At 36.9% G+C, this 57,671-nt stretch carries 55 protein-coding genes and 1 pseudogene (2 of these 56 cut by a window edge); 31 read left to right on the top strand and 25 right to left on the bottom strand.

Going from position 1 to position 57,671, the window contains the following annotated elements:
- The 3 genes in view from EHQ43_RS02420 to EHQ43_RS02430 are tightly spaced (each overlapping or abutting the next) and all read left to right on the top strand, a layout consistent with a single transcriptional unit that may run on beyond the window.
- Nucleotides 1–655, top strand: partial view of an NAD-dependent epimerase/dehydratase family protein gene (locus tag EHQ43_RS02420; protein ID WP_135770054.1) — the 3' portion only. It extends 311 nt beyond the left edge of the window; only the last 655 of its 966 coding nucleotides appear in the window; its start codon lies off the left edge, out of view; it ends in the stop codon at nt 653–655.
- Nucleotides 645–2,456, top strand: coding sequence for a Vgb family protein (locus tag EHQ43_RS02425; RefSeq protein ID WP_425269619.1), 1,812 nt, complete (start codon nt 645–647; stop codon nt 2,454–2,456). Before EHQ43_RS02420 ends, EHQ43_RS02425 begins: the two co-directional genes overlap by 11 nt.
- The gene (locus EHQ43_RS02430) at nt 2,453–3,652 is read left to right on the top strand and encodes an MFS transporter (RefSeq protein WP_135770055.1); all 1,200 of its coding nucleotides are present in this window, start codon (nt 2,453–2,455) and stop codon (nt 3,650–3,652) included. Before EHQ43_RS02425 ends, EHQ43_RS02430 begins: the two co-directional genes overlap by 4 nt.
- A gap of 1 nt (nt 3,653) precedes the next feature.
- Here the strand turns inward: EHQ43_RS02430 and EHQ43_RS02435 are convergent, their stop codons facing one another.
- Genes EHQ43_RS02435 through EHQ43_RS02480 form a run of 10 tightly spaced genes read right to left on the bottom strand, consistent with a single transcriptional unit; the run spans nt 3,654 to nt 15,127 of the window.
- Nucleotides 3,654–4,883, bottom strand: a complete 1,230-nt coding sequence (locus EHQ43_RS02435; protein WP_135770056.1) for a DUF2804 domain-containing protein — start codon at nt 4,881–4,883, stop codon at nt 3,654–3,656.
- Between the two features lie 28 nt (nt 4,884–4,911).
- A complete protein-coding gene (locus tag EHQ43_RS02440) occupies nt 4,912–6,474 on the bottom strand; it encodes a methyl-accepting chemotaxis protein (protein WP_135770057.1) in 1,563 nt (520 codons plus the stop codon).
- Nucleotides 6,475–6,476: 2 nt separating this feature from the next.
- Nucleotides 6,477–7,262 (bottom strand): enoyl-CoA hydratase/isomerase family protein, encoded by a 786-nt coding sequence (locus EHQ43_RS02445; RefSeq protein ID WP_135770058.1) that lies wholly within the window; start codon nt 7,260–7,262, stop codon nt 6,477–6,479.
- A gap of 11 nt (nt 7,263–7,273) precedes the next feature.
- A complete protein-coding gene (locus EHQ43_RS02450; protein WP_135770059.1) occupies nt 7,274–9,199 on the bottom strand; it encodes an AMP-dependent synthetase/ligase in 1,926 nt (641 codons plus the stop codon).
- Nucleotides 9,200–9,207: 8 nt separating this feature from the next.
- The gene (locus EHQ43_RS02455; RefSeq protein WP_135740289.1) at nt 9,208–10,038 is read right to left on the bottom strand and encodes an SDR family NAD(P)-dependent oxidoreductase; all 831 of its coding nucleotides are present in this window, start codon (nt 10,036–10,038) and stop codon (nt 9,208–9,210) included.
- Between the two features lie 10 nt (nt 10,039–10,048).
- Nucleotides 10,049–11,017 carry an NAD-dependent epimerase/dehydratase family protein gene (locus tag EHQ43_RS02460; RefSeq protein ID WP_135770060.1) on the bottom strand — a complete coding sequence of 323 codons (969 nt, stop codon included), beginning with the start codon at nt 11,015–11,017 and terminating at the stop codon, nt 10,049–10,051.
- 1 nt (nt 11,018) lies between these two features.
- Nucleotides 11,019–12,146, bottom strand: a complete 1,128-nt coding sequence (locus EHQ43_RS02465) for an acyl-CoA dehydrogenase family protein (protein ID WP_135770061.1) — start codon at nt 12,144–12,146, stop codon at nt 11,019–11,021.
- Nucleotides 12,147–13,025 (bottom strand): bile acid:sodium symporter, encoded by an 879-nt coding sequence (locus EHQ43_RS02470; RefSeq protein ID WP_135770062.1) that lies wholly within the window; start codon nt 13,023–13,025, stop codon nt 12,147–12,149.
- Nucleotides 13,015–14,568: a GMC family oxidoreductase N-terminal domain-containing protein gene (locus EHQ43_RS02475; RefSeq protein ID WP_135740285.1), complete on the bottom strand. Its 1,554-nt coding sequence runs from the start codon at nt 14,566–14,568 to the stop codon at nt 13,015–13,017. Before EHQ43_RS02475 ends, EHQ43_RS02470 begins: the two co-directional genes overlap by 11 nt.
- Entirely contained in the window at nt 14,561–15,127 is a 567-nt protein-coding gene (locus EHQ43_RS02480; protein ID WP_244242607.1) for a hypothetical protein, read from the bottom strand. Before EHQ43_RS02480 ends, EHQ43_RS02475 begins: the two co-directional genes overlap by 8 nt.
- Before the next feature lie 169 nt (nt 15,128–15,296).
- Here EHQ43_RS02480 and EHQ43_RS02485 point away from each other — a divergent pair, with 169 nt between their 5' ends.
- Complete coding sequence (locus EHQ43_RS02485) at nt 15,297–15,875, top strand: TetR/AcrR family transcriptional regulator (RefSeq protein ID WP_135770064.1); 579 nt, start codon at nt 15,297–15,299, stop codon at nt 15,873–15,875.
- 14 nt (nt 15,876–15,889) lie between these two features.
- On the opposite strand, the gene EHQ43_RS02490 is transcribed toward EHQ43_RS02485, so the two are convergent.
- Nucleotides 15,890–17,098 (bottom strand): EAL domain-containing protein, encoded by a 1,209-nt coding sequence (locus EHQ43_RS02490; protein ID WP_135770065.1) that lies wholly within the window; start codon nt 17,096–17,098, stop codon nt 15,890–15,892.
- Between the two features lie 175 nt (nt 17,099–17,273).
- Between EHQ43_RS02490 and EHQ43_RS19665 the strand changes: the two genes are divergently transcribed.
- Genes EHQ43_RS19665 through EHQ43_RS02510 form a run of 5 tightly spaced genes read left to right on the top strand, consistent with a single transcriptional unit; the run spans nt 17,274 to nt 20,553 of the window.
- Complete coding sequence (locus tag EHQ43_RS19665) at nt 17,274–17,579, top strand: hypothetical protein (RefSeq protein WP_244242608.1); 306 nt, start codon at nt 17,274–17,276, stop codon at nt 17,577–17,579.
- The gene (locus EHQ43_RS02495) at nt 17,510–18,553 is read left to right on the top strand and encodes a hypothetical protein (RefSeq protein WP_244242609.1); all 1,044 of its coding nucleotides are present in this window, start codon (nt 17,510–17,512) and stop codon (nt 18,551–18,553) included. Before EHQ43_RS19665 ends, EHQ43_RS02495 begins: the two co-directional genes overlap by 70 nt.
- Nucleotides 18,547–19,206 carry an ankyrin repeat domain-containing protein gene (locus tag EHQ43_RS02500; RefSeq protein WP_135770066.1) on the top strand — a complete coding sequence of 220 codons (660 nt, stop codon included), beginning with the start codon at nt 18,547–18,549 and terminating at the stop codon, nt 19,204–19,206. Before EHQ43_RS02495 ends, EHQ43_RS02500 begins: the two co-directional genes overlap by 7 nt.
- On the top strand, nt 19,203–19,922 hold the full coding sequence (locus tag EHQ43_RS02505) for an RluA family pseudouridine synthase (protein ID WP_135740281.1): 720 nt from the start codon (nt 19,203–19,205) through the stop codon (nt 19,920–19,922). The genes EHQ43_RS02500 and EHQ43_RS02505 overlap by 4 nt, the downstream gene beginning before the upstream one ends.
- Nucleotides 19,912–20,553: an HAD family hydrolase gene (locus EHQ43_RS02510; RefSeq protein WP_135770067.1), complete on the top strand. Its 642-nt coding sequence runs from the start codon at nt 19,912–19,914 to the stop codon at nt 20,551–20,553. Before EHQ43_RS02505 ends, EHQ43_RS02510 begins: the two co-directional genes overlap by 11 nt.
- A 2-nt stretch (nt 20,554–20,555) precedes the next feature.
- Here EHQ43_RS02510 and EHQ43_RS02515 read toward each other — a convergent pair whose 3' ends face one another.
- Nucleotides 20,556–21,485 (bottom strand): response regulator, encoded by a 930-nt coding sequence (locus tag EHQ43_RS02515; protein WP_135740279.1) that lies wholly within the window; start codon nt 21,483–21,485, stop codon nt 20,556–20,558.
- Nucleotides 21,482–23,098, bottom strand: coding sequence for a sensor histidine kinase (locus EHQ43_RS02520; RefSeq protein ID WP_135770068.1), 1,617 nt, complete (start codon nt 23,096–23,098; stop codon nt 21,482–21,484). Before EHQ43_RS02520 ends, EHQ43_RS02515 begins: the two co-directional genes overlap by 4 nt.
- 100 nt (nt 23,099–23,198) lie before the next feature.
- Here EHQ43_RS02520 and EHQ43_RS02525 point away from each other — a divergent pair, with 100 nt between their 5' ends.
- Nucleotides 23,199–24,272: a quinone-dependent dihydroorotate dehydrogenase gene (locus EHQ43_RS02525; RefSeq protein ID WP_135770069.1), complete on the top strand. Its 1,074-nt coding sequence runs from the start codon at nt 23,199–23,201 to the stop codon at nt 24,270–24,272.
- Nucleotides 24,269–25,468, top strand: coding sequence for a 23S rRNA (uracil(1939)-C(5))-methyltransferase RlmD (gene rlmD / locus EHQ43_RS02530; RefSeq protein ID WP_135740276.1), 1,200 nt, complete (start codon nt 24,269–24,271; stop codon nt 25,466–25,468). Before EHQ43_RS02525 ends, rlmD begins: the two co-directional genes overlap by 4 nt.
- Here the strand turns inward: rlmD and EHQ43_RS02535 are convergent.
- From EHQ43_RS02535 to EHQ43_RS02545, 3 genes are read right to left on the bottom strand one after another with little or no spacing between them, the layout of a single operon-like run.
- Complete coding sequence (locus EHQ43_RS02535) at nt 25,461–27,017, bottom strand: FAD-dependent oxidoreductase (RefSeq protein ID WP_135770070.1); 1,557 nt, start codon at nt 27,015–27,017, stop codon at nt 25,461–25,463. The two genes, rlmD and EHQ43_RS02535, sit on opposite strands and share 8 nt — an antisense overlap.
- A gap of 1 nt (nt 27,018) precedes the next feature.
- The gene (locus EHQ43_RS02540) at nt 27,019–27,546 is read right to left on the bottom strand and encodes a hypothetical protein (RefSeq protein ID WP_135740274.1); all 528 of its coding nucleotides are present in this window, start codon (nt 27,544–27,546) and stop codon (nt 27,019–27,021) included.
- On the bottom strand, nt 27,530–28,678 hold the full coding sequence (locus EHQ43_RS02545; protein WP_135770071.1) for a nitrilase-related carbon-nitrogen hydrolase: 1,149 nt from the start codon (nt 28,676–28,678) through the stop codon (nt 27,530–27,532). Before EHQ43_RS02545 ends, EHQ43_RS02540 begins: the two co-directional genes overlap by 17 nt.
- Before the next feature lie 81 nt (nt 28,679–28,759).
- On the opposite strand from EHQ43_RS02545, the gene EHQ43_RS02550 reads away from it, so the two are divergent.
- From EHQ43_RS02550 to EHQ43_RS02575, 6 genes are read left to right on the top strand one after another with little or no spacing between them, the layout of a single operon-like run.
- Nucleotides 28,760–29,968 carry an argininosuccinate synthase gene (locus tag EHQ43_RS02550; RefSeq protein ID WP_135770072.1) on the top strand — a complete coding sequence of 403 codons (1,209 nt, stop codon included), beginning with the start codon at nt 28,760–28,762 and terminating at the stop codon, nt 29,966–29,968.
- A gap of 1 nt (nt 29,969) precedes the next feature.
- Nucleotides 29,970–30,452, top strand: a complete 483-nt coding sequence (gene coaD / locus EHQ43_RS02555; RefSeq protein WP_135740271.1) for a pantetheine-phosphate adenylyltransferase — start codon at nt 29,970–29,972, stop codon at nt 30,450–30,452.
- 18 nt (nt 30,453–30,470) lie between these two features.
- Nucleotides 30,471–32,579, top strand: coding sequence for a cation:proton antiporter domain-containing protein (locus EHQ43_RS02560; protein ID WP_135740270.1), 2,109 nt, complete (start codon nt 30,471–30,473; stop codon nt 32,577–32,579).
- 42 nt (nt 32,580–32,621) lie between these two features.
- Complete coding sequence (locus tag EHQ43_RS02565) at nt 32,622–33,035, top strand: nucleoside-diphosphate kinase (RefSeq protein ID WP_012387121.1); 414 nt, start codon at nt 32,622–32,624, stop codon at nt 33,033–33,035.
- A gap of 53 nt (nt 33,036–33,088) precedes the next feature.
- Nucleotides 33,089–34,012 carry a polyprenyl synthetase family protein gene (locus EHQ43_RS02570; RefSeq protein ID WP_135740269.1) on the top strand — a complete coding sequence of 308 codons (924 nt, stop codon included), beginning with the start codon at nt 33,089–33,091 and terminating at the stop codon, nt 34,010–34,012.
- Nucleotides 33,993–34,766 carry a TlyA family RNA methyltransferase gene (locus tag EHQ43_RS02575; protein WP_135770073.1) on the top strand — a complete coding sequence of 258 codons (774 nt, stop codon included), beginning with the start codon at nt 33,993–33,995 and terminating at the stop codon, nt 34,764–34,766. The genes EHQ43_RS02570 and EHQ43_RS02575 overlap by 20 nt, the downstream gene beginning before the upstream one ends.
- Here the strand turns inward: EHQ43_RS02575 and EHQ43_RS02580 are convergent.
- Nucleotides 34,763–35,128 (bottom strand): response regulator, encoded by a 366-nt coding sequence (locus tag EHQ43_RS02580; protein WP_100716181.1) that lies wholly within the window; start codon nt 35,126–35,128, stop codon nt 34,763–34,765. The genes EHQ43_RS02575 and EHQ43_RS02580 overlap by 4 nt on opposite strands.
- A 112-nt stretch (nt 35,129–35,240) precedes the next feature.
- Here EHQ43_RS02580 and EHQ43_RS02585 point away from each other — a divergent pair.
- A pseudogene (locus tag EHQ43_RS02585) lies at nt 35,241–35,411 on the top strand (ferredoxin); the annotation flags it as partial.
- Nucleotides 35,412–35,424: 13 nt separating this feature from the next.
- On the opposite strand, the gene EHQ43_RS02590 reads toward EHQ43_RS02585, so the two are convergent.
- Nucleotides 35,425–36,225 carry an alpha/beta fold hydrolase gene (locus tag EHQ43_RS02590; protein WP_244242610.1) on the bottom strand — a complete coding sequence of 267 codons (801 nt, stop codon included), beginning with the start codon at nt 36,223–36,225 and terminating at the stop codon, nt 35,425–35,427.
- A 70-nt stretch (nt 36,226–36,295) separates the two neighbouring features.
- On the opposite strand from EHQ43_RS02590, the gene EHQ43_RS02595 reads away from it, so the two are divergent.
- Genes EHQ43_RS02595 through EHQ43_RS02610 form a run of 4 tightly spaced genes read left to right on the top strand, consistent with a single transcriptional unit; the run spans nt 36,296 to nt 41,295 of the window.
- Nucleotides 36,296–38,083 (top strand): ATP-binding protein, encoded by a 1,788-nt coding sequence (locus tag EHQ43_RS02595; RefSeq protein WP_135770074.1) that lies wholly within the window; start codon nt 36,296–36,298, stop codon nt 38,081–38,083.
- Entirely contained in the window at nt 38,076–39,587 is a 1,512-nt protein-coding gene (locus EHQ43_RS02600; RefSeq protein WP_135770075.1) for a hybrid sensor histidine kinase/response regulator, read from the top strand. The genes EHQ43_RS02595 and EHQ43_RS02600 overlap by 8 nt, the downstream gene beginning before the upstream one ends.
- Nucleotides 39,588–39,595: 8 nt before the next feature.
- Nucleotides 39,596–40,576 carry a phosphotransferase gene (locus EHQ43_RS02605; RefSeq protein WP_135770076.1) on the top strand — a complete coding sequence of 327 codons (981 nt, stop codon included), beginning with the start codon at nt 39,596–39,598 and terminating at the stop codon, nt 40,574–40,576.
- Nucleotides 40,573–41,295, top strand: a complete 723-nt coding sequence (locus EHQ43_RS02610) for a nucleotidyltransferase family protein (RefSeq protein WP_135770077.1) — start codon at nt 40,573–40,575, stop codon at nt 41,293–41,295. Before EHQ43_RS02605 ends, EHQ43_RS02610 begins: the two co-directional genes overlap by 4 nt.
- Here the strand turns inward: EHQ43_RS02610 and EHQ43_RS02615 are convergent.
- Entirely contained in the window at nt 41,272–42,624 is a 1,353-nt protein-coding gene (locus tag EHQ43_RS02615; protein WP_135740261.1) for a glucose-6-phosphate isomerase, read from the bottom strand. The two genes, EHQ43_RS02610 and EHQ43_RS02615, sit on opposite strands and share 24 nt — an antisense overlap.
- 44 nt (nt 42,625–42,668) lie before the next feature.
- On the opposite strand from EHQ43_RS02615, the gene galK reads away from it, so the two are divergent.
- Together galK and EHQ43_RS02625 are read left to right on the top strand one after the other, a co-directional pair.
- Nucleotides 42,669–43,838: a galactokinase gene (galK, locus tag EHQ43_RS02620; RefSeq protein ID WP_135770078.1), complete on the top strand. Its 1,170-nt coding sequence runs from the start codon at nt 42,669–42,671 to the stop codon at nt 43,836–43,838.
- Complete coding sequence (locus EHQ43_RS02625; RefSeq protein ID WP_135740259.1) at nt 43,835–44,227, top strand: STAS domain-containing protein; 393 nt, start codon at nt 43,835–43,837, stop codon at nt 44,225–44,227. The genes galK and EHQ43_RS02625 overlap by 4 nt, the downstream gene beginning before the upstream one ends.
- Here the strand turns inward: EHQ43_RS02625 and mtnP are convergent.
- Nucleotides 44,224–45,087 carry an S-methyl-5'-thioadenosine phosphorylase gene (mtnP, locus tag EHQ43_RS02630; protein WP_135753886.1) on the bottom strand — a complete coding sequence of 288 codons (864 nt, stop codon included), beginning with the start codon at nt 45,085–45,087 and terminating at the stop codon, nt 44,224–44,226. The genes EHQ43_RS02625 and mtnP overlap by 4 nt on opposite strands.
- 92 nt (nt 45,088–45,179) lie before the next feature.
- On the opposite strand from mtnP, the gene EHQ43_RS02635 reads away from it, so the two are divergent.
- Genes EHQ43_RS02635 through EHQ43_RS02645 form a run of 3 tightly spaced genes read left to right on the top strand, consistent with a single transcriptional unit; the run spans nt 45,180 to nt 48,698 of the window.
- Complete coding sequence (locus EHQ43_RS02635) at nt 45,180–46,610, top strand: DUF4139 domain-containing protein (RefSeq protein WP_135770079.1); 1,431 nt, start codon at nt 45,180–45,182, stop codon at nt 46,608–46,610.
- A 2-nt stretch (nt 46,611–46,612) separates the two neighbouring features.
- Nucleotides 46,613–48,199 (top strand): phytoene desaturase family protein, encoded by a 1,587-nt coding sequence (locus tag EHQ43_RS02640; RefSeq protein ID WP_135770080.1) that lies wholly within the window; start codon nt 46,613–46,615, stop codon nt 48,197–48,199.
- A gap of 37 nt (nt 48,200–48,236) precedes the next feature.
- Entirely contained in the window at nt 48,237–48,698 is a 462-nt protein-coding gene (locus EHQ43_RS02645; RefSeq protein WP_135740255.1) for a MarR family winged helix-turn-helix transcriptional regulator, read from the top strand.
- A 1-nt stretch (nt 48,699) separates the two neighbouring features.
- Here EHQ43_RS02645 and EHQ43_RS02650 read toward each other — a convergent pair whose 3' ends face one another.
- Complete coding sequence (locus EHQ43_RS02650; RefSeq protein WP_135770081.1) at nt 48,700–49,968, bottom strand: formylglycine-generating enzyme family protein; 1,269 nt, start codon at nt 49,966–49,968, stop codon at nt 48,700–48,702.
- A 94-nt stretch (nt 49,969–50,062) separates the two neighbouring features.
- On the opposite strand from EHQ43_RS02650, the gene EHQ43_RS02655 reads away from it, so the two are divergent.
- The gene (locus tag EHQ43_RS02655) at nt 50,063–50,674 is read left to right on the top strand and encodes a hypothetical protein (protein ID WP_135740478.1); all 612 of its coding nucleotides are present in this window, start codon (nt 50,063–50,065) and stop codon (nt 50,672–50,674) included.
- A 3-nt stretch (nt 50,675–50,677) separates the two neighbouring features.
- Here the strand turns inward: EHQ43_RS02655 and EHQ43_RS02660 are convergent, their stop codons facing one another.
- A complete protein-coding gene (locus tag EHQ43_RS02660; RefSeq protein WP_135740253.1) occupies nt 50,678–51,334 on the bottom strand; it encodes a hypothetical protein in 657 nt (218 codons plus the stop codon).
- 144 nt (nt 51,335–51,478) lie between these two features.
- On the opposite strand from EHQ43_RS02660, the gene EHQ43_RS02665 reads away from it, so the two are divergent.
- Complete coding sequence (locus tag EHQ43_RS02665; protein WP_135770082.1) at nt 51,479–52,762, top strand: homoserine dehydrogenase; 1,284 nt, start codon at nt 51,479–51,481, stop codon at nt 52,760–52,762.
- Nucleotides 52,763–52,767: 5 nt separating this feature from the next.
- Nucleotides 52,768–53,139 (top strand): STAS domain-containing protein, encoded by a 372-nt coding sequence (locus EHQ43_RS02670; RefSeq protein ID WP_135740251.1) that lies wholly within the window; start codon nt 52,768–52,770, stop codon nt 53,137–53,139.
- Here the strand turns inward: EHQ43_RS02670 and hflX are convergent.
- Nucleotides 53,126–54,682: a GTPase HflX gene (gene hflX, locus EHQ43_RS02675; RefSeq protein WP_135740250.1), complete on the bottom strand. Its 1,557-nt coding sequence runs from the start codon at nt 54,680–54,682 to the stop codon at nt 53,126–53,128. The two genes, EHQ43_RS02670 and hflX, sit on opposite strands and share 14 nt — an antisense overlap.
- A gap of 143 nt (nt 54,683–54,825) precedes the next feature.
- On the opposite strand from hflX, the gene EHQ43_RS02680 reads away from it, so the two are divergent.
- Entirely contained in the window at nt 54,826–56,697 is a 1,872-nt protein-coding gene (locus EHQ43_RS02680) for a HEAT repeat domain-containing protein (RefSeq protein ID WP_135770083.1), read from the top strand.
- Here the strand turns inward: EHQ43_RS02680 and EHQ43_RS02685 are convergent.
- Together EHQ43_RS02685 and EHQ43_RS02690 are read right to left on the bottom strand one after the other, a co-directional pair.
- On the bottom strand, nt 56,684–57,085 hold the full coding sequence (locus EHQ43_RS02685) for a response regulator (RefSeq protein WP_135740248.1): 402 nt from the start codon (nt 57,083–57,085) through the stop codon (nt 56,684–56,686). The two genes, EHQ43_RS02680 and EHQ43_RS02685, sit on opposite strands and share 14 nt — an antisense overlap.
- A protein-coding gene (locus EHQ43_RS02690; RefSeq protein ID WP_135740247.1) for an ABC transporter ATP-binding protein crosses the window boundary here: on the bottom strand, nt 57,082–57,671 show its 3' portion. It continues 1,306 nt past the right edge of the window; the window shows 590 of its 1,896 coding nt (coding positions 1,307–1,896); its start codon lies beyond the right edge, outside the window — the gene reads right to left on this strand; it ends in the stop codon at nt 57,082–57,084. Before EHQ43_RS02690 ends, EHQ43_RS02685 begins: the two co-directional genes overlap by 4 nt.

The raw sequence follows: 57,671 nt of genomic DNA on the forward strand, positions 1-57,671 counted from the left end.
AGTATATGCAAAAACAGAACAAGTGATCATAACAAGTTCTGGGGCCGCATATGGGTATCATAAAGAAAACAAAGAATGGATTGAAGAAACTGATCCTATTCGTGGTCATTCGGCTTTTGTATATTCAAAACACAAAGGTGAAGTAGAAGATATATTGAAAGAATACCGAACAATATTCCCTCAACTTAAACAATTAGTCTTACGACCAGGTACCATATTAGGAAAAACTGTGAATAACCTAATTACTGATATGTTCCGAAAACCATTTGTAATGGGAATACTTGGTTACAATAGTCCTTTTGTTTTCATATGGGATGAGGATGTCATTGGCATCATCTCAAAAGGGATTGCGGAGAAAAAAGAAGGAATCTTTAACGTAGCAGGAGACGGGGCTCTTAGTCTGAAAGATATCAGCCGTATGATCCGAAAACCTTACCTACCAATCCCTGCACTATTTTTACAATTTATGCTTTTCATCCTAAGGCTGATTCGACTCACACAATATGGTCCTGATCAAATTGATTTTTTACGTTATCGGCCTGTACTTTCCAACAAACAACTGAAATCTGTGTTTGGATACAATCCTAAATATACTTCCAAAGAAACGTTCATTGCTTACTTAAATGCCAAAGGAGTTCCATATGATGAAATTTAAGAGATCTAAAATTAAAATTGTTTTTCAATTTGTTATGATTATTAGTCTTTTATCCGCCTATACATCGTTATCTGCTATTCAATTGGATATCAAAGACAGTAATGGAAATAACCTAGACCTGGTGATGGTGACTATTAAAGCAGAAAAACCACAAGTTCCTCCAAGGGATGACCATGGGTATCCACCTGAAGGATTAACATTTTTTATCACCCCAGAAGTGACAATGTTCACAAACCCCAATGGAAAAGTGAATATACCCTTTCCTTATGCTCCCCAAGTAACCATTCGACTTCGCAAAATTGGTTATAAGGATATCAACGTTAGGCCATATTCGAACGTGAGTTCTGTTTCCTTTCGAATGGAAAAAGTAACAGACCTTAATTATTTGGTTGGTCAGTATCCTTCAAATAGTTGGGTCGCAGCACTTGAGTTTGGCGAAGATAAGGATCTTAGAAAAACGTATTTGGAACAGTGTGGATTTTGTCATCAACAAGGTAGTTTTTTTATGAGACGCGCATTTTCTGAAGGAGATTGGGAAGAAATCATCAATCGAATGATGGGTTATGGTGCAAGACCTCATGGAAAAGCCAAGAAAAAACTTCCAGGCATTTTATCCAATGCTTATGTTGATTTATTAAAACACCCAGAACGAGTGAAACCTGGTAGAACCTGGGGGAAAGAATTGTATGGAGCTATAATTCGGGAATGGCCAATGGGTGATAGTTTTTCCCAAATGCATGATTTATTGTACCATAAAAAAACTGGATTGGTATATGTAGGGGATAATATCCAAGATAGACTTTGGGAAATAAACCCTAACACTGGTAAAACGGTTGTTTATAAGGTTCCCAAACAACCTGAAGATGAATTGGGAGGGTTACTACCAGGAAGATTACGTTCCTTCCAAAAACATGAAACCTATGTTGGATTACATTCACTTGCCGAATCACCAATTGATGGGAATATATTTATTACCCCATCTTTACAAAAACGAATTACTGAATTTGATCCGGTAACAAAAAAATTCAAAGACCATTTGTTTAACGATGGTTTGTATCCCCACACAATTCGAATTGATGAAGAAGATCGTGTTTGGTTTACATTAGCACTTTCGAATCAAGTGGGTATGTTTAATCGCAAAGATAAAAGTTTTCAGTACTATGATTTACCTGCCAGAACCAAAAAGGAAAGTTTTAGTTTATGGATCAGTGGATTCATTATCAAACTCATGAACTGGGGATTTCCAATGCATTTATTGCCTGTGGATGAACGTGTGAGTGGAATGCCTCTTCCTTATGGAATCGATGTTGCACCAAATGGAACTGTTTGGTTTACAAGACTACATGCAGATACAATCGGTAAAATCGATCCAAGGGATAATTCGTTCCAATTGATTTCAACTCCTTTCCAAGGACCGCGCAGGTTACGTGTGGATCGTGATAACAATGTTTGGATTTCTGTATTTCCAGAAGGATCGATCGCCAAATACACTCCCGAAGATGGAAAGTTCAAACTTTATCCACTTCCCACTGCCGTTGATGGAGTGGAGACACCTTACTCACTCAATGTAGACCGCAAATCCAATCTTGTTTGGGTGACGGGAACTTCGTCTGACAATCTAATGGCGATGGATATTAAAACTGAAACATGGAAAGTGTATCCAATGAGTCGCAAAGTTACCTTCACTCGCGATATCGAATTTTCCGCAGATGGAAAAGCATATGCTTCTAATGGAGCATTTCCTAGTTGGCATATCGAAGATGGTCAACCAACTTTAATGGAGGTTACACAATCAAAATGAACCAATCCAAACCTTATCAAAAAGGACAAATGTTTCGATTTTTGTCCGCTTCCTTTTTGGGATTTTTAGCGGGTCATCTCACGAACTATAGTGTGATATTATACGCGCAAGACGTGTGGAACCAAGATGCATTAGCGGGCATTGGATTTGGATTATGTTTTGGAGTTCCACTGTTTCTTGGTTGGTTTGCAGGTGCTTGGTGTGATTCACACTCACCACAAATTTTAGCGCAACTCGCCCATGTCTCTTTTTTAATTGCACTTGGATTTCTTAACATATCTTCACAGATGATAGGTGCAGTAGCTGTCTCTTTCTTTTTGTTAGGTGCCTTTTTTGCGGGAGTGGGTTGGTCAATCCTTGCGCCGGCGAGAATGTCCTTACTTGGAAGATTAGCTGGTGAAAAACAGAAGAAAATGGCCGTTATTTTTAACGTATTAGTGATGTTAGGTTTCGGATCAGCACCTCCTATTTTAGCATTTTGCAGAAGTATTGGTTCATGGAAAACAGTTCACCTGACAGGTATTATCTTATTTTTAATTGCAATGACCTTATTAATAGGAATCAAAACAGAAGGTCAGGGAAAATCATCTTCTGCTTGGGATCGAATCCTTAGAGGACTCTCCTATGCGAAACATCATGAATTATTGAAACAAACTCTATTGTTTTCTATCGTGATTTATTGTTCGATGGGACCTGTGCAAGTGATGATGCCAAGATATGCAAAAGGAGTTCTCAATTTAGGTGAGTTAGAGCGTGGTTTCTTTTTAGGAGCACTTGCATTGGCTCTCCTCATGGGTGGTGGTACCTCTTTAAAATTAGCAAAACATTTTGGTTATGGGATATTGATACTTACATCTGGTTTGATGTGTGGCCTTGGTCTTCTTGGAATTGGTCTCAGTACTCACTTATGGATTTCCATTGTCTTATTATTGTTGAGTGGTTTTGGAGCAGGAGCCAGTATCAGTTTACTTGTAGCGATATTACAATCAGAGGTAAGTCAAGAGTATAGAGGAAGGGTAATGAGTTTGTATACCATTACAAGCCAAGTGGTGCCTGCGTTTGCTGGATTATTATCTGGCCTCATTCTTGTAAAAGTATCTATTGCAACAGCCGTTCTATCAGCGGGGGTTATCTTAACTCTGATTGTGATCGTAACCACAATCAGATTGCAAACATTAAGAAATTATAATATGTAATTTACCATTGTTGGTACATTTGTTCCGCAAATCCCAACAAGTTTTTTACTTCCAATTTTGTACCATTATCTAGAATGACATACCCATTATAAGAACCGAATGCTTTATTTAAATATGCTTCGGTTTTTAATAGTTCCAAAATTTCAGAGATTGAAAAATTTTGGATCAATTGTTTTAAAAATCCTATCATTCCCATTAAATCGATATCTGAATGTAAAAGATACACTGGAGTGAAGTTTAGTTCCAAACGACCATCGTTACTAATAAACTTCCAAGGTTTTTTGTAATCTTTCACATCATACTTCCAAATCACTTTATCAAGTTTATGAACTTTACCTTTGTATACGATTCCATTTTCAGTGGCATTCGTTTGATCTCCAAATCCATACCCTAAATTTAAACTAAGGAGTTCGTCACCAATCAAACCTGCTCCAGCTGCCCAAAGCCATTTATTTTTCTCTGGCCAAGTTCCTCTTCCCCAATCCAATACAGCAAAACTATTTTCTTTGAAATCATAAATGGATTGTTTGTATATAATTGTACCTTTACAAAGCAAACTTGGCATCTTGTACTCATAAAAGAAATCTGATTCGGAAAATGGTGTGATGATTGCGAGTGCTTCATTTGCTTTTTCGAAAAATTCGAAATTACCAACTATCATTTCATTTGAGGAATCACCTTGTATTGAATAAGAAATGATTCGTTTGCCTTTTTGTTTTTGGATGCGAATGAATTGATTTCCTTTTGTGAATTCGATTGGATCTGTTGTATTCGTTGGAAACGAGATCGAACCAGGTCTAACAAGTTCAGTTTTGGAAAAAATTGTATTCCCAGATTTGAATTCGAGCAATTCAATACTTCCCATTGCTAAGTTTCCAATGTCTGTGATTGTAATGGCTCCACCAAAGTCTTCGTTATAAAACGTATAATGTTCCCAACGTTTGTATCGTTTGGAATTGGCTTTGATGAGTGATTCATCAATTTGAAAATGCGGAAATCGTGACCAACCAGAAACATTTAATGTTCCATCAGGCTTTAATAAAGAAATTGGAGAAAAAAATTCTTTTTGAATGGTTTTGTTTAAATTTGGTTCTGGAATTAGTTGTATTTTTTTTCCGTGCTCGTCAATCACTTGGTCTGGGGACAATTTGTCCTTAGTACAATTGAAGAAGGTGAACAAGGAAAGCAATAACCCTATTGTGATATCAATTTGAAATCGTTTTTGAAACATAAAATTCTCCAGAAATACTATTTTTTGTTTAAGATTCGCTTAACGTCAATAATTCTTGTGACTGTGCCCTAATCTCTTGCACATGTTGTTCAAGTTCTCGAGAGGCATTGGAAATTTGATTCACTTCGTTCTCTAATGCCATGATTCCCTTGTTCACTTCCGTTTGACCCGATATTTGCTCTTTTGTACTAAAAGAAATTTGTGAAGAAAGATCGTTAATCATAGTTAATTGATTTATAGTATCAAAGATAATCCCTTTTTGTTTTTCAAACAGATGGTGCATATGACTTACCTTTTCTGTTGTCATTTCTAATTTAGAAATTTGATTGGAAGTCAAATTCCCGGTTTGGATAGATACTTCCGCTGCATTGTAGATAAATTTTCTAGAATGATTCACAACTTCTGAAATAATTTTTGCATTTTTTGCAGTAAAGTCCGCTAGTTTACTGACTTCACTTGCGACAACGGCAAATCCTCTTCCAACATCACCAGCACGAGCAGCCTCAATTGAGGCATTTAACGCGAGTAAGTTTGTTTTTTCGCCTATTTCTGCAACAATTTGATTGATTTCGTCAACTTTATCAAATGAAGATTTGATAGAAGCTAGGTATTCACTAGTCTTTTTAGAAACAGCTGCTATTTCAGTTGTATCTTTTTTATTTTCGTTTGCGATTGAAATTAACTCTTGGTTGATTACACTAATGGTTGTTACCATTTGATTTAAATCATTCGATCCAGAGAATAAATCATTAATTTTTGCATTTTGATCATTGATGATGACTGCATTCGATTCAAAAGAGGAAAACAATTCTGTATTAATTGCGGTGACTTGTTCTAATGATGCCGCTTGTGATTCTAATCTTTCCGATGTATGTGATATATAATTAGCAAAACTATTGATTGAAGTCTCTAAATTTTTTGCAGCATCTTGGATGATTTTTTTTTGCCTTAATGTCTTTGTAAGTAACTGTTCTGATTCTTTTGCCTTTTCCATTCCTTTCTCACTGATACGAATGAGTAAAGCAATCAATCGAGATAACAATACTCCGCTTACCATGATGAAGACACCTTTTACGATTTCAGCGGAAGTTCCGACATAACCAGTTTGGATATAAAGATTTGGATCTTCTGATGGAATTAACCCACCGAAATGAATGGATACAAAATAAGAAATCATAACACCGATTCCAGCAAGAAATCCATTAAACAAAACAAACTTCGGATTCCCTAAAAATCCTGAATAAATTAAATAAAAATACACTACGAGTAATACAGCTGTATTATTGATAGCAGACTTTGCTTCCATCGGACCCATACTACAATCAATCGCCGTGTTAATTAAATGAATTCCAATATCGAATAAAATCAGTAGTTTGTGAAACCATTCAGGTGGTTTTCCATAATGTAACCAAAGTTGACAAATACCTGCATAGATACCCATGACAATCGTTCCCGAAAGGTGGATATAAAACATCGCCTTTGGCATGCTGTCTTTTGTACCAAATAACGCTGCAAAAAAGATAAAGAATAATACAATCCTTATCCGATTGACTGTTATTTTTCCGTTCTGCCAAAGTTCTTCAATATTCATTGTTAATTACCGGAAAATATTGGTTTTCTTTGGTTGGCGAAACTATCCATTGCTTCCATCAAGTCTGATGTTCCTAGTAAACTCGATTGAAGTTCGATTTCTAAATCTAAACTTTCTTCCAAAGTCATTTTATCACCACGGCGGATGATTTGTTTTGTGATTGAAATTGTTTTTGGAGGAAGTTGTAAAAACTTCTTTGCTAATTGTTTCGTTGTTTCATCTAAATTTTCTGGTGTGGCAATTTTAGTGATTAAATTAAATTGAAATGCTTTTTCCGGATTAAATTTATCACCTAACATCACTAGTTCATTTGTTGCCGCAATACCTGCATTACGAGTGATACGACTCGTTCCCATAAGAACGGTTAACCCTAATTTTACCAATGGAATAGAAAAAACTGTTTTTTCGCTTGCGATTCGGAAATCACAACATTGTGTTAACATAAATCCACCACCCATACAAAATCCTTGGATTTTGGCGATAGTTGGTTTTTTTATATTTTCAAATGCAGAAAAGCAACTTTGCATCTCTCGCATATTGTTTTTAAATTCTTCTTTGGTGATCTCATTCACCTTCTTTAGGATATCAAAATTGACTCCTGATGAAAAATGTTTTCCATTCCCTTGTAAGATAATCACCCAGACATCGTTATTTGAATCTAAACTTTCGCTGATATCTTTTAATTCAAATAATGAAGGCATATCCATCACATTCAAATTATTAGTCTTTAGTGTTAATGTGGCAATACGATCTTCAATTTCCAAATTCCAAGCTTGATAGTTTCCCATAATAATTCCTTTTATTTCCGATACATCGATTCAATTTCATTATAATACTTTTCTTGAACTCGATTACGTTTAACTTTCTGAGTTTGAGTCAATTCATCATGAACAACAAATGGATTTTGAAGGATATAAATATTGGAAATTCGCTCAAAAGACTTAAATCCATTTTTGTCAGAAACAAAATGTTTCACTTCATCACGGATTAATTTTTGAATTATTTCCTCTTCATTATAAATTACATTCTTAAGATCAATGTTAATAGAATTATCATTTAAGTAGTTTTCCAATTTTTCTAAATTGAGTAGGATAAGAGCTGATAATGTTTTTTTGTCTTGGCCAACAACGACAACTTGGTCAATGTATTCACTTTGTTTGATACAAATTTCAATAGGTTCTGGTTCTACATTTTCACCACCAGAAAGAACAATTGTATCTTTTGCTCTACCCGCAAATTTTAAATTTCCTTGCGCTGTCCAAACAAGTAAATCTCCAGAATTCAACCAACGATCCTCTGTTAATACAGCATTCGTTTTATCTTCTTCCAAATAATAACCTTTCATATTGTGACGTCCATGGTGGTGGGCAACACCTTTGGTTCCCGGATTTATTACCTCTTTTCCAAATTCATCGATTAGTTTAATTGTAACACCTTGGATTGGTTTTCCCACATTCCCTACTGAGAAGTTATTATAATGGCGGATGGTTGAAACACCTGAGTTTTCTGTCATACCGTAAACTTCAAGGATTGGCATTCCAATCGCATACATAAATCGATCCACTTCCGCTTGTAATGCACCAGCTCCCGCAAATGCATAACGCAGCCTTCCACCTAACACTGATAGTATCTTAGATAAAACTAATTTTGATACTGGCAATAAGGGAATGTAGATAAATAATTTGAAAAAATTGAAAGCTTGAGTAAATAATTGGCTTAATGACTTAGGAGCATTTAATCTTGGGATCCGATCGAATGCCAAATCATATGTGATCGAAAAATGAACTGAATTCCAAATGAGTAACTTTAAAAAATATTTTTTAATGAAACTACTTTTGTGAATAGTATCTTTGATTTTATCATAAAAACTTTCCCATACCCTTGGTACGGTGAATAAAATTGTAGGTTTAACTTTACTTAAATCTTTTCCAAGCTCTGGTACACTTGTGAATGCAATTTTAATTCCGGAATAAAAACAAATAGTCTCGAAAATGCGTTCACCACTATGCCATGGAGGTAAAAAACCGAGGGTTACATCACCTTCTCCCACATTCACACCTGTTTTCCGAAATTCAGCAACTAGAGCTTGGATTTCAAATAAGATACTTCCATGGGTTAACATCACTCCCTTCGGTTTGCCAGTTGTTCCCGAGGTATAGATAATGGTTGCTAAATCTTCTTCCTGGATATCGTTTCCAATTTCTTGATATGTTTTATTTTGAATTTCCTGCGAATATATTTTTAGATCAGTGAAATTTATGATAGGACAATCAATACCATTTATTTCATGTATTGATTCACCAAATAGAATGATGGTTTGTAAATTTAACTTTTTTAATTCAGGTAAATATTTTTTTAATGCCTTTTCATTTTCAATAAACACAATTTTGCATTTTGCATGCGTAAGAATATATCCTATATCATCAAGTGTTGCATCCGTACCTCGTGGTACATCCACACATCCTATGGATGTAATTGCCATACTCACTTGCAACCACTGGTGCCCAACATCTGCTATAAGACCAATTCTATCACCTGCATTTGTATTTAAATGAATGAGTGCTTTTGAAATAATTTCAGAATTTTCAACAAACTGATGGTAAGAAATATTTTGAAATTCTTTTTTATGATCTTTAAAACTTTGCACAGGAAGATCGCCATAAAGACGTTTTCCTTCTTGGAGTAAGTGAAACAAAGTAAGTTTCTTTAAACTAGGTACTTTCATTTTACTTCCTATACATTGATATTCATATGATCGAGTAAAATTTTATCTTTTAATTTTTGAGGTAAAAACTTATTCAAACCTAAAAAGAATGTACTCATGAAATCAACTTGATTGAATAACTTTGGATTTTTCGAAGTTATGACTTTGACAATTTTTTCAGCTGCTTGTTTTGGATTCGTTGCCTTTTTAATCAATTCGTTATCTCGATTGATAAACCGAACACAACGATCATAATAAGGAGAATTTTTTTCAGGCAACTGTTGAGCTTTTGCAGCAAAATTGGTTGATACTTGTGCCGGTTGGATCATAGCAACTTGAATTCCAAATGGTTTCACCTCATATCGAAAAGAAGATACCATACCTTCAATTGCAAATTTTGTTGCTGAATAAATCGATTCAAAAGGGAAAGGAACTTGGCCCACAAGTGAAGACATTACAACAATTTTTCCACTCCTGACTTCACGCATTGATGGTATGAATGCTTGTAATAATCTTGCACAACCAATGACATTGATATCAAAACATTGTAATGCCTTTACTAAGTTTACTTCTTCAAATGGTCCAAAAAATCCAATCCCAACATTTGAAACAACTGTATCAACTGAACCAAATTTATTTATAACAGTATCTTTGAATTTCAAAATTCTATCCGAATCTGTGACACTCATCACTTCCAAAAAGTGTTTTGCATTTAATTTGTTTAACTCATCAGCCAAACTATCTAAATATTTTTTTTCGATATCAAATCCACAAATTGTATATCCTTGTGATGCTAACATCAAAGCTACTTCTCTTCCCATACCTTGGGCAATCCCACTAATTACTATAACCTTACTCATTTTATCCTCTTTAATTTAATTTCATAGATAACATCGAAGAAACAAAATTTGGATATTTTAACTTATATCCTGTTGATTTTAGTTTTCCATTATCCATATAATAATCATGATATAAATACTTGATCGCTTCATATTCAAGATCTGGAATTCTACCTTGCAGCTTTGCAATAGGAGATTCTACTTTTGCAATTATTTTTAGTAAAAATAAGGGGATATGGATCTTGTTGATTTTCGAATCGAAAGTCTTGGCAGCTAAATCTAAAGCTTCTTCCAAACTAGGATGGTCATCATCTGCAATATTATAAGTTTGGCCAAAAGAGTTTTCCCTTTCTGACAAATAAATAGCAGCTGATGCAACATCTTCTACACGAACATTAGAGAGTTTCTTTTTCCCATCACCTGGTATACCTGCAATTTGACCATGTCTTGAGAATAATTTTCCAGCTCCATCATTACACCCTGGTCCATACACAGTACATGGTCTAACAATGATTGCCTTTAATCCTTTTTTGATTTTCTCAGAAACAATCATCTCTCCTGCATATTTACTTTTACCATATGCATCCTTTGGATTACAAATATCTGTTTCTTTAAAAGGTGATCCTTGGTAGGTTCCATATACACTTGATGAGCTAAAATGGACATAGGCTTTTACACTGTTTTGATAGGCAATATTCGTTAGTTTATCAACTGCATCAACATTAATTGGTTTTAATGTATTAAAATCAGTACTTAGATTACAAATTCCAGCAACATGAAAAATTCTATCAACACCGCTTAACAAAGAACTAAGCTCTTTCTCATCCCTGATGTCTGATTTTACATATTCTATATTCGGTTGATTAAATAACTTAATTTTATCGTCCCGAATATCAGTAACACGAATTTTTAAATTCGGATCTTTTGATATTTCTTTCAAAAGCTCAAATCCAATGAATCCATTGGCTCCAGTGATTAATGTGATACCAGTATATTTCATATTAATAGTGGTAAGATGGTCTAAGTATTTCTCTTGCTACGTTATTCAACATTACTTCGGAACTTCCACCACCTGCTAACAGTGATTTTACTTCTCTAACATACCTATCATATGGTCGATTTCGATAACATGCATGAGATCCCGTAAGTGTGAACGCTTTGTTTACCGCTTCATCCGCTACCGTACCTGCCAAATACTTTGCTATCGAAGTTTCTAAATTATGATTTGCTTTTTGATCATGTAGCCAAGCAGCTTGGTTACGAGCTAACTTTGCTGCTTCTAATTCTGAAGTTAGTTTTGCAATAATCCATTGGATTCCTTGGAAATCGGAAACTCGATTCTCACCTACTTTCCTAGACTTAGTGAACGAAACTGCATGTTCCAAACAACCTCGTGCTATGCCTATCAATTGAGATGCAACTCCTAATCGACTTAATTTAAAAATTGCCATAAAGGTTTCGATCCCTCTGCCTTCCCTTCCCAATACACTGTCCAAAGGTATACGACAATTATCAAAATGAACGTCGTACATTGGTGCTGATCTCAAACCAATGGGATCTTGTTTCTCATACCTGATTCCTTTTGAATCTCGATCTACTAAAAACTCAGTTAATCCTTTATCAGTTTTGGCCAATACCATCATCAATTGAGCTTCTTTTCCCAAATTTATGTGTACTTTTAAACCATTTAGCACCCATTCGTTGCCATCTTTTACAGCAGTGGTTTGGATATTCTGAAACGAAGATCCTGCATCAGGTTCAGAAATAGCTTGGGCAGCCATAATTTTACCTTTTGCAAGCTCTGGTAACCATTTCCGTTTTTGTTCTTCGGTTCCGACTGCAAGTAAACCTTGTTGCGCTTGGATTAAATTTTGTGGTCCATATATTAATTCCTTAGCAGTTTCTTCCATGATAATGGTGTATTCAATTGCACCCTTACCTAAGCCACCGTATTCTTCGGGAACAATAACACCTGTCCAACCTTTGTCTCCTAACGCATGTAAAACATCCCAAGAAAATTCACTATCACGTTCTTCGATATCTCGTTGTGGATCACTGCCTGCAATTTTTGAATATGCAGCAACAGCTTCTCGCAACTTATTTTGTTCTTCTGAAAAATAGAAATTCATTCAAATTGTTCCTTTTAATTCTGTTTTTGATTTTAAATAAAAATAGTATGTAGCTGCTGAAGAAGTGATGGGAACAAACAATGCATAAAGTAGTGGCATCCACAAAATCTCATTAACGTTAGATTCTGAAAAACTAAGTAAAATAACTGCAATTGTCATTGGGCCATTTTGGATTCCGGTTTCTAAAGAAACTGTTCGTGCTTGTTTTTCAGATAGATCTAACAATTTACTAAAAATATAACCGAAACTATATCCTAGCACAGTGATCAATATCGCCGCAAGATACATTCTCCAAGTTGTAATTTTCAAAATATTTATATTTTTAGGAACCATCACACTTAACAAAAATAAGATCATCAAAATTCCTAAGATACTTCCAACTTTTTCAATTTTTAACGCCAATTTTGTGTTAGCTGATCTTATTTTAATACCAATCAATACTGGAATGATGAGAATCATAATTGAGCCTACGATACTCTTGTAAGGCAATTGAATATCATGCGTAACAAAACCAGAACAATACAACCAAAAGAGTAAAGGCATCATGACTGTAGCTAAGATCGTAGATGCGATTGTCATACTAATACTTAGTGCAACATCACCCTTTGCATAGTAGGTAAGGAGATTTGAAGTAGTACCTCCTGGTGTACAACCCACAAGTATCAGTCCTATCGAAAAAAAAGGTGATAGTTCTAGACTTTTTGAAAGTCCAAATGCAATAAGAGGCATAAAAACAAATTGAGACAAAATTCCAACAATCAGTGGTTTTTTTGAATGTATTGCCTTTTTGAAATTCTCAAGAGTCAATGTACTTCCCATTGCAACCATTAGAAAAAATATCATCGCAGCAAATAAGATCTCTTCTGTTCTAGTTAACATTCTGACGATATTCCTGAACCAAATCTGAAGCTAATTTTGAAGCAATTGCATAGATTGTATAACTTGGATTTACACCTAAACTTGTGGGAAAAATGGATCCATCTATCACAGAAAGGTTCTTCATATGATGAAACTTACCTTTTGGATTAACTACAGATGTTTTTTCGGAATTTCCCATTGCATTTCCACCTAACGGATGTGTGGAATTTACAACAGTGTTAGGAGATTGAATCACCATTTTTTCAATTCCTTTTTTGGCTTCTAACCAACTCTTGAAAGGACTTACAACATTATTAGCAGGTACTACTGTTTTTGCGCCTGCAGCAAATTGGCATTCAGCCATGGATAGATATGATCTTCTGATTCCATCTACCATAAAATCATTTAATGGATAATCTAAAATTGGATATCCTGTCTCATTCAAATGGACTGTTCCACCTAAACTATCTTCATTAAATCCATCACGAATTTGTGAAACTAATACATGTAAGTTGGGGTAACTTTTTACATATTGGTCAAATTCTTCACCAACCAATTTTCTTAGATTCATCAAAACAATTGGTTGAGCGCCTACTGCTTCGATGTTATAACCTGCTTTTCCTGTTACACCTTCTTTCCAAAGAAATTCATCAGATGCAACAGATTGAGGTGCACCAAAAAATCCATATACTGGGGTTGGCATTTCTGCTACAGAATAGTTATGCAATTGAACGAAAGTTCGTTTTCCAATTAAATTGTATGGGTCAGGTAATTTAGAACGTAATAACAATGCTGGTGAGTTGATAGCACCTGCACTTGTGATAAAATGTTTCGCAAACAATCGAATGTTTGGCTGAGTTCCATTCCCTTCGATACTTGGTTTACAAGTTAAATGGTCTATTTTGTTTTCTTTCCATTCATAACGAATTGCTTTTGTGTTATAAAGCAATGTAGTTTTTTCTTTTAAAGCAGATGGAATGGTAGTAACAAGTTGGCTTTGTTTTGCATCGATTGGGCAACCCAATCCACAATAACCCAACATATTACAGTTTTTTACGTTTCTCGGTATGGAACTATATCTCCAACCAAGTTTTTTAGCACCAACACTAAGTAGATTATTGTTTTGATTATGTGCTTCCCATGGTTGGATTGAAAATCGTTTTGAAGCCAATTCAAACCAAGGTTCTAACTCATCATTTGAGTATCCTTTGATTCCGAGATTTTTTTCCCAATAGTTAAGTGTTTCATTTGGTGTTCTAATACAAGTAGTCCAGTTAACAACAGTAGAACCGCCAACTGTCCTTCCTTGGACAACTGTAAATCCTTTGTCTTTTGTTGGTCTAGTAGCACCTTCATAGTATAACCGATTAAAGGTGGAAAGTTCTTTAAGATCAAATTCTTTACTTGTTTCGTAGTTTCCTTCTTCCACAATGATCACGGAATATCCAGCTTTCGATAGAATTTCTGCACTTGTACCACCGCCAGCACCAGATCCAACAATCACAAAGTCTGCTTCTAAATCTAAATCCTTCTTTAAAAACGTAACATTAATCAATTTATCCATGTCTTAGTCCTAGTGCGTGCCCCGGTCCTGGGTATCCAATATGTTTCCATGAGTAAGTTGTTTCGAAAAATCCAATCGTAACCATTGATTGTAATAAAAAGTAAATGGACCGAATCAAACTAATTGATGAAATCTTCCACTGATTGAGTGTTTTGATTACGGTATCACGATTTGTCAGTTCCCAATTTGAACTCGATCCAAACAAATACCATCTAACAGCACTTAAGTTTAAAAACTGGATTGCTTCTAATATTTCTTTTTGGGTATGGGAAGGTAATGAATATAGATAGGAATCAATTCCCTGCACTACTTCACCTAAAACTTTTTCCTTTTCCTTTTTGTCTTTTGGTAAGAAGTGAAATAGTAACGAATCACTCAGGTAATAGAATAAATCTTCAGCCTTGTGGTCTAAAAATCGACACCCGAGGCCACGGTCCAAGGTCGAAACAGCTTCACCAGACTTACAACCACTCGTGCTTAGGTACAAAAAGACAGCACCAACTAATGATGTTTTGACAACAGTTCGCCTCGAAATTAGCTTTTTATTCAAAATTGCCATTCTTAATCCGTATTTCCAGTCACAAATTAATGAATGAATATTCATTCCTTTTTTTACTTTACAAGTACTTTTTTAAAAAAAGAATGAAAGGAAATGGATTCGGGTTATCTATGACCCCTATCCAAAAAAGAACATCTCTAACCAAAAGGGAAGAGGATAGGAATTCCAATTGGTCGAAAAGGCTTTAAAATTGAATAAAAGCGAAGAAATCTTAACGGCAGCATTAGAGTTATTTACGGCAAAGGGTTTTGATGGAACCGCTGTTCCGCTCATTGCAGAACGCGCCAATGTCGCTGCGGGAACCATTTATCGTTACTTTGAAAGTAAAGAAGACCTTGTGAATTCCCTCTTTCAAAAATGGCAAGAGAACCTTTACAACAAAATCAAAGACAATTTCCCAGAGAATGTTGATCCGAAAGAACAATTCCATCGAATTTGGTTTTCGATGGCCGAATTCCAGAGAGAGAATCCAATTGCATTTGATTTTTTGGAAATGCAGTATAACTTACCTTATTTAGATAAAAAAAGTATCACAAAACGGGCGTTATTATTAAAATTTTTAACTCGTTTTGCTCATGATAACCGAGATATTCTTATCAAATTTCCACCTGATGCGCTCATTGCTATCGTTTGGGGAGCATTTGTAGGACTCGTCAAAGGTTCGCGAAATGGAAAAATTAAATTGGATGATCAATTTTTAAAAGAATCTGAAATTTTATTATGGAATGCAATCAAACTTCCAACCTAGTTTATCATTGTATTTTATGTTTTAATTTCATCCAAAACTAAATCTACAAAAAATGAGTAACCCATTTCATTCACACGAGAGTATACAATCACTTTCTTCTTTAGTGTTTTATCCCAATATGGGTCACTGACTTGCCAAGACTCTGAATCACGAAACACTTGTTTTACGTGCTTATAAAAAAATGGCATATAGGACCAGTTTTTCTGTAAAAAAGACATATTTTCGATGAATCCAGAATCACTTGTTCTTTCATAATAGGGAGAAACTTGAGTTCCTTGCCAATCTGTCACATACACCCGTTGTATCATTGGATCTAATTTAAAAAAACTTTGTGGATCTATGATGACACGATTGTCCAATTTAATTGTTTTTAATTGTAATGACATTAACTTCGTCTTTATCAATTTTTCAAATTCAATTTCCTTTGCGACTTCCTTTCGTTTATTCTCATGATAAATTTGTAAACGAGGTACAACTACATCGCATATGCTTTGTTTATCTTCATTAAATTCAGTTGGTCTTCCTAAATAAAATCCTTGTAATAAACTTGCACCAGAATTTACGGCTTGGTATAACTCTTGTTCCGATTCAATTCCCTCAAATAACAATTGTGATCCAATGCTCAACGAAATTTGTTTTAGATATTCAAGGATTGATTGGTATTCTCTTTTTTCGATGGATTTTTTTAGTATATTCAAATCAATTTTGATGATATCTGGTTTAATTGCACCTAACCTTTCTAAGTTGGAAGACTCTGATCCAACATCATCTAATGCAATCCCAAATCCCTGTTCTTTGAGAAGTTCAACGCCTGCTGCCAGTACATCTGTTCCAAAACTTCCCGATTTTTCCGTAATCTCGATGACAATTCGATCCAAGGAAACCCCATGATGTTTCACTATTTCTGTAATGGGAAGAACGTTCCCCTTACATTCTTCGTATTCTAAAATCACCTGGTCCGGAGACATATTGACAAAGAGTTGGTCATTCGTGTTTTTAATTTTTTCTAATGTGATACTGAGTAATTCTCTGTCAATGATGGACATACGGAGTGGAGTCACATTGGGATCTAAAAATTCTGGAACCATTACCAAATGTCCACTTCCATCTCGGATGCGGCCTAAGGATTCGTAAGCCACTACATTCTGCTCTTCAACAGAAAAGATCGGTTGGAGTAAGGGGACATATTGTTTTTGTTTGGTTGGTTCCAATGCACTTACCATAAAATCCTCTTCTCCCTTATCTGCTTTAACAGAAATAAATTCAATAAATTAAACATTAATTCTCAGAAAAAAGGACATTCTCGTAGGAAATTCGCATTTCCGCGGAAGTCTTGACCCCGATTTCCCATCCTTTAGACTCGCGCGCATGAGATACACCTATCTGTTTGCTCTCCTAATGTTTCCTATAATTTCGGTAAGCCCACAAACGAAGGCAAAATTCCCGCAGTTCCAAAACGATGGGCCATCCGTCACAAACACCAATCTCTCTTGGCAAATCCAAACTCGTATCACGCCCGCAATCGACGGACAAAATATATTTAGCATACAGTACCACAGTGATGGCAAATCCGCTCTTATCGGAACCACTGATTTTTGGATCTATCGGATCAGTTTGGTTGATGGAAGTTTGATTTGGAAAACGGAAGCAAAAATGCATTACCAAAAATTTTTGATATTTCACCTAATGGACAATTCTTTTTAAGTTTTGGACAAACCGATCCAAATTCTCAATCTTCAGAACGATATTTAGTCATTCGCTCATCATCTAACGGAAGTATAACGAAATTTTTACCATCGGAGAATTCGTTATTTTATTCTGTTACCGCGGACATCGACTACAGATACCCTGGAGATGAAAGTAAAACAAACAGGCAAGAAGCAGGTCTTTCACCCAACTGGATTCTCACCATTGACAATGCAAGATTCATAGAAAATGGAAAAAAGATTTTAGTATCCTATAAACATAATATGGAAGGACCCAATTTTTATGATAGGAGGCTCATCATTTATGATACGGTAACGGGAAAAAAACTGAATGACTTTCAATTAACTGCAGATCCGAACTCAGCTGATTGGACGCAACCTGCAGGGTTTGAAATTGCCCACCTCCAATTCCCATTCCATTACGTGAGCAAACGGAATTCGATTCTCTATGGAAATGCACATGGTAGGATCCATGAAATCACACCATCCGTCATGGATCAAAACATGAGTTTTGAAATCGTAGAAGAAAAACCGGCAGGTCCAATTGTATACATCCCTCGAAGTGATTCGGAAGATTTGGAAACAAAAGATCGACAAACGATTCGATCGATTGCCGTCACACCTGATGGTAACCATTTATTTTGTTCTGCAGGTGTGGAAACTGGATTCATCCAATTTTACGGATTCAATTTAACGACAAAAAAAGAAATGTTTCGATCCTCGTTTTTTGATGCAGGAGAAGTATTTGCACCTTCCAATCAAATTTTGATCATCGGAGGACTTTACTCATCTGGGAAAGTGTATATCGTCGATACCAAACTAGGAGAACTTTTGTTTGTTTCTAACAATGATGAACATTATATTCATCCCCATTTACTGGCAGTCCATCCAAAACAAAAAGAAGTCTTAGGCCTTTCTACCGGCAATCAAATTGTCATCCTACGCCCACAAGGAGGGTCCTCTCCATGGTAATCCGATCAAATTGTAATCAAACTTTCGTAAGTTTATTTATCTTATTATTACTATCGCTGAACTCAATCGATGCAAACGATCTCAATCTTTCCCAGATGCGTGATCCCAAAACCATCAAAGAAAAAGTAAACAAAGCATTTGATGTCAATACAAAACGAAATGAAGATGGGTATACACTCCTCCATTATGCTGCTGAACTGGGAAATGTTGATCTCGCTAAGTTTTTAATCTCCAAGGGAGCAAATCTAAATGTTCCCTTGAAAGATGGAAATACCCCACTTGCCACTGCCATCAATTTTAGTAAAAACGAAATCATCCGGTTATTATTGGAACAAGGTGTAAATCCAAATTATGCGTTAGGTGAAAGAAACTACAATCGCACCCATTTCCATTTTTTTATGATCAAAATTCGGAAATTCGATCCGTCTTTGTTTGCCTTATTTTTAACCATTGAAAAGGATATCGATGGCCTGGACAAATACGGTACCACAAAACTTCACAGTGCCATCCTAAATGAAAAATACGCACTCATCCAACTACTACTAGACGCAGGAGCCAATCCACAAAAAAAAGATAAATGGGGTAAAACAGCGATTGAATTTGCAGAACGGCAAAACAATCCAAATGTTTTAAAACTCCTATTGAAAGAATGAACCCAAAAACAAACACTCGGTTTTTACCAAAAGGCTTACACATCATTTATGAAGACCGAGATTTGCTTGTAGTTGATAAACCAGCAGGGCTTTTGACCATCGCCACAGAGTCAGAAAAATCAAAAACTGCCTATGCTTCCCTAATGGATTATGTGAAAAAGGGAAGTGAAAGGTCCAAACATCGCATTTTTATTGTTCACCGATTGGATCGAGATACTTCCGGGATCCTTGTATTTGCTAAAACAGAAACCGCAAAACAAACGTTACAAGATAATTGGGATAAAACGAAAAAAACTTATGTTGCTGTTACCCACGGTCATTGGAAAGAAAAACAAGGCACCATCAAATCCTATCTCACGGAATCAAAAGCACACCGCGTGTATTCTGTGGATGATCCGAAAGAGGGAAAGTATTCTGAAACAAAATACAAAGTGTTAAAAGAATCAAATTTATATTCTCTATTAGAAATCGATCTCATCACTGGCCGAAAAAATCAAATCCGGGTACATTTTGCAGATAAAGGCTACCCCATCGTTGGTGACACGAAGTATGGCAACCAAACAAGATCCTATCCTCGTATGGCACTCCATTCACTTTCGATCACGTTAACTCACCCTTTTCAGAAAAAAACATTCTCATTTACAACCAATATTCCCAATTTTATGACAGGCCTTGTCGGAGGTTATGAATTGGAAAGGATTCAAAATGCAACATAAAGGATTTATTTTTGATATGGATGGAGTGGTTGTCGACAATCACAAATTCCATTTCCAAGCCTGGATGGAGTTTTCAAAAAGATACAAATTCCCTCTTGATGCAAAAATTTATAGAGATACTTATAATGGAAAAACGAATGCCGATTTGTTCAAAATGATCTTTGGGAATATTAGTGCAGAAGAAATTCAAAAGTACGGTGCAGAAAAAGAAAGTTTGTACCAAAACTTATACCTTAAAGAAATGAAACCTCACTTGGGAATCCTTGATTATTTTTCGTATTTAAAAGCCAACCAAGTGAAAATCGCTCTCGGTAGCTCAGCTCCTACGATGAATGTCAATTTCACTTTAGACAATCTAAACATCCGATCTTATTTTGATGTGATCATCGATGGTTCCATGGTCAAACATGGCAAACCACATCCAGAAGTGTATTCACTTTGTGCAAAAGGTTTGGGTTTAGATCCTAAGGATTGTGTGGTGTTTGAGGACTCCATTGCCGGGTTATTATCTGGAAAAGCGGCAGGTTGTTCCATAATTGGAATTGCCACCTCACACACAATCAACGAATTAAAACCTCATGTGAACCAAATCATTTCTGATTTTACTGATCCACTTGTATTTACTTTATAAAATCATTCTTGAAAATCAGTGAGTAAATTACTTGTTTTATTGGTAAGGTCTATCCGGATGATCGCTGTCCTTCCCTCGTCAATATAGGTTAGGTCATCAAAGGATAATTTTTTTGCCATAAAGATTCCACGGCCATGTGTTTTGAAGGCATTTTTCGTCATCGCTTCAATTGACAAATACCGTTTCCAATCAAAACCCTTTCCTTGGTCATTGATACGAATTTCGATCCGTTCCTGATTCCTTTCAAAACTAACTTTTACAAATTTGTCTTTGTATTCAGGTGTATCAAGCCTACGAAAGATTTCTTCCATCAACTTATCATTGTCATGTAGTTCCGATTTTTCTTGGTAAGAAATTCCTAAATTTCCGTGTTCAATGGCATTGTTTAAAATTTCCATAATACCGGTTAACACACGTTCTGGATCAGGGCAAGCATTGGCAAGTAAGGGTGCTAATTCATGTGATTCGCGAATCGAACGAATCCGAAATTCGCCAGTGATCATATGACGAAGTGCACCCATTCCTTTGTGCAAATCTTCTTTGGCCCTTTGTAATTTGATAAAATGTTCAACGGCCGTTTGGACAATGCGAACTAGTAATGCTCTCGAATATGGTTTGGTTAAATAATAAAAGGCACCAGCATCAAGGCCTTCCGTCATATCTGTGATGGAACTCATGGCAGTTTGAAAAATAACAGGAATGTCTCTGTATTTTTCGGATCGTTTTATTTTTTTTAAAAGTTCGATTCCATCCATCTTTGGCATCAATCGATCCAAAATAATGGCATGAAATAAAAAGGTACCAGAATTTAAAATTTGGAAAGCTTCCTCTCCATCTTTTGCTTTGACAACAGTAAATCCCTTGTCTGATAAAGATTCGTCGATGATCATCAAATTGATCATTTCATCATCTACAGCAAGTAAATTGATCATCGAATTCCCTCACGGGAACATGGTATTATCATTGTAAATACTGCTCCCTTATCTTCATGATTTTCTGCGTACAAAAGGCCATTATGATCGTTGACGATTTCTCTTGAAATTGACAAACCGAGTCCTGTTCCTTTTGTTCCTGCTTTCACTTGTTTCGATTGGATGAACTTTTCAAAAATTTTATCAAGATCCTCTGGTGGGATTCCAGGACCAAAATCTCTAATTTGTATGCCAATCCCTCTGACATAGGACTGAGATTTTCTAGGAATAAATTCTCTTTTTATCAAACTGATCTCTATATTAGTGTCATTTGGGATGAATTTTAATGCATTAGAGATGATATTTCTGATCACTTGTTGGATACGCTCATAATCGAATTCCGCTTCCCAACGTTCTTCCTTATCAAGTAAAACAACTGTGATCCCTCTTTTTTCCAAAATCGCTCGCATTTCATTGATCACAAACTTAGTAGTTTCTTTTAAACAGTTCTTTTCGAACAGGTATCGCATCTTTCCTGATTCAAGTTTGGCAATATCAAGTAAGTTATCCAAAAGAGAAAGTAGTCGTTTGCCCGAAGAATCAATGATTTGAAAGTATTCCTTTATTTTTTCTGGTGTTACACTTGCTGACTTTTCTGCTCCAAGTTCTGCATAACTTAAAATGGCATGAATTGGTGTTTTTAACTCATGGGAAATATTCGCAAGAAAAAGAGACTTCATATAAGATGCTTCTTCAGCAATATTTTTGGACATCTTTAAGTCCATAGTTTGGCTTTCTACCAAGTCCTCTAAATGGTTTCTATATTGATAAAGTTCTTCTTCTTGCAGTTTCCTTTGGCTAATGTCTCTGAGAATTCCAGTAAACATTTTTCCCGTTTTGGTTTTAAATTCACCAACGGAAAGTTCACATGGAAACACTTCACCTGATTTCCGTTGTGCGAACACTTCCCTACCCACGCCAATGATATTAGTTTCTCCAGTTTCTTTATATCGTCGTAAAAATCCGTCGTGTTTGTCTTTGTATTCAGGAGGAATGATGATGGTTACATTTTTTCCAATAACTTCTTCTTGTTTGTAACCAAATGTATTTTCTGCTGTTTTATTAAAAAACTGAATGATCCCTTCGTCATTGATGATTACAATGGAATCGGCTGCATTTTGTGCCATGGAAAGAAACCTGGATTCACTTTCTAAAAAAGCGTTCTCCAATCGTTTTCTTTCAGTGATATCACGATGGTTGGACATGATAAAACCATCATACAAAACCACAAATCGAACTTCCACATGACGAATGTTTGGTTCCTCTCCATAAGAATACTCTTTCCAAAACACCAAACTTTTTTTCTCAGTAAGGTATGCGAGTGCTTCTGAAGTAATCTCTCTTAAATAAGGTGGTAATCCAACACTGATATGTTGGCCAAGTAGAAGTTCTGGTTTGTCACCTATGTTCACGAACCGAGAAGTTTTATAATCTACAATGATCCCTTCTCGGTTGATTTTTAACCAAAAGTCTGGATTTGATCTGAGTAAATTTTCTAATTCTCGAAGCACCTCTTCGTGAGGGAAGGCAGACGGGTTTTGCCAAATACGTGATATGGGAGAATTAGAGGGCATCAAGTACTGTCCTATTGAGGAATGTAGGAAACATTGTCTTTTTCGGAAAGAAATTGTAAGAAATCGTAGGGAAAAAAGAATCAACGTAAGGATTTTTCCCTTGTTTTACCACAAACTGATCAAACCCATATTATTCCATTTAGATCCTGAACAAGCACACCATTTAGTCGCTACCTTTCTTTCTTTGTCTAAAAAAATTCCCTTTTTCCACAAAACACTTTCTGCTATCTTTCAGTATCATTCCAGTCGATTGGAACAAACCATTCAGGGGATTCGATTTCCAAATCCGGTGGGACTTGCAGCTGGTTTTGATAAAACAACCGAGCTATTTCCTACCATGATCCATATGGGATTTGGATTTATTGAAGTCGGAACGATCACAGCCAAAGCACAACCAGGAAACGAAAAACCAAGACTCTTTCGTTTTCCAAAAGCCAAAGCACTGGTAAACCGAATGGGTTTCAATAATCCAGGTGCAGACCAAGCCGAAACCAATTTAAAAAACCAACAAAAGTTGGGAGTGAGAGGGATCAATGCTGGTAAATCCAAAGTCACAGCCTTGGAAGACGCAGTCAGTGATTATGTATACACTTTAAAAAAACTAATTCCTTACGGTGATTATGCGGTGATCAATATCAGTTCACCCAACACCCCTGGTTTACGTTCTCTACAATCCAAACAGAGTTTGATCGATCTCATCCAAGGCATCCAAAAGGAATTCCAAAACTCGTTTCCCATTCCATTGTATTTAAAATTTGCTCCTGACTTAACGGAAGAAGAACTCGTTGAAAATCTCAAAGTTTGTTTGGATTTCAAAATTAGTGGAGTGATTCTTACCAATACTACACTCGACAAACAAAGCCTAGGTGAAGAAAGTCCTCCAGAAGGTGGATTATCTGGTGGACCACTATTCGAAAAATCACTTCGTTTTGTTTCCCTTGCTTACAAAACCTTACAAGGAAAAATTCCGATCATCGGAGTTGGTGGAATTGATACGGGAGAAAAAGCCTTACAAATGATGGAAGCTGGTGCCAACCTAATCCAAATTTATACTGGTTATATCTATGAAGGCCCCTTTTTACCCTATCAAATTTGTTCTTACTTAGACAAAGTGGTGAAAGACCGAGGATTCCAATCGATCAGCCAACTGGTTGGTTCGGGTAATCGAATATGACAACAACAAAACCTAACAATTCGATCTGCACTCATTTTGGAACTTGTGGAGGATGTAATTATCTCGATATCGATTACACAAAAGAACTTCGTAAAAAAGAACAAAACATCAAAGAGCTGTTTAAGGCATATCGTCACGTAGAATTTAAAACCATTGTTCCAAGCCCATCTCCTGAATACTACCGTCACAAAATCCAACTTCCTTTTGGCCGACGAAATGTAGGAAATAAAACCTTACTTACACTTGGACTTTTTAATAAAGAAGCTTCCTTTGTCCTCGACCAAACAGAATGCCAAATCCAGGATCCTGGACTCACAGAAGTTGCACTTGCCGTCAAACAATGGGCTAGACGAGAAGGACTATTACCTTATAATGAAAAATCCAAACGAGGTATGATGAAGTATCTTGTGGCTAGGAAATCAATTTCCACTGGGGAAATCATTTTAGGAATTGTTACCGCAAAAGAAGACCTTCCCCATGCAAAGGATGCTTCCAAAAGACTACATACAGCTATCCAAAATCGAATTGGAAAAACTGGAAAATTTGGAAAACTTGTGGGTATCATTCACAACATCAATACCAAACACACAACCATGGCACTTGGTCGCGAAGAACATCTGTTATGGGGTAGACCCTACATCCACGAACATTTTGGAAAACATAAATTCCGAGTCGGACTTTCCACCTTTTTGCAGGTAAACCCCATTCAAACTCCTAGTTTGTACAATTTGGTATTAGATGAAATCGAGAAGGATTCACGTGTAATCGATGCCTATTCAGGAATCGGAACAATTTCCTTTTGGATCGCAAACCAAAGTAAAGAAGTACTTGGGATCGAAGAAAATCCAAATTCTCACAGAACAGCTCTCGAATCTTTAAAATACAATAAAGTACATAATGTTCGGTTTCGAAAAGGTAGAGTGGCAGAAGTTTTACCAACTTTATATGGAAAAAATTACGACACCATTGTTCTCGATCCTCCACGAACTGGTCTCGGACAAGAAGTGATCGAAACCATCCTAGGAATGGGTTTCAAAAAAATAGTGTATGTCTCATGTGATCCATTGAGTCTCAGGGAAGATTCCATTTTACTCACAAAACAGTATTTTTTAAATTCCTTACAACCAGTTGATATGTTCCCAAGAACTGACCATGTGGAAACTGTTGCAGTTTTTAGAAACAAAAATCTCACATAACGTCTGCTACAAACTCGGATGCCTTTTTACTAAATGCCATAATGGTAAAACTGGGATCCACGCTGACACCTGTAGGAAACACTGAGGAATCAGCCACAAACAAATTTTGAAACCCATGGACTTGGTGTTTGGAATTCACAACTGAAGTTTCGCTCGATTTTCCCATCCTACAACCTCCTGCTGGGTGTGGGGCTGCCATTGGAAACTCAGCTGACTTCCATGCAAGGGCATCAATCTCTTCTTTTTTTGGTAATTTTGTGAATTTGCGTAGTTTCATACCAGCAAGGAAAACTTCTTTGGCACCTGCTTCAAAATTTAATTTCATCTGTTTGTAGGTAAGATCGCTGAATATTTGTTTGGTGGTCTTTCCAAATGGATAATTTATCTTTGTTTTTCCAAACAAATCCACTTGTATCGAACCAAGTTCTCCCTCTACATCATCAATCCAACCGATGGTTCCACCCAAATGTTCCAATTGTTTCATATAACGAAAGTGATCTTTTCCGAAACTTGGTAAGAGAGCAGCAAGGGTGGCTGGTTGTAATTGGTTTGGCATGAGCATATACCCTCCTTCTTTGTACGAACCATTTTGGAACTTGGCCAACCGAAACCCTTCAACTCCATAGGCAGCAGGGATATTCCGCCACTGAACTATCGACTCTTCATATAACGCATGTACCATGGGGGATGGGTTGATTGCCAAAAATTCACCGAGCGCCGGTAGTCTTTTTTTCAAACCATTCTTTAATAAAAATTTACTACTCCCAAACCCTCCCGCCGAAACACAAACCGCTTTGGATTGGAAACGAAGTTTGGTTTGGGTTGGTTTTAAAGTTCGTCTATCGATGACCACAGCCACAAGTCCTTTCACTTGGTTTCCCACAATTTCCAACCGCTCCGCTCTTAGATCAGTGTAAACATCGGTTCCAAGCCGAACAGCACTAGGGATATGAGTGATGAGTTGGGATTGTTTAGCACCGAAAAGACAACCTTGCATACAGTGGCCAGATTTTTGGCAATTTTTCCTGGCTTGTGGGACAGCATGTCCTTCCCAACCTAATCGTTGTGATGCGTTCCGAAACAACCGATTCATCGGATTGAAGTATTCTTCCGTGGCAGGAGATACATGTAAGTCAGATTCCAATTCACTCCAATATGGGTTTAGATCTTCAGGAAGGTGGTTTTCGATACCATACTTTCGATTCCACAAAAGTAGCCTGTCTTCAGGAGTACGGTAACTATCTGCCCAGTAGTGCACGGAGGCTCCTCCTAAATTGTTACCGTATACCAGGTTGATCCCACCATCACTGGTTGTATGAAAATTCCTTTCTGCAGAAACTTTCCCTGCCATGTTCAATTCATTATTATCAAAGGTGCCTGTATGATAATTACCACCTTGTTCGAGTAATGCGACCTTAATTCCCTTTTTGGATAGTTCATATGCCATGGTTGACCCACCACAACCGGAACCAATCACAACAACATCCACTTGGATCACTTCCCCTGGTTGGTAACTTTTGTAATCTCGATACATTCCTGTTTTTTTCATCTTATACCGAATTTCCTTTGAGTAAATTTTGGTAATGGAGGCGGGCTTCACTCCATTTTTCAGGAGGATTGGCAAAAGGACCAGGGTAGGAAATAGAATCCCAAGTGGACTTATGACCATAGTAAACAAGGAACACCAAAAGTTTTAAATTTCCAACAACGGCACGAATTGTATCCGAATCTGTTTCTGCAATTGATTCCAAGAATTGAATCCTTTCCTCTTTTTCCATATTCGAAAAAGTTCGAAATTTCCAATATAGCAAAGGTATGAATTCCAAAACCATGACTGCGGCATGGAAATCTTCCTGGATTTCATCCGCAACAAAGTACAATTCCTCATCTAATCTTCGCATAACACTTGCTTCCTCTAAATTAGGCATCCCTGGTTCTTCAATCGGTAACACTACTTCTGCAAAACTAGTGACCGTTTTGATTTCCGAATCACTAAAATAAAAATATTTGATTTTGGATTTGATCCCGGCACAAAATACTAACAATGCGAGAAAGGACTTTCTAGAGATAGAATACATACAACCTGCCTTGGTTTTTTTCTTCTTTTACTAAATTATTCACCGGTTTTCCCAAAAATTGTAAAAATGCATCACCAGAAGCTGTCATATCCCAAATCTCTCCGCGAAAAAAAACATTTATTCCCAATTTGACATTTGGATTTTTAAGACGACCATTCATTGCATATTTTTTCCAAGCCAATTTTTCAGTGATGGTTCCAATATCTTTGAGATTGATATCTTTTGGATTCGCATAACCGTTGTAACCATTCCATTTCTCCGACCATACATCTTTAGGGGCGACAAAAGAAGGGACTACCAAAATTTCAGCTTCAGTTTTTGTTAGTTCTTGGTACACCTCCGGAAACCAAGAATCAGCACATACCATTGTATATAACTTTCCTAATGCTGTTCTATAAGTTGGATTTTGATTTAACTTCCCTTCGCTTAAAAATTGTTTTTCCTCTGCAATGGGAAAGAGTTTCCGAACAATTTGGTCATCCACTCGGCCATCGGGATGGAAATAAAAACTCACATTTTCAAGTGGACCATCCGTTGGTGTGATCTTTCCTTCTACTACTTTTGGGTGTGGCAAAACAATTGACCCCGCCACAATCGCAACTCGGTATTCACGAGCCAAACGTGAAAAAATCGACTGGTAACGATCCGTCATTTGCCACGCCTTCATACGGAAGAGTGTTTCTTTTAAGTGATCAGAAGAATAGGAAGGACTAAAAACATAATGCCATAGGAAGGAACCAATGTTTTGTTTCACCAATTCTTCCATAGCTTCGGTGATAGTTTCCTTCTCAAAAATGGATTTGTCTTCTGCTGTCACAACTAACCAAGTTCCGATGTATTCAGGCAATACAATGATGGTTCGGTCTACAAAGATGTTTTCATTGTCTTTTGCTTTTTGGAAGTATTCTCTTACACTTGCATAAAAACTTTCTTCAGTGGCATAACTGTATTTGTTCAGATAGGGTTCGATGCCAACGACTGTGCCTCGTTTACCTTTCCCTTCAATCTGCAAGTAGAGATTTGGTTTGGGAAGATTCACTGAAAGAATCGAAGTTTCTAGGGGTTGTTTTTTGCAATGGAGTGTCAAAATCCCAATGCTTAGAAAAACAGAAAAAGAGACAAAAAAACGCATCCACCAAATCTACTACACAACTTCGTTTCAGACAATATTTAATTGTGTTCTTAGTTTTTTCTTTTATTTTGACCTTATTCTATGAAAGAGAAACCTGCTCCCCAAAAAATCGTTCTCGCTTACTCAGGTGGACTCGACACCTCGGTCATCCTTGCTTGGTTGAAAGATACCTATGGATGTGAAGTTATCGCTTTCTGTGCCGACGTAGGCCAAAAAGAAGAATTAACTGGCCTTGAAGAAAAAGGAAAAAATACAGGGGCTTCCAAAGTTTACATCCAAGACTTACGTTTGGAATTTGCTCGCGATTTTATCTTCCCTGCAATTCGCGGAAATGCGATTTACGAAATGCGATACTTACTCGGAACTTCTCTTGCAAGGCCTCTCATTGCAAAAGCAATGGCCGAGGTTGCCAAAAAAGAAGGAGCGGATGCATTCTCTCATGGCGCCACTGGAAAAGGAAACGACCAAGTACGTTTCGAACTCACATTCAAAGCTCTTTCGCCTAACTTACAAATCATTGCTCCATGGAGAACATGGAATTTTGGCGGCCGAGCTGACCTGATTGAATATGCCAAGAAAAAAGGAATCCCTGTCCCTGTAACAGCCGCTAAACCTTATAGTATGGACAGAAACCTAATGCACCTTTCCTTTGAAGGTGGAATTTTGGAAGATCCATACAACGAACCAAAAGAAGATATGTTTATCCTCACCGTGTCTCCAGAAAAAGCACCTGACAAACCAACCTATTTGGAATTGGATTTTGAAAATGGAGACTGTGTTGCCATCGATGGAAAAAAAATGAACCCTCTTGAAGTGATGGAAACCTTAAATGATTTGGGTGGAAAAAATGGAGTGGGTCGTGTGGATATCGTAGAAAACAGACTTGTTGGTATCAAGTCTCGAGGAGTTTATGAAACACCCGGTGGAACCATCCTACACATTGCACACCGAGACTTAGAGTCTATCACTCTCGACCGAGATACCCAACACAAAAAAGACGAACTTTCGCAAGAGTTTGCTCGTTATATTTACAATGGCCAATGGTATTCCAATCAAATGAATGCCCTTCGTGCTTATATGGATTACACACAAAAATATGTAAATGGAACGGTTCGTATTAAATTATACAAAGGAAACTGCACTGTTGTAGGTAGAAAATCCAACAAATCATTGTACAACGCTGGACTTTCCACTTTTGAAAAAGAAGAATTGTATAACCAATATGATGCCGAAGGTTTTATCAATTTGTATGGCCTTCCGATGAAAGAATGGGCAAGGGTGAACCATTAAGATGAAAAATATCGCCGTATACCCAGGTTCATTTGATCCATTTACGAATGGGCATTTAGATATCATACGGCGAGCGCACCCACTCTTTGAAGAGATCATCATCGCTGTTGCCATCAATTCCAAAAAAACATCCCTTTTCTCTCCTGAAGAACGAGTGGAGATGATTTCGAAGGTCTTTCGAGGTTGGGATAAAATCAAAATTGATTCTTTCGAAGGGCTTACAGTCGATTATTGTAAGGAAAAAAATTCACGTGTCATTCTCCGTGGCCTTCGTGCCGTAACTGATTTTGATTATGAATATGCAATTTCTTTGATGAACAAAAAATTAGCACCAGAAATTGAAACTTATTTCTTAATGGCAGACAATGAGTACTCTTTTGTGTCTTCGACAATCGTCAAAGAAGTAGCAAGGCATGGTCGTGCAGTTTCGAACCAAGTACCAGACATAGTTGGGGAAGCACTTGTTAAAAAATTCTCCGTTTGATCGGAGCATTGAGGGTCTATGAAAACTCGTTCATCTTTTTTTTACGGTTTTACCCTGCTTGTATTTGGATGTTTAGGATATTACTTACTCCAAGCTGGCAGTGTATTAGAATCCGCAAAAAATATTAATATCACAGTAAATGAACACTTAGACACAGAAAATTTTTTCAATCGGTTTCACCACCCATTAGCTCTATTGTTTTTACAAATCATTGTCGTTTGTGGTTCCGCTCGATTTGTAGGGTATCTATTCACTCGAAAATTAAAACAACCTTCCGTGATGGGAGAGATTGTCGCAGGGATTTTACTCGGACCGTCGCTTCTCGGTTATTATTTTCCAGAGACGATGGGATTTTTGTTCCCTCCTTCAAGCCTTCCAACACTCGGAACTTTAAGTCAAATTGGACTCGTTTTATTCATGTTCATCATTGGAATGGAATTGGATCTTTCGGTTCTAAAAAACAAAGCACATTCAGCAATTATCATTAGTCATGCGAGTATTATCTTTCCTTTCTTTTTGGGAATGATTTTGGCATATTATTTTTATACTGACTATGCACCTAAAGATGTAGGTTTTTTATCATTTTCTCTTTTTATGGGCATTGCGATGAGTATCACCGCATTTCCTGTACTTGCTCGTATTTTGCAAGAAAGGAATCTCACACGGACACCACTTGGTGCCATGGTGTTAACCTGTGCTGCTGCAGATGACATTACAGCTTGGATCCTTCTCGCTATCATCGTAACGATTTCTAAAGCAGGGAACCTCAATACTGCACTCTTTACCATTGGGCTTTCCTTTGCTTATATCTTAACGATGATTTATCTTGTAGCTCCGTTTCTCAAACGATTGGGTTCCATTTATATTTCCCGAGAGAACCTGACAAGAACAGCCGTTGCTCTCATTTTGATGATTTTATTTTTATCTTCCCTAACTACCGAAGTGATTGGGATCCATGCTCTCTTTGGAGCCTTTCTTGCAGGTGTGATCATGCCGGCTGAAGGAAATTTAAAAAAACTAATCGCTGAGAAAATTGAAGACCTCGCAGTCATATTATTCCTCCCCATCTTTTTTGTGATCACTGGACTGCGCACAAAGGTGAATCTTCTCAATGATTCCCATTTATGGCTAGTCTTTGGGTTAGTGTTACTTGTGGCTGTCGTGGGAAAATTTATCGGGAGTGCCTTTGCCGCTAGGGTTGCAGGTTCCAATTGGGAAGATTCGTTATCCATCGGCGCTCTGATGAATACTCGTGGCCTAATGGAACTTGTTGTTCTCAATATAGGGTATGATTTAGGAATCCTCAGTCCTGAAATTTTTGCTGTATTTGTGCTTATGGCTCTTGTCACAACCCTTTCCACAGGTCCCCTTCTCGATGGAATCCAAAAGTTTTTTGCAAGGACAACCACTACACCATTCTCAGAAAAACCTTCAGATAGCAAACTACGTGTCCTTGTAGCTTTCGCCCAAGAAAAAATGGGAAAAAGTTTGGTCCGGTTTGCTTTTTCCTTATCTGGTAACCAAAAGAAAAATTTAGAGCTCATCGCTTTGCATATTTCTCCAAATGATTCTTTATCAAATGAAGAAATTCGAAAGTACCGAGATGCAAGTTTTGAAGCCATTCGCCAAACAGGCGTAAATTTAGGAATCCAAGTACAAACGGAATACCGAATCACTGATAATGTCACATATGAAATAGTCAATTTTGCTAAAATCAAACACTCCGACATCCTGCTGATAGGTGCGGCAAAACCATTGTTTTCTCGCAGTTATACGGGAGGAAAAATCAAAGGGATTTTAAACTATTGCCCTGCCACGGTAGGTGTTCTTATCGACAATGGTCTCGAAACCATTGAACGAGTTGCCATTCTTTATAAAGGAGAAAAAGATCCCATCCTCGGTTTTGCTCAGAAACTCACTTCCTTAAAAGGAATGAAATCGAATAAAATCAAAGTGGAAAACCTTATCCAACCGGAAACCGATCTCAATCCTTATCCAATAGCTTTAAACCAAATCACAGGGTATTCTCTGATCCTAATTGATTTGAATGTCTGGGAAGAGTTAGGTTTTGAAAAAATGGACCTTCTCCCTACTTCTTTTCTATTGGTACGTTTTTTAACCACCTAAAGATTCGATTGCTTTTTTGGGTTTCTCCGTGCAACTGGAGATATGGAAAGAACTTTTATTATGCTTAAACCCGATGCAGTGAAAAACAAACACATCGGGGACATCCTTCAAAGAATCGAAAAAGAAGGATTCAAAATCCTAGGAATGAAATTCCTAAAACTGAGCCTGGAAGACGCAAAACAATTTTACGCAGTCCATGCGGCTCGTCCTTTTTACAATGACCTTTGCACTTACATGGCTTCTGGTCCAATCGTTGCTTGTGCTCTTGAACGTGACAACGCAGTTGCTCATTGGAGAGACGTCATTGGTGCGACTGACCCGAAAGAAGCAAAAGCAGGAACCATCCGAGCACTTTTCGCTGAAAGTAAGGAAGCAAATGCAGTTCACGGTTCTGACTCTGTTGCGAACGCTTTACAAGAAATTGCGTTTTTCTTCAAAGGGTATGAGCTTAACTAAGCTTTTGATTGATTCAAAGATCGGTTCTTAAATAGAACCGGTCTCATCCTACCGTGCCAAATTCGTTTTCAAAAATTCTTTATACTTCCAAACATCTTTTTGATACCTTTTTTGAATCCTACACAATCAAATTGTTTTCACCAAAAACTCGCATAACAGAAGCTTGTTTGTATAGTTTACAAGCTGGAGGGAAAAGAGTTAGACCAATTTTTGTCCTTAACGCATATTTTGAACCAAACGAATTGCTAAATCCTGATTCTAATGCGACAAACCATTCGGTTTTTCTTGCTTCCTTAGCTGTCGAATGTATTCACACTTATTCTCTTATCCATGATGATTTGCCTGCGATGGATAATGATGACACTCGCCGAGGGAAACCAACCTGTCACAAACAGTTTGATGAAGCGACCGCAATCTTAGCAGGTGATACACTCAACTCACTTAGTTTTTATTTATTATCGATGATGGACACATCCGATCCACTGCAACTACGTGATTCTATCCAGATATTACATAAAGGTGCAGGGATGGAAGGTATGATCCTTGGGCAGATGGAGGACATCGAAGAAGAAAAGAAACCAAATATCCATGGGCGTGAATCCATTCTAAGTTCAATCCATGAAAAAAAAACAGGTGCCCTCATCGAATCTTCTTTTCTTTTAGGTAACCGATTAAGAAAAGATTGGAAAGAAAGAGAGTCGACGCTTTCTAGTTATGCGAAAGAAATCGGATTATTATTCCAAATCACTGATGACATCCTTGATGTAGAAGGGAATTTAGAAGAACTTGGTAAAACACCTGGAAAAGATGCAAAGGCAGGTAAATTAACATATCCAAGTTTGTATGGTATGGAGAAAACGAAAGCACTTCGGGATGAGTCAGTCTCCAAAGCAATTTCTTTGGCCTCCGATCTACCATCGTTAAATCATGACTTCTTTTTAGGATTACCTAAATACATTGCTGAAAGAAAAAATTAGGCTAGATGATTTTCTCGTTAGAGAAGGCATTGCGAATGACTTAAAATTAGCACAATCCTTGATCCTTTCAGGTTCTGTTCTTGTTAATGATATTATTATTTCCAAGGTTGGAACCCTTATCACAGCAAAAGATAAGGTTCGAATCAAAGAAAAAATTAAAACCTATGTATCTAGAGGTGCCTATAAACTACTTGGTGCTTTTGATACATGGAAAGGCATACAAGTAGAAGGAAAAACCTGTATCGATTTAGGGGCTTCGACTGGTGGATTTTGCCAAGTGTTATTGGAAAAAGGAGCATTGCGAGTGATCGCAGTTGATGTAGGTTACGGACAGTTAGCTCAAAAAATAGCAAATGATCCTAGAGTTTTTGTATTCGATCGAACACACTTAAAGGAACTACCTCTTTTACCACTCGGTGCTCTCACTAAAGATTCATGGATCACAATGGATTTGAGTTTTATTTCCTTAATTCCAGTTTTCGGATTTTTAATACCGTTGTTTCAAAAATATCCGGAAATTCATTGGAGAGGTATTACACTTTTAAAGCCACAATTCGAAGTCCATCCTTCAAAGTTAGAGAAAGGAGTATTGATCGATTCGCATAGCATTGGATATACGATTAGGAGTGTTTGGAAAAAAATCAAAAACATAGATCCAAAAATTCGATTTCTTGGATTAGCTGAATCTCCTATCCAAGGAGCAGATGGTAATCGTGAGTTTTTAATTCGTTGGGAAAGAAGGCCGGAACACTAAACCATAAATCCAGTGACCGCTTCTTTCAATTGGTCAGTCGAAAATGGTTTCATAAGGTAAGCATAAGAAGGATTTTGATTGATCCGTTGTTTGGATGTTTCATCTAAAAATCCGGTTAAAAACAAAACCGGGACAGAAAATTGATCTCGTAAGGATTCCGCAGTCTCTATCCCATCGAGAGAACCTTCTAAATTGATGTCCATCAAAATGAGATCTGGCACTTTTTCAGACACAATTTGAAATGCCTCATCCCCGGAAGGTACAACTGCAATCACATGAAAACCGAAGGATTCGATTTTCTGTTTGATATTAAGTCCGAGGAATGGTTCATCCTCGACGATGAGGATGTTCTTTTTCGTCATATATGCTTTATTTTATAAGGGGGGGTCTGTTAAAAAGTAAAAATACTCTATGGCAGATAAAAGTATCAAACAACCCGAGAATGTACCAGGAAAATACTAAGTCGACCAGACTTGTGTTCCCTGCAATGACTGTATCAAAGAAGCACCAGACCTGTTAGAATACAATGCGGACGAAACGCACATTTTTTTCAAAAAACAACCTTCCAGTCCGTCCGAAGAAAAACAGGCGAAAGCTGCGATGGCGATGTGCCCAGTTGATGCCATCGGTGATGACGGAGAATAAATTTTCATAATAGTTAAGAATAATAGAATTCTCTAATGTTTTTTGCCACCACGTCTGGTTTTTCCAAATGAATTGCATGTCTGATTTTGGGAATCCAAACTAGTTTACTTTTTTTGATATAAGATTTCATTTGATTCATCATAAACGGTGGAGTAATTTCGTCTTCTGCACCTGCTAAAATCAATGTTGGGATTTTTATCCCTTTCATTTTTGCACCAAAAAAAATTTCATCTTCCCTACGTAATGTATTTTCTTGCAGATATTCATTTGGTTTGTCATTCCAAATCGTAACAAGTGTATGACGGAATAAATAACCTGGTTCAGGAAACTCTTCACCATATAAATAACGTAAAAGTAATACAACTTGTCTTTCCGTTTTGGGAAACAAAATTTTACGCATTTTTTCTCGTTCTGGATGAGGGATTCCACCTGGGGCAAGTAGGATTAATTTTTCAACAAGTTTGTTATGGTCTGCCAGTACCAAGTGTTGGGAGATGAGTCCCCCCATAGAATGACCAACCAAACAAATGTCTTTTAGATTTAACTTTTCGAAACACTCTAAAAGCAAATTTGCCCAAACATCTATTTGATATAAATATTTGACTAAAGGTAATTTACTTTTTCCATATCCAGGCAAATCAAAAACATAAATATTATGTCCTTCATTTAACAGTTCTTTAACGACTCGACGAAAGCCAAAACTTTCGTCCAACAAACCATGGAAAAAAACAATTGGTTTTTGATTCCCATTTCCAAACTTCCAATAAAAAATACGGTGGCCACCCATATTGGCATAAGAGGGAATTCCACCCATAATTTTCATTGATTTACGTCTCTGGGACTGATAATTTCGATAAAGGCTTCGGTAAAAAAGTTTAATCATAATGTTAGATAGTAAAATTCTCAGGTTATCGCAGCTACTTTCCCATTCCTCGAATCCATTCCTTTTCGTCGATCTCAAATCCCAAAATATTCTATATTGTCATGAACATATCAATAACCGTTTGGGATTTAATGAAAATCTTCCTTGTTCGATCAATCGAGTCTTTTTTGAAACTTCTTTAATACTAAACAAGGCGAATGATCAAAACAATGAATGGTTTGTTATTCATCTATTAAATCAAAACCAAGAAAAAATACCAGCTACTGTTCTTATTTCATCTATCTCTGAATTCTACGAAGAACAAAACGAAATGATTATTGTTTTTGTAGAATGGAAAACTCAAATTGAGAATCATTCTGTTCACAATAATGATAATTTAGAAATCCCTTTTTTGAGAACTGATTCGGTTGGAAATATTCAATTTGCCAACACACGCTTTTTAGATTTTTTTTCTCTAACTTTAGAACAGATTCGAAAAAAATCTATTTTCGAAATCCTTTCTCTTCCTGGACAGATCAAAAAAGAATTATTGAATCAAAATATCAAACACGAGATTGAAATACAATCAGGGTTTGGCGAAAAACAAAAATTCCAATTACAGAGTTTTTTAACACCAACGATACTTACGAACACAAATGAAATCACGATTCTATTGTTAAATTTATCTTCAATTCAAAATGCAGAATATACAATCAAATATGGAGAAGATAAACTAAGAACATTTTTTGCTACAATTAATAATGGTTTTGTGATCGTTAATCAAGATGCAGTGATCTTGGAAGTTGCACCAATATTTAAGTTTTTGTTGTTTCAACTTTTAGCATTCGAAATAGGAGAGAATATTTTCCATTTTTTTGATAAAGAAACAAAAGCCAAATTAACAGATGTTCTACAAAATTCAATCGAAACTCAAACAACACAAAGAGCAGAATTTGATTATCTATTATTAGGTGAAGAAAAAACTTTTGAAATCAAATTTATTCCTGTTAGGAGGCTTAATCCAAACGACATAAAAGTTATGTTGGTTTTTTCCGATATCACTGAGACAAAACGATTAGATAGACAATTGATTGAATCAATGAAATTTGCAAGTATTGGAGAAATTGCAGCAGGACTTGCACATGAAATTAATAATCCGTTACAAAGTGCACTTCTATATTTAGAGGATTTAATCACAGTTGATGAAGCAGATCCAATCGAAAGGAAAAATATCCTACAAAAAATTGAAGCTGCTAATTTAAGAATTCGCGATTTAGTTAAAGCTTTGCTTGATTTAGGAAGGATGGAAAGTCCAAACCGTGATTTTGTCTCACCCTATTATATTTTGGTGAGAACCAGTGAATTGGTAGAAGTAAGCTGTCGGAAAAAAAATATTCATTTTACTCGTCATGCAGGCCCTAACCTTCCAGGAATTTTTGTCCGATGGCAGGAAATCGAACAAGTGTTGATCAATTGTGTTGTCAATTCCATCAATGCTTTGTCTGAAATGGAAACAGCTCGTAAGGATCCAAAAATTGAGTTGGGAATTGATATAGTTAGGAGTCAAAATAAAGACTGGGTAGTCTTTTCTGTAGAAGACAATGGTCCTGGAATTGATGATGACACATTAGAAAAAGTATTTTTACCATTATTTACAACAAGACGAAACAAACAAGGAACTGGATTGGGTTTATCAATTTCAAAAAAAATCATCGCCGAACATGGCGGTGAAATTTATATCAAAACGAAAAACGGGGTAGGAACAAAGGTGGAAATTTTTCTTCCTGCTCATACGGATGAAAATGGATAAAATATTAATTATCGATGATGAAGAAGACATTCGTATTGCTTTGAAACGTGTCCTTTCTCGTGAAGGTTACCAAATTGAACTCTCAGAATCTGCTACTGATGCAATTAAAAGAATTGAGGCAAATGAAATTTTTTCATTAGTAATTTCAGATATTTTAATGTCTGGAATGTCTGGTATCGATTTCACCAAATTCATTGCTGAAAAAAATATAAACCTACCTGTTATTTTAATTACAGGAAATCCAAATTTATCTTCAGCAGAAGCGGCTATTCGTTATCATGCTTATGAATACATTTCCAAACCGGTTGACAGGACTCAGCTACTTTCCGTTGTAAAACGAGCTTTGGAAGTCAAAAATCAAAAAGATTCTGACTTAGAAAAATTAATGTTATCCGAAAAATTGGAAAGAGCTCTTCGGACACAAAATTTAGATTTAAATAGACAAAACGCTGCTATATTAAATGCGACATCGGATGCCGTTATCACAATCAATCACAAGTTAGTCATTGTTTCAGCAAACAAATCTAGTTTCGAAATGTTTCGTTTTCACTCCCCTTTAGATTTAATAGGACAAAATGTACGTCTCTTATTTACCGAAAATAAAATGCAAAAATACATGAATCAAGTTTCTAGTGTATTGAGTCAGGAACCGAATAAATCTACACTACAACTTTCTGACGTAACATTACAAAGGTCGGATTCTTCAACCTTTCTTGCTGATATCGCAATTTGTTCTTATAGTTTAGATGGGGATTCTTATTATACAGGTGTGATCCGAGATGTGACACAGAAAAAAATGATGGTGGAACAACTCATTCATTCGGAAAGGAGAGCTTTTTTATCAGTAGTTGCAGCGAGTATTGGCCATGAAATCAATAATTCATTAACAGCTATACAAGGATTTGTGGAAATGGCATCTCGTGAAAATGCTGATTTGATGTTAAAAGATCGGGCTCTTAAGGTAACTTTGAACCAAACTGAAAAATTGAGAGCCCTAACTTCAAATTTATTACAATTAGGAAAATCCGTAAAATCAAATCACGAAAAAACTGAAATTCTAAATTTGAATTCTGAAATTACAACCGTTTTACAAGTGTTTAAGGAAACTGCTAAATTAAAATACTGTCAAATACAACGAAGCGAATCAGAACAAATCATTCTGTTCCGTATGAATTCGGACCAATTTGCACTTTTACTTTCTAACATTTTGTTGAATGCTGCTGATGCGACTAATAATATTGGCACAATCGAAATTAAAACATATCTTCAAAGCAAAAAAGCTCACCTAATCATAACTGATGATGGTGAAGGTATGTCACAAGAAACCTTAGAAAAAATATACGAACCATATTTTACAACCAAAGAATTGGGTAAAGGAACAGGACTAGGGATGTTTGTGGTGAAACAAATAGTAGATAATTTTGACATTAAGTTAGAAATTGATTCTAACCCTGGAAAAGGATCTAAATTTCATTTTATTTTTCCTGAGGTTTCCGAAACCTAGTTGGTAACGTGCACACTGGAATTAATGAATCTCAATTAGAATTTATTTATACTCGTTACGGCAAAAACTGTAACATTACTCCATTACAAGAAGAAGCGTCGAGTCGACGTTATTTTTTAATCACAACTACAAATCAAACGGAAGTTGTTTGTATTGATGAATCAATTAATGAAGATTTCGTTTTATTGAGCCAATTTCTAAATCAAAATGGAATCCATGTTCCAAAAATTTATGAATCAAACAATGCATTGGGAATACTTTGTATGTCTTTTGATGGAAAACTAGATTTTAGTAGCTATCAACTTTCAGACTACCAAACACATTTTCCAAAACTAATTGATTTAATTTTGCAATTACAAACATTAGATCCACCTAGTATCGTCAAAAACCGAAGGTTTGATACCGAAAAACTTAATTTTGAAACCAATCTTACATTCGATAAATTTTTAGCCTTCCAAAAAAAATTCCAAATCAAAACTACTTTTTCAAATGAAGCGAGAGCATTTTTGGAAGAGACAGTCGGTTTTTTAGATAAGTATCCAATTAATGTTTTTACACACCGAGATTTTCATTGTCGTAATCTTTTACGATCACCAAACTCTGATTATGTATTGATTGATTTCCAAGATGCAAGGATGGGTGTGCCTCAATATGATTTAGCATCAATTTTATATGATGCTTATTATCCTTTACCAAGAGAATTCCGATTAAAAATGCTTAAAACTTTTCAAGAAAGGAATATAGACCAATCTAGGAAATTCAAAGATACTTTTTATCTCCAAGCCTTACAACGATCCTTCAAAGCATTGGGAACTTATTTTCGAATGGTAGTCGATCATGATAAAAGCAAATTCAAACCTTCAATTATTTCATGTTTAAACCAATTAGAAGAAATTATCCAATTAGGAATGTTTGCTGATTCTCTCTTCATTTTTGTTAGAAGCCTAAGAGATGAATTGAGTTTACATAAGGATTTTCGTAATTTATGAATGCGTTCGTGTTGGCTGCTGGATTTGGTAAACGAATGGGATCTCTCACCGAAAATACCCCAAAACCACTTTTGAAAATTCAATCCATATCATTATTGGATTATGCATTGTACCTTTTGTTTAATTGGAAAATTAGGAAAATCTGGATCAACACACATTATTTAGGTGATCAGATAACAAATCATTTAAAAAACTTCAAAAAAATTCCTATTGAAATCTCAAATGAAAAAACTGAAATTTTAGGTACTGCCGGGGGGATTCGGACCGCATTACCTGAAGATGCCTATTCCGAACCAATTTTACTTATCAATCCTGATACACTTTTATTTCCAAAATCTGATTTCTCACCTAAGGTGAATTTAGCGAATCAAAGTAAAATTCACCTTTATTTGTTACCAATTCCAGAAGGTCAAAATTATACCAGAATATCCATATCGAGTGACCAAACTTTAGAATTTGGAATCGGCAATTTTTATTACATAGGCCTTGCTGTCTTAGATCCAAATTGTTTAAACAATTTAGATAAAAATAAATATTTTGATCTGTCAGATATCTTTAAAGAATACGCGAAACGTGGAGAAATCTCCGGAGAAATTTTCTCCGGCGAAGTATTGGATTTAGGAACAAAAGAACTTTGGGAAAATTTCCAAACAAAAGATGTGTTTGGAAAGTCTTTAGATCATATTCATTCTTTTTTAAGTCAATCCTATATGGCTTAAGATTTCTTCCTTTCGTTTTTCATATCCTTTTTTCCCAAGTAAAGCAAACATATTGTTTTTGTAATCTTCAACACCCGGTTGGTCAAATGGGTTAACACCTAACATATATCCTGACACAGCACATGCGAATTCATAAAAATATAATAATTCACCTAATGTTTCTTCATTAATTACCGGAAGGATGATTTCCAAACAAGGGACCCCTCCATCTTTGTGAGCGATCAATGTTCCAAGCATTGCACTTTGATTGACTTCGGAAAGTTTTTTCCCCGCTAAATAATTCAATCCATCATTATCATCCGTTTTTTCTGTAAGGTAAACATCTTGTTTCGGAGTTTCTACTTTGATAACAGTTTCCATAAGCTTACGTTCTCCATCCTGGATATATTGGCCCATAGAATGTAAGTCAGTTGTGAATTGGACAGACGCGGGAAAAATTCCTTTTCCAGTTTTACCTTCACTTTCACCAAACAACTGCTTCCACCATTCTGAAACATACCCTAAAGAAGGATTGTATGAGACAAAAATTTCTGTTGTTTTTCCAAGTGCATACAAACCATTCCGAATGGCCGCATATAGACATGCAAAATTCCCATCTTTGGATGTAATGGATTTGAGTTCTGATTCCATTTGTTTTGCACCATCAATTAATTTATTGATGCTATAACCTGCTGCTGCAATTGGAAGTAATCCCACTGGCGTAAATACTGAATACCTACCTCCTACATCATCAGGTATAATAAATGTAGGAAATCCATATTCATTGGCTAACTGTTTCAAAGCTCCTTTAGATTGATCTGTAGTGGCAAAAACACGATTTTTTATATTTTCTTTTCCGTATTTTCTTTCCAGAAGGGAAAGTAACAAACGAAAGGCGATCGCAGGTTCTGTTGTGGTACCAGACTTTGAAATAACATTCACAGAAAACTCTTTGTTTTCTAAGAAAGCTAACAAACGAAAATGATAATCTGCATCTAAATGATGCCCTGCATATAAAATTTTCACCGTTTTCTTTTGTGTCTCTGGAGTACTAAACTCTGGTGTGAGCGCTTCAATCACTGCCCTTGCACCTAAATAACTTCCCCCAATTCCCACTACGACTAGGTATTGAGAATGTGACTGGATGGTCTCAGCTGCCTTTCTGATGGATTGTAATTCTTCTGGTTTGATTTGACTCGGAAGATTTACCCAACCTAAAAATTCACTTCCTAATCCGGACTGATTGAGTAACATTTGGCGGGCTTTCTCTGCTTTTTCCAATTCTTGATCTAAGTTGGATTGGTTCAGAAAGGGTTTCACAAAGCGATCCGATATTTTTAGATTCGACATAGCACCTGTCCTAAAATAATGTATAGCATCGAAAGGAAGATGAAGTGGATTCATTGAGAAGTAAAGAAAATTTGAATCATTTTGAAAGGATATTTGGAAAAACAAATTCCAAACCGCGATTGTTTGAAGCACCCGCAAGGATCAATATCATTGGGGAACATGTGGATTATTTGGGTGGAATTGTTCTACCAGCAGCGATCAATTTTTCGGTTCAAGTTTTCTTACGACCCAACCAATCGCAAATTTTCCAATTCCATTCTGTAACATATAATGAAACTGTAAAAGTCCAAAAACCTTTCCAATCCCATCCTACTTCTCCATGGACTGATTACATCACAGGAGTCATTGTTGAAATGGAAGCACTTGGATTTGATGTACCTGGTTTTGATCTTTTAGTCGATGGAAATATACCACAAGGTTCTGGCCTTTCCTCCTCAGCTGCCTTAGAGGTGGTCACTGGATTTGCAATTTCCGAAACATATGGTTTTGGGATTAAAAAAGAGGACATTGCTGTCATCGGTCAAAAAGCCGAAAACAATTTTGTAGGAACTAAATGTGGGATCATGGACCAATTCATCATCGCAGTTGGCAAAGAAAATGATTGTATCTCGCTGAATACCAATACTCTCTCCTATTCCTACCATCATTTTGAATTAGAAGATTATGAATTTTATCTCATCAATTCGAATGTTAAACACAACCTCAAGGACAGTGCCTATAACAAACGTAGGTTAGAATGTGAATCTGCTTTGGAAAAGATACAGGCAAAGTTCCCAAATTTTAAGCAACTTTATGATGTCACTTTGTCAAAAGAGGAATTGATTGATTGTGGTCTAACTGGAGACGAACTCAAACGTACAATTCATGTCACATCTGAGCGAGATAGGACAAAACAAGTCATCCAGGGTTTGGAATCGAATCAGTTTTCTCAAGTAGGTGTGTCTTTATTTGAAACTCATGAATCTCTTTCAAAAAATTTCGAAGTGTCTTGTGAAGAAACTGACTTTATCGTTTCGACCCTAAAGAGTTTGGGAGTCATCGGTGCGCGAATGATTGGAGGTGGATTTGGTGGGTGCGTACTCGTACTAGACAAAAAAAATCAGTTTGCTAAAATAAATGAGGAATTGAAAAAAAGTTATCAACAAAAATTTAACCTTGAGTTAGACTTCTACAAGTTTCAAATCTCAGACGGAGTGAAGGAAATTTTTACATGATCGAAAATTGGGATGATTATACTGTCGAAAGTGGAGACTTCAAAATGGAAGTCCTACAACAAAAATTTGTCCCTCTCCCTCCGTCTGCCGTTTACTTCGAGTTATCTGGTGAAATCAATTTATACAATTCCCAGGTGATGAAAGAAAATCTTGAAATATTGATTTCAAAAGGCATTCACCATATCTTTTTAAATTTTGAACAGGTGAGTTACATCGATAGTTCTGGACTTGGCGTTTGTTTGGGGATCCATTCTCGGCTCGTCAAACAACTAGGATACATACGAATCGTATCCCCTTCTGAAAAAGTACGTTATGTTTTAGAACTCACAAAACTCAAAAGCTTACTCCAAATTTTTCCAACTTTGGAGCAAGCTGTAAACCACAGTTAAAAATAACTTGGAAACAAAAATTTTAACTTAGCAATTTGTTCTGGGTTTCGTTTCTCCGGAGCAGTCACAAGTGAAAACTTTGTACTTCCCACCAAACTGGTATCATCCGACTTTCCTAATAAATCAATCAAAGTTGAAAGCAGTTTTTTTGCAGTATCCGCATTTGTACTCAAGTTAGCAAGAACCATTTCCAAAGTCACATGAGCTTCGTCTTCTTTCCAACAGTCATAATCAGTAGACATACAAACCATTTGGTATAAAATTTCTGCTTCTCTAGCTAGTTTTGCTTCTGGTAATACTGTCATATTGATGATGTCAGCACCCCATGACCGGTACATATGGGATTCTGCTCGAGTCGAAAAAAGCGGTCCTTCCATACAAATTAATGTTTTGTTCGTATGGATCGGGAGATTGATTTGTTTTGCAGCTTCTTCCACTTTTTTAGCTAAGCCTTGAGAAAACGGATCAGCAAAAGGAGCATGGGCAACCATTCCATTTTCAAAAAAAGTTGCATGTCGTGATTTGGTTCTGTCAATGATCTGTGATGGAATCACAAAATCACGTGGTGCAATTTCTTGTCGGAGACTTCCGACAGAACTAAAGGCAATGATTTCTTCAACACCTAACTGTTTTAATGCGGCAATGTTTGCACGAGCAGGAACTTCACTTGGATTTAAAAAATGACCTTTTCCATGCCTTGGTAAAAAGGCAATTTCTTTTCCTTTAAAACGACCAATGGTGATTTTATCGGAAGGTTTGCCCCATGGTGTATCAGGATGGATTTCGTTTAGAATTTCCATTCCATCGATCGAATATAAACCTGTTCCGCCAATCACCCCGATTTTCACTACATTTGCCATATGAATCCTCTTAAAGTGCAGTTTTCCTCTAACGATTTTGGTTGCATTCGTTTTTTAAGTTTCCAGACTGTAGAATGCTCATGGGAGAATACATGAAATCCAAAATCGTTTCCATCACAAGTATCACAGTTCTTTTTTTTATCACTGCCAGCATCACATCTGATAGTTCCTTTGATTTATCCACAGACTCCGATCGTAAATCAGTGAGTGTCACAATCTATAATGGCGGCATAGGTCTCGTCAGAGAAACACGTGTTCTGAACTTGGCAAAAGGGATTCGCACCTTACGATTTGAAGATGTCCCTTCCCAAATCATCCCACAAACCGTTCGTGTGAAAGGGGAAGATCCCAAAAAACTCACAGTCTTCGAGCAAAACTATGAATATGATCTCATTTCTCCAGAACGATTGATGGACAAATACATTGGTAAAGAAGTGACACTTTACCAGGACGGAAAAGAAAAAACAACTTCCGTGAAAGCAAAACTAATCTCCAATAATGGAAGCCCAGTTTACCAAATTGGGAACGAGGTATCCCTTGGATACAATGGACGAGTCACAGTCCCTACCATTCCTGAAAATTTATTCGCTAAACCAACGTTAGTTTGGAAGTTAAAAAATGATACAGAAAAAGAACAGTCTCTAGAAGTTTCTTACCAAACCAATGGGCTTGGATGGTCGGCAGATTACATCCTAGTTTTGGATAAGGATGAAAATGAATGTGGTCTCAATTCTTGGGTAACTTTAAATAACAACTCAGGGGCTGAATTCAAAAATGCAGTTTTGCAGTTAGTGGCAGGAAAAGTGAATTTACTTTCCAACCGCCCAGCTTATACACCACAACCTCGTTATACGAAAAAAACAATGGTAAAAGAATACGAAGAATCTGCTGATGCACCTGAATTTAATCAGGAAAATCTTTCCGAGTATTATTTATACACATTGGACCAACCTACAAATATCGGGTATAATCAAACCAAACAAGTGCAACTCTTCCAGTCAGAAGGAATAGAAATCAAAAAATACTTTGTTTTCGAAAACTTACCGATGTATGAAGGCAATGAGAAAAATTTTAACAATGCTACCATTAAATACATTTTTAAAAATGCCAAAAAAAACAATTTAGGAAGACCACTACCACAAGGGACCATCCGCGTATTTAAGGCTGATTCCAAAGGAAGACAACAATTACTTGGCGAAGACACAATTGATCACACACCAGAAAATGAAGATGTAAAAATCAAAACTGGCCAAGCCTTTGATGTGGTTGCAAATGGAAAAAGACTCTCTTATGAAGTCTTCAAACTTTCAAGAGGGGATAAATCTTCCTACTCTGTTGAGATTCGAAACAGAAAAAAGGAACCAATCGAAATTCGATTTTATGCAAGTTTATGGGGAGATTGGAACATTACAAAATCCTCTCACAAATTCATCAAAGAATCTTCGACTAAAACATATACCGATGTTCCACTCAAAGCAAATGAAGTGGTCACATTAGAATACACAGTAGAAACTAAATACTAAACATGGAAACTAAATATGATGCCATCATCATTGGATCGGGAATCGGCGGGCTCACCGTCGCTTCCATTTTATCACAAGTCGCAGGCAAAAAAGTTTTAGTATTAGAACGTCATTTTAAGTTAGGTGGCTTTACCCATACCTTTAAACGTTTGGGAAAATTTGAATGGGACGTAGGAATCCATTACATTGGTGATTTGGCTGAAGGTTCGATGTTGCGAACCCTCTTTGATTCGATTACAAAACGTGGTGTCCAATGGAAAAAAATGGAAGAACCATTCGAAGTATTCGATTATCCGAATTTTAGTTTTCCTGTTTACGGAGAAAAAGAACGGTTCCGTAACGATTTAAAATCAAAGTTTCCAAACGAATCAAGCGCCATAGACCAATACTTCAAAGATGTGGAAACCTTCACACAGTGGTTTGGTAGGCATTTCACTCTGAAAGCCTTACCAGCTTTTTTTGAAAAGGCTGCTAAATTACTTGGACTTGGTCATATCTCTACTCCATACATCACAACAAAAGAGTATATGGACAACCATTTTAAGGATCAAAGTCTAAAAGCACTGCTTTGTTCCCAGTGGGGGGACTATGGACTACCACCAAAAGATTCATCCTTCGCCATTCACTCGATGATAGTTGCCCATTACTTTAACGGAGGTTATTTCCCGATTGGAGGATCCAGTAAAATTGTAGAGTCAATTGAACCGATCGTAGAAAAAAATGGTGGGGCGATGAAGATACTTCATACAGTGAAAGAAATCATTCTGGATGGAGACAAAGCGATTGGTGTCAAGGTAGATGTGCAAAAAGGAAAAACCATTTCGGAACAAAGCTTTTTTGCTGATGTGATCATCTCTGATGCAGGTGCTAATACTACATACAACAAACTATTACCAAAAGAATTTTCAAAAGATTTCCAAATACCCTTGGAATCACTCAGCACCCAAGGAACAACTTCTATTACTCTCTATATTGGTTTTAAGGAATCTCCAACAAAATTGGGATTCCATGGCGAAAACCATTGGATTTTCCCAAATATAAATCATGACGAAAGTTATGCGAAACGAAATGAACTAATCCAAGGAAAACCTCCGATGATGTATCTATCATTTCCTTCTCTAAAGAATCCAGAGGCGGAAGGGCACACGGCAGAGGCGATTAGTTTTGCTGATTATTCCAATTTTGCCAAATGGAAGGAAGAACCTTGGAAAAAACGAGGGGAAGAATATAACCAGCTGAAGGCAACGATTACCGAAGGGATGTTGCAATTTTTAGAAGAACGATTCCCTGGTTTCCGAGATCTGATTGAGTTTACTGAACTTTCAACTCCCATCACAACAGAGTACTTTACCGGCCATAAAGAGGGTTCCATTTACGGACTTTCCTGTACACCAGAACGCTTCCGTCAAGAATGGTTAGGAGTAAGAACAACTGTGAGAAACCTTTACCTCACAGGAGCAGATGCCTGTTCTCCTGGTGTGGCTGGTGCTCTGATGGGTGGAATTGCTGCATCCTCAGTTGTACTCGGGCTTACGGGAACATTACGACTCATGAAGGAACTTTTCCAAAAGAGCCAAGAAACCGTTTGACAAATAGTTTGAAGTTTGATAGTTTGATATTAAACCAATGGGAACAAAATTCAAAGGATCTAAAAAAGAAGTACAAGCTCTAGACTCGTTTATCAAACTCAAACGAGCATCGGAATCCTTGTCTTCTCGCCTCATTTCTGAATTCACAAAATGGAATATCTCAGAAAGTCAGTTTGGTGTGTTAGAAACTTTATACCATTTAGGTCCACTTTGCCAAAAAGACTTAGGCGATAAAATCCTCAAAAGTACGGGAAACATCACTCTTGTCATCGATAACTTAGAGAAACGAAATTTGGTGGAAAGAGTGCGTGGTGTGGAAGACAGAAGGTTTATCTCAGTCCATTTAACATCAGAAGGGAAAAAGCTAATCGAACAGATCTTTCCTGATCATGTCAAACGAATCACTTCTGAGTTTTCTGTCCTTTCTCCAGAAGAGCAAGATTTACTTGGCAAAATCTGTAAAAAGCTCGGTAAAAAAACCGAAGTGATACCTAAATAATTTAATCTCTGTAATCAATAACCAATCGAAATCCAGCTCGTCTATCTTCACTCAAGTTAGGAATGCCACCATAGGACCTTGCACTTGCCGTTGCATTTTTCGCTGAGTCAGAATAAGAACCACCTCTCACAACTTTATAAATTTTCCCAAAGGAAAAGTTTTTGATATGATGACCAGGATATAATTGGTAATCACTGGAAGTCCATTCGGGCGCATTCCCACACATTCCAAGGGCACCATATGGACTTGCACCTTCTGTGGCAAGTTCCATTACCGATTGAGTTTTTCCTAGTTTTGATTCTCTTGTATTACAGTAAAGTGAGTCGTACTCATCACCAAACGGATATTTGGTTGCTGTGATTTGGTATCCTAAGGTTTCGTCACGATTTGTGTACTCAACCACACCTGGGCCCCTTGCCGCTTTTTCCCATTCCCATTCGGAGGGAATACGTTTACCTGCCCAAGCCGCATATCGTTCGACTTCGCGGTAGGTGAGATGGACCACGGGATGGTCACCTTCTCCTTCAGGGTATCTTCCTCCAATCCAGTGAGGAGGTGCTTTTGTATTCGTTTGTTTTAGAAAGAAATCATATTCAGCATTTGTTACTTCATACTTATCAATGTAAAAGGATGGGATCTCTTTGAGATTGGAAGCTTTTGGTTCTAAAAAGTATGGATTAAAACTATCAGAGGAGGGATCTGTCCCCTGACCGTATAAAAATAAACCTCTGGATACAAGAACCATTTCCTTTCTATCTTTGGGATGGAAAACGGTTTTACGAGGAGATGTGTACCTTCCTTTAAAAAAGGCATCTGGTTCAGTAAAAAAATCTTCTTCTACATAACTCGAAATATAAGCATCTGTTGTAATTTCTTTCATTTTGGAAGTAGGGTCTGGCTTATAATCTCCAACTAACACAACTTCAATGAATTGGTTGTTTTTATTGATATTTTTTTCTTCCCAGATGGTATCTCTAACAATAAGAAGTCCTTGTTTGAGTTGTGTGAGTTTTTGGTAGACTGGAAACTCTTTTGTTTCGCTAAAAAGTGATTTTAATTCAGAAATTGAATACTTAGATATCTTTTGATTTCGAAAAATCCGGACTTTAATCCAAAGTCTATTTTTGTATACACCAACTACTTCCCCTTTCCAGAGTTGGACTTTCTTTTTAGTCGTGGCGAAAGGTGATTCTTCCGACGTTTCCTCTTCTGAAACTAGGGGTGTGAACAAAAACCCCAAAACGAATAGAATCATTAGTAATTTTTTCATACTGTCTTTTATGATCATCGGCCGATTCCCCTGAAACCTTTTGATTGAAATTTCCTGCACATCTATACAATCAGTGGGAAAAGGAAATGCACAATTGATTGAGTTTCAATACAAACGGGAAAAAGAAAATATCCTCATTTCCTTAAAAACGGATTCCACTCAAATTGGAACCTTTCATAGGATCGCAACCATCATATATGCGTTAAAAATGGACATTCTTTCAGGTGAACTAAGCACAGTGATTGAACAAGGAAATGAATATACAATCGATTCGTTTATTTTGCAAGCAGACGGTGCTGACACAACGAAAGTGGCATTCCAATTAGGAATGATGATGGATTCAGTATTCTCTAAAAATGCAAAATTTGAAGAGATTCTCGAAAAATTACAGATCCAAGAACCAGCTGTTGCCACTTTTTTTAAAGAAACTCCCGAGTTTATATTCAGCGACCTTCCAGATAAAAACCAAACTTGTTTGTACTTAGAAAGTAGCGCGGGTAGAGGTTTGTTGTATTATGTTTCGAGAATTCTAATGCAAAACCAAATCAACATCCTAAGTGCTACAATTGAAACTGATATGGAGACGGGAAGAGCGAAGGATAGTTTTTACTTAACAGATGGTTCGGGGCAGATGTTCGCCTCTTCTGACCTTGCTCTCAAAATCAGAAAAGAAATCCTTGCCCCGATCCAATCAAATTCTCGTTAGAGATTAGTTTTTACAAAGAACCTTAAGGGAAGTTGCTTTGTCGACTTTAGGTGCTTTTCCATTGGAAAAACGATACGCCAAACCAGATTTTTTGTCCACTTCAGTTTTTGTCCAAAACTTGTCTTCGCTTGTTTTGATTTCATTTGGAGCAGTCGCTGCAAATTTCACCAAATCATCTTTAGAAGGAACCACTCCACCAACTGATTTACAGTATGCAGCAGCTTCTGCGAATTTTTTAGAAGCAATTTTGTCAGTGAGGAAACCAGCAGCTGTTACTTCTTTAGGAGCCTCTTCTACTTTTTTCTCTGCTGCCTCTGCGACAGGTTTTGTTTGTGCATCTGCTGGAACTTTCGAAGTTTCCGTTTGTGCAGCTGCAGGAGCTTTTGGTTTAAGGTATTTGACATACCCGAGGTATCCGATTGCGAGAATTCCCGCTAACACTAAAAATAGATACACTCCATTTCCAGATTCCTTTGTTCCATGAGAAGAACCTTCTGAATGGGAAACAGGAGATTGTAGGGAAGCTTGTGCTGTTTCGTCATTTCTGAAAAGCGAAGCACTCTCATTTCTTGTAGATTGTTTCTTAACCGTATTTGTTTTCTTGGCCGCTTTTTTAACAGCCTTCTTCTTAGCGGCAGATGATGATTTTTTCGTTGCCATAATGATAATCCTTATTGCCGAGACAATTCTAATTATAGTTATCACATAAATTCAGAAAAAGCTGAAGAACTTCTTCTCAATTTTGTTTTTTTTTAAAATTTTTTTAAGTGTGTTTCCGTTTCTCCTAAGAAATCGTGATCCTAGATGAAAGAAGTTCGCATTGGTCTATTGGGTGCCGGAGTAGTCGGCACAAGTCTACTCCAACTCTTGGACAAAAACCGAGAAAAAATCCAACGTCATTATGGAATCAACTTACAACTAACAACCATTGCCACCCGGAGCCCGGGAAAACTCCAAGGAAAAACGAACGTCCCTGTGACTGAAGATGTCCTTTCTGTTACAAAACGTTCGGATGTTGATATGATTGTTGAATTGATAGGCGGAACAGACACCGCCTATCGTGCTGTTCTATCAGCCATTGAACAGGGTAAAACAGTGATTACAGCAAACAAGGCATTGTTATCCGAAAAAGGACCTGAACTTTATGCACTTGCTGAAAAAACAGGAGCCGAAATTGGATATGAGGCTGCAGTAGCAGGATCTATCCCAATCATTCGTACTTTACGAGATGGCCTCGCCTCCTGTGAATTTGAAGTGATCTGTGGGATTCTAAATGGAACCACCAATTTTATTTTATCCAAGATGGAACAAGAATCTTGGGACTATGCCACTGCTTTAAAGAAAGCCCAAGAACTTGGGTTTGCAGAAGCTGATCCAACTTTTGATGTCGAAGGCATCGATGCCGGACATAAAATCAGTTTGCTTGCGAGCCTTGCTTTTCGCGAATCTGTCTCTTTCCAAACCGTTTCGGTCAAAGGAATTTCCGAATTACAATCCATGGACATTCAAGCAGCACTCTCCCTTGGTTACCGTATCAAACTCTTAGGAATCTCTAAACGAAGTTCGGCGGGTATTTTAACAAAGGTTCACCCTACGCTTGTTCCACTCGACCACCCACTTGCCAATGTGATGAACGAATCAAATGCTGTTTTTTATAAAACCAAAGAAGCGGATTCAGGAATGGTGACCGGAAAAGGTGCTGGTGGAATGCCAACCGCAAGTGCCGTACTTTCAGATATCATTTACTATGCAGCAAGACTTGGTAGCAAAGACATCGCAAAAGAAAACAATCTTTTCCCGGAAGGCAAACGTTTCCCAGAACCAGAGAATTTAGTTCGGTATTACCTTCGTTTCTCAACAGTAGACAAACCTGGAGTCCTTGCAGAAATTTCACAAGTCCTTGGTCGTCATAATATTTCGATTGCTTCCGTCCAACAAAAGGAATCCACTTCAGAGCCTGTTTCTGTGATAGTTGTCACTCATGCAGCAACCGAAGGTGAATTCCAAAATTCTTTACTGGAAATCGATACTATGAAAAACATCATCAAACAAAAAACTGTGGCGATTCGGTTATTGGAGAACTTATAAATTCAATGGCAAAATTTACCTTCCCTTCGTTATCGATTGAAACAGAATCAATTCAAATCAAAGAGGAAGTTGTGCAGGTGGTATCCTTTGTGGGTCAGATCACCAATACAAACGCATATGAAATCAACCGGAGTATTTCTTCGGTGTTTGAAGATGGAATCTACCAAATTATTTTGGACCTAAGTAAATTGGAATACATCAATAGCATTGGTGTCGCTACACTCATTGGAATTATCAAAACAGTAGAAAATCAGAATGGAAAAATTCGTATCGGTGGTTTAAACCACTTTTTAGAAAACGTAATCCAATTGATGGACTTACCCAAAAAAGTAAATATCCATCATACTAAACAAGATGCGATCCTTAACTGGTCGTAACTTCTAGTTGTTTTTGTTCCTTTTTTTTCCAAATTTCATATTCGATCAAATCTAAGATGCGAGAAAGGCCTTCTCTCGTTACAGCTGACACAAGTAATGAACCATTTTTTTGTAAGTTCTCGTGTGTTTCCGCATCCAATCCATCAGCTTTATTAAACACCACCATTCTTGGTATTTCGTTCAACTGAAGTGAATTAAGAATCGTATCAACCGCATCCATTTGTTCTGAGTAATTTGGGTTTGTGACATCAACAACATGTAATAATAAATCTGCATCACCTAATTCTTCTAATGTGGCTTTAAACGCTTGGGATAAATCGGGAGGCAAGTCGTGGATAAATCCTACCGTATCGGAGATGATGATTTCCCTTTCTTCGGGAAATCGAATCCTTCTCGTTGTTGGGTCCAAAGTAGCAAATAGTTTGTCTTCAGCTATGACTGTGGAATTTGTTAAGGCATTGAGTAATGTTGATTTCCCTGCATTGGTATAACCCACAATCCCCACAATTGGAATTTCGTTACGAGAACGAGATTTCCGGTTCAGTTCCCGTCTTCGTTTGAGATCTTTTAATTCATTTTCTAAACGATTGATTTTTTCCTCAACACGCCGATTTCCAATTTCTAATTTGGTTTCCCCAGGTCCTCTACCTCCAATACCACCTGTTAAGCGACTCATATTATCATCTAATTCGGACAATCGGTTTTTAAGGTATTTCAGCTGAGCAAGTTCTACTTGTAATTTTCCATCTCTCGATTTTGCATTTTTGGAAAAAATATCTAAAATGAGCTGAGTTCGATCAATGATTTTGAGATCACTGGCATCAGAAATTTTTTTGGCTTGGGAAGGAGTGAGTTCCAAATCAAAAATCAGATGTTCGATGTCTTTGTGAACTGAGGTTAATATGATTTCTTGGAGTTTTCCTTTTCCTACAACTGTTCGCGGATCTGGATCTCTTTTTTGTACATAAGTATCGACAACATGAATCCCTGCAGTCCGACAAAGCTCTTTTAATTCATCCATGGAATGTTCAGGAGATCGTTTCATCTTTCTCACGTCATACACTCCCACAAGGAAAGCTCTGTTTTCTTTTTGTGATTCTTTGAGGTTTGATGTTTTTTTAGAGAATTCGGATTCAAGTGCTTCGACTTGTTCCGAATATCCATACTTTATTTGACCAGGGTATTGTTTTGGAGATAATATCCAGGGTTCTTTTGCTTCGGGGTCTGGATTGATATAAGCTGAAAAAAAGAATTTTGGAATCCCTTCTTTATCAACACATGCTGCAGTGATTGAATCAAAGCGATTAAGCACTAAGTCCATCAAATCTTCTTGGTTTAACGGTTGTTCTTTGAGGTGTGTATGAAATAATCTGAGCCCGCGGAGGCGTGAATGCGCAACACGGTAACGATCCAAATGTGGAATTTCGATGGAATGGTCATTCCCAACGATGAGATGGGTGACATAACCTGTCCTTTCAATGAGAAGGCCAACTTGCCTTCCGATTTCGACAGAAATCTCTCCAACGAGCCGTGCGAGCTCCATAGAGATGATAGAATCCTCCCGAAGTCGCCTTTCTGAGAGAGATTTTAACTTTTTTAGTTGGTTTGGCTTAAGACCGGCGAGGTTGCCGCTAATTTTACTTATAGTACGTATCCGATATTCAAAGTATGGAAGTAGGCTATCATATGTTTCAAAAGGGTCAAGACATAATTTGGAAAGGAAGTTTGTGGGTGGTCCTTATCCTCCTTGTAAGTTGTTCTACTTCAAAACCTTTTCAATTAACAGATGTTTCACCTAAGTATCGTGAATACCAAGGTAGTGATTTAGATCCTCATAAAACGAAAGATGTTATTATCCCTGTAACAAAAAATCGAAAGTATGATTCGTTTATCGAAGAGGCTCATCGAACGATAGCCTTACTAGAATTTGGTGAAAATATTGCCTTACGTGCTGATAGTAAAAAGACAGTTGGGGATCCTGTTGAAAAAGAAATGCAAGCGGCAGCTTATTTAGAAGAGGATTTACCTGCTGTCATCACTCGCCTCCCTGAACTCATCCAAATTAACCAATCACTCATCGATAGTACACCTAATGATTTTGATGGTCCATCAATTGGACGTGTAACTTATGAGTTGGGAAATATTTTGGAATCATTACGCCAATACAGTCCAAAAGCGATTGGAATCCAAAATGCAATTCGTAATCTACGATCAGATTCCAGTAATTACAACCAAGGTCGTGATATCGCTTCGCCAGATACAAAACCAGAAGAAGCTGATCCAGTATTAATCAGTAACGATGATAATACTCCAAAGAAACCAGAGAAAATAGTAAAAAAAGAAGAACAAACTAATAAAATATCGATTAAAAGATTAAATCGCAAAACAAAAGTTACTGGAAAAGCAACAGAACAAATCAATGAAATGGTAAAAAAGGAAGAGGAAGAAGTCCTCTCCGATGAAGAGAAAAAAGACAAAGAATATACAGAACAAATCAGAAATGGACTCGTTCAAGTCTTTCGTTGGGAATACTATCGAAAGCCTAAATATTTAGAGAAAATTTTAGCAACTCATCCAATTCCAAGAGTACGTTCAGCAGCAGCCCTTGCTCTTGGAAGATTGAAAGCTGGCCGAGTTACTTTACAGACAGCGATCGATAAAGATGGTTACCAAGTAAGACCAGCTGCTTATAAAGCTCTTTCTGATATAGGAGACAAACGTTCGCTATCATATTTTATTGCAGGAACCAAAGCGGAAGATCCTGAAGTGATTGCTGTGAGTTTTGAAGGGCTTGGTAAAACCAAAGACCCAGCTGGAAGAGAGCTCATTTTAACGCAAGGGATAGCTTCTGAATACGTCGTAATAGTTTCTGGTTCTTTAAGAGGTCTCGCTTATCATAAATTAGATGCGGACGTTGAAATTTTTTCTAAATTTTTGAAATCAAATGAACAAGAAATCAAAGAAGCAAGTATTGAAGCACTTGCGATCCATGGAAGTCGTGAAAGTTTACGAATTTTAGAACAAGTGGCACAAGAAGAGCCTTCTCTCACTATGATGGCAATTGATGAAATCGGTAAGAATCCATCACTGTCTGCTACATTCGCATTAATCCGATTAAATGAATCAATGACAGACGAAAAATTTACGAAACGAATTGGAGAATCCCTTTTACGAAGGAAAGCATTTGGGAAGTATGCAATCATTCTTATTGAAGATGATTATTTAAGGGCGGAACCGAATGAACGTTCGACTCCAATATCTTATATTAAGAATAAGGAAATAGGACTCATCGTATCTGAAACCAAAAAGGAATTTGCAGTCCGAATGGGTGAAGACATCGTCACAGATAAATACATCCAAATAAAAATGGAATCAACCTTACCAGGTGCAAGGAGCGCTTTTGTGACTGGTTGGGTATTTTATCCAAAAATTGATATCATAGAAGTGAAACAATTAGGAAACGATGGAAACTCAGGAAAGTATTTCCAATTAAAAAAAGGTAAACACAAAAATTTATTCAATCCTGTAGATGGAGTCAAACTCCCTAAAAAGGATTAGATTTTCCTTTAGAGAGGATGGTGGGAACCCATTCCACCATCCCTTGTTTGAGCGGAACTTTTGGAATCATCCAATGGAGTCCACAAAACCAAGTTAAAAAATAAGACGAAAATGGCATCACTCCCCAAACATCAAAGCCAGTGGATGCGATCACCATCAAACCTTTGTAGCCTGATTTGTAAATTTTACGCATCATCCACAAACCAGAGGTTTGTGTTTCCATTGTAACATCGGATACTATCATATCGTAGTCATTGTTTTTTGAGAAATATTCCAAACCTTGTTTGGCATCATACGCACGATCTGATGAAATTTTTTTTTGGTCAAAATATGATTTTAGATTATTCGCATAGCGATCGTTATCATCCACAATTAAAACTTTTTTCATATTTGGATCTCCGCATCGGCAAATTGACTATCATATAGTTTTTTATAAATACCATTTTTTTGAAGTAATGAATCATGATCCCCTTGTTCCTTGATCTCACCTTCTTCGATCACTACAATGTTTTTAATTCGCCTAACTGTCGATAATCTGTGAGCGATGATAAAGGTAGTACGGTTCTGGAATAGTCGTTCCAATGCTCGGCTCACTAGGCGCTCCGACTCGGCATCTAATGCACTCGTTGCTTCATCCAATATCATAATTTCTGCATTTCGAAGTAATGCACGTGCAATGACAAGTCTCTGCCTTTGGCCACCACTCAAGTCTAATCCACGTACCCCAATGATGGTGTCGTAACCTTTCTCCATTTTGGTAATAAAATCATGTGCATTGGCTAACCTAGCGGCTCTCACAACTTCCTTTCTCGTAGCTGCTCCAGTACCGTAAGCGATGTTTTCAGCAATCGTTCCATGGAAGAGAAAAATTTCTTGGGTCACAATTCCAATTTTTTTTCGAAGAGACTTGAGAGAGTATTGTTTGATATCGATTCCATCAATTTTTATCATACCGGAAGTTGGATCAAAAAATC

The organism is Leptospira bouyouniensis (genome assembly GCF_004769525.1).
Lineage (GTDB): Bacteria > Spirochaetota > Leptospiria > Leptospirales > Leptospiraceae > Leptospira_A > Leptospira_A bouyouniensis.

Excerpts from the sequence above, each read along its gene's own strand:
- EHQ43_RS02425 (WP_425269619.1), top strand. The coding sequence starts at position 645 with ATGAAATTTAAGAGATCTAAAATTAAAATTGTTTTTCAATTTGTTATG.
- EHQ43_RS02430 (WP_135770055.1), top strand. The coding sequence starts at position 2,453 with ATGAACCAATCCAAACCTTATCAAAAAGGACAAATGTTTCGATTTTTG.
- EHQ43_RS02435 (WP_135770056.1), bottom strand. The coding sequence starts at position 4,883 with ATGTTTCAAAAACGATTTCAAATTGATATCACAATAGGGTTATTGCTT.
- EHQ43_RS02440 (WP_135770057.1), bottom strand. The coding sequence starts at position 6,474 with ATGAATATTGAAGAACTTTGGCAGAACGGAAAAATAACAGTCAATCGG.
- EHQ43_RS02445 (WP_135770058.1), bottom strand. The coding sequence starts at position 7,262 with ATGGGAAACTATCAAGCTTGGAATTTGGAAATTGAAGATCGTATTGCC.
- EHQ43_RS02450 (WP_135770059.1), bottom strand. The coding sequence starts at position 9,199 with ATGAAAGTACCTAGTTTAAAGAAACTTACTTTGTTTCACTTACTCCAA.
- EHQ43_RS02455 (WP_135740289.1), bottom strand. The coding sequence starts at position 10,038 with ATGAGTAAGGTTATAGTAATTAGTGGGATTGCCCAAGGTATGGGAAGA.
- EHQ43_RS02460 (WP_135770060.1), bottom strand. The coding sequence starts at position 11,017 with ATGAAATATACTGGTATCACATTAATCACTGGAGCCAATGGATTCATT.
- EHQ43_RS02465 (WP_135770061.1), bottom strand. The coding sequence starts at position 12,146 with ATGAATTTCTATTTTTCAGAAGAACAAAATAAGTTGCGAGAAGCTGTT.
- EHQ43_RS02470 (WP_135770062.1), bottom strand. The coding sequence starts at position 13,025 with ATGTTAACTAGAACAGAAGAGATCTTATTTGCTGCGATGATATTTTTT.
- EHQ43_RS02475 (WP_135740285.1), bottom strand. The coding sequence starts at position 14,568 with ATGGATAAATTGATTAATGTTACGTTTTTAAAGAAGGATTTAGATTTA.
- EHQ43_RS02480 (WP_244242607.1), bottom strand. The coding sequence starts at position 15,127 with ATGGCAATTTTGAATAAAAAGCTAATTTCGAGGCGAACTGTTGTCAAA.
- EHQ43_RS02490 (WP_135770065.1), bottom strand. The coding sequence starts at position 17,098 with ATGGTAAGTGCATTGGAACCAACCAAACAAAAACAATATGTCCCCTTA.
- EHQ43_RS19665 (WP_244242608.1), top strand. The coding sequence starts at position 17,274 with ATGTTTCCTATAATTTCGGTAAGCCCACAAACGAAGGCAAAATTCCCG.
- EHQ43_RS02500 (WP_135770066.1), top strand. The coding sequence starts at position 18,547 with ATGGTAATCCGATCAAATTGTAATCAAACTTTCGTAAGTTTATTTATC.
- EHQ43_RS02505 (WP_135740281.1), top strand. The coding sequence starts at position 19,203 with ATGAACCCAAAAACAAACACTCGGTTTTTACCAAAAGGCTTACACATC.
- EHQ43_RS02510 (WP_135770067.1), top strand. The coding sequence starts at position 19,912 with ATGCAACATAAAGGATTTATTTTTGATATGGATGGAGTGGTTGTCGAC.
- EHQ43_RS02515 (WP_135740279.1), bottom strand. The coding sequence starts at position 21,485 with ATGATCAATTTACTTGCTGTAGATGATGAAATGATCAATTTGATGATC.
- EHQ43_RS02520 (WP_135770068.1), bottom strand. The coding sequence starts at position 23,098 with ATGCCCTCTAATTCTCCCATATCACGTATTTGGCAAAACCCGTCTGCC.
- rlmD (WP_135740276.1), top strand. The coding sequence starts at position 24,269 with ATGACAACAACAAAACCTAACAATTCGATCTGCACTCATTTTGGAACT.
- EHQ43_RS02535 (WP_135770070.1), bottom strand. The coding sequence starts at position 27,017 with ATGAAAAAAACAGGAATGTATCGAGATTACAAAAGTTACCAACCAGGG.
- EHQ43_RS02540 (WP_135740274.1), bottom strand. The coding sequence starts at position 27,546 with ATGTATTCTATCTCTAGAAAGTCCTTTCTCGCATTGTTAGTATTTTGT.
- EHQ43_RS02545 (WP_135770071.1), bottom strand. The coding sequence starts at position 28,678 with ATGCGTTTTTTTGTCTCTTTTTCTGTTTTTCTAAGCATTGGGATTTTG.
- EHQ43_RS02550 (WP_135770072.1), top strand. The coding sequence starts at position 28,760 with ATGAAAGAGAAACCTGCTCCCCAAAAAATCGTTCTCGCTTACTCAGGT.
- coaD (WP_135740271.1), top strand. The coding sequence starts at position 29,970 with ATGAAAAATATCGCCGTATACCCAGGTTCATTTGATCCATTTACGAAT.
- EHQ43_RS02560 (WP_135740270.1), top strand. The coding sequence starts at position 30,471 with ATGAAAACTCGTTCATCTTTTTTTTACGGTTTTACCCTGCTTGTATTT.
- EHQ43_RS02565 (WP_012387121.1), top strand. The coding sequence starts at position 32,622 with ATGGAAAGAACTTTTATTATGCTTAAACCCGATGCAGTGAAAAACAAA.
- EHQ43_RS02580 (WP_100716181.1), bottom strand. The coding sequence starts at position 35,128 with ATGACGAAAAAGAACATCCTCATCGTCGAGGATGAACCATTCCTCGGA.
- EHQ43_RS02590 (WP_244242610.1), bottom strand. The coding sequence starts at position 36,225 with ATGGGTGGAATTCCCTCTTATGCCAATATGGGTGGCCACCGTATTTTT.
- EHQ43_RS02595 (WP_135770074.1), top strand. The coding sequence starts at position 36,296 with ATGTTAGATAGTAAAATTCTCAGGTTATCGCAGCTACTTTCCCATTCC.
- EHQ43_RS02600 (WP_135770075.1), top strand. The coding sequence starts at position 38,076 with ATGGATAAAATATTAATTATCGATGATGAAGAAGACATTCGTATTGCT.
- EHQ43_RS02610 (WP_135770077.1), top strand. The coding sequence starts at position 40,573 with ATGAATGCGTTCGTGTTGGCTGCTGGATTTGGTAAACGAATGGGATCT.
- EHQ43_RS02615 (WP_135740261.1), bottom strand. The coding sequence starts at position 42,624 with ATGTCGAATCTAAAAATATCGGATCGCTTTGTGAAACCCTTTCTGAAC.
- EHQ43_RS02625 (WP_135740259.1), top strand. The coding sequence starts at position 43,835 with ATGATCGAAAATTGGGATGATTATACTGTCGAAAGTGGAGACTTCAAA.
- mtnP (WP_135753886.1), bottom strand. The coding sequence starts at position 45,087 with ATGGCAAATGTAGTGAAAATCGGGGTGATTGGCGGAACAGGTTTATAT.
- EHQ43_RS02635 (WP_135770079.1), top strand. The coding sequence starts at position 45,180 with ATGAAATCCAAAATCGTTTCCATCACAAGTATCACAGTTCTTTTTTTT.
- EHQ43_RS02640 (WP_135770080.1), top strand. The coding sequence starts at position 46,613 with ATGGAAACTAAATATGATGCCATCATCATTGGATCGGGAATCGGCGGG.
- EHQ43_RS02645 (WP_135740255.1), top strand. The coding sequence starts at position 48,237 with ATGGGAACAAAATTCAAAGGATCTAAAAAAGAAGTACAAGCTCTAGAC.
- EHQ43_RS02650 (WP_135770081.1), bottom strand. The coding sequence starts at position 49,968 with ATGAAAAAATTACTAATGATTCTATTCGTTTTGGGGTTTTTGTTCACA.
- EHQ43_RS02660 (WP_135740253.1), bottom strand. The coding sequence starts at position 51,334 with ATGGCAACGAAAAAATCATCATCTGCCGCTAAGAAGAAGGCTGTTAAA.
- EHQ43_RS02665 (WP_135770082.1), top strand. The coding sequence starts at position 51,479 with ATGAAAGAAGTTCGCATTGGTCTATTGGGTGCCGGAGTAGTCGGCACA.
- EHQ43_RS02670 (WP_135740251.1), top strand. The coding sequence starts at position 52,768 with ATGGCAAAATTTACCTTCCCTTCGTTATCGATTGAAACAGAATCAATT.
- hflX (WP_135740250.1), bottom strand. The coding sequence starts at position 54,682 with ATGGAGCTCGCACGGCTCGTTGGAGAGATTTCTGTCGAAATCGGAAGG.
- EHQ43_RS02680 (WP_135770083.1), top strand. The coding sequence starts at position 54,826 with ATGTTTCAAAAGGGTCAAGACATAATTTGGAAAGGAAGTTTGTGGGTG.
- EHQ43_RS02685 (WP_135740248.1), bottom strand. The coding sequence starts at position 57,085 with ATGAAAAAAGTTTTAATTGTGGATGATAACGATCGCTATGCGAATAAT.